This is a genomic window from Bacillus thermotolerans (assembly GCF_000812025.2).
Classification (GTDB): Bacteria; Bacillota; Bacilli; order Bacillales; family Domibacillaceae; genus Quasibacillus; species Quasibacillus thermotolerans.
The window spans coordinates 1-57,671 of the sequence record NZ_JWJE02000017.1; the positions used below are offsets into that span (position 1 = coordinate 1).

At 44.1% G+C, this 57,671-nt stretch carries 57 protein-coding genes (1 of these 57 running past the window's edge); 52 read left to right on the plus strand and 5 right to left on the minus strand.

All coding sequences use genetic code 11. The annotated features are described in order from the left end of the window. Nucleotides 1-178 precede the first annotated feature (178 nt). Nucleotides 179-667: a hypothetical protein gene (locus tag QY97_RS08480; RefSeq protein WP_039237639.1), complete on the minus strand. Its 489-nt coding sequence runs from the start codon at nucleotides 665-667 to the stop codon at nucleotides 179-181. Nucleotides 668-843: 176 nt separating this feature from the next. Here QY97_RS08480 and QY97_RS08485 point away from each other — a divergent pair, with 176 nt between their 5' ends. The 4 genes from QY97_RS08485 (at nucleotide 844) to QY97_RS08500 (ending at nucleotide 3,961) form a co-directional block, all read left to right on the plus strand. After that, nucleotides 844-1,905 carry a type III polyketide synthase gene (locus tag QY97_RS08485; protein WP_039237640.1) on the plus strand — a complete coding sequence of 354 codons (1,062 nt, stop codon included), beginning with the start codon at nucleotides 844-846 and terminating at the stop codon, nucleotides 1,903-1,905. Nucleotides 1,906-1,907: 2 nt separating this feature from the next. Beyond that, a complete protein-coding gene (locus QY97_RS08490) occupies nucleotides 1,908-2,423 on the plus strand; it encodes an isoprenylcysteine carboxyl methyltransferase family protein (RefSeq protein ID WP_039237641.1) in 516 nt (171 codons plus the stop codon). 193 nt (nucleotides 2,424-2,616) lie between these two features. Then, nucleotides 2,617-3,441 carry a squalene/phytoene synthase family protein gene (locus tag QY97_RS08495; protein WP_039237642.1) on the plus strand — a complete coding sequence of 275 codons (825 nt, stop codon included), beginning with the start codon at nucleotides 2,617-2,619 and terminating at the stop codon, nucleotides 3,439-3,441. 178 nt (nucleotides 3,442-3,619) lie between these two features. Next, on the plus strand, nucleotides 3,620-3,961 hold the full coding sequence (locus QY97_RS08500; protein WP_039237643.1) for a hypothetical protein: 342 nt from the start codon (nucleotides 3,620-3,622) through the stop codon (nucleotides 3,959-3,961). 319 nt (nucleotides 3,962-4,280) lie between these two features. Here the strand turns inward: QY97_RS08500 and QY97_RS08505 are convergent, their stop codons facing one another. Next, nucleotides 4,281-4,703 (minus strand): PaaI family thioesterase, encoded by a 423-nt coding sequence (locus QY97_RS08505; protein WP_039237644.1) that lies wholly within the window; start codon nucleotides 4,701-4,703, stop codon nucleotides 4,281-4,283. 234 nt (nucleotides 4,704-4,937) lie between these two features. Between QY97_RS08505 and yyaC the strand changes: the two genes are divergently transcribed. From yyaC to QY97_RS08525, 4 genes are all read left to right on the plus strand, one after another. Continuing rightward, nucleotides 4,938-5,534 carry a spore protease YyaC gene (gene yyaC / locus QY97_RS08510; protein WP_039237645.1) on the plus strand — a complete coding sequence of 199 codons (597 nt, stop codon included), beginning with the start codon at nucleotides 4,938-4,940 and terminating at the stop codon, nucleotides 5,532-5,534. A gap of 71 nt (nucleotides 5,535-5,605) precedes the next feature. Continuing rightward, on the plus strand, nucleotides 5,606-6,277 hold the full coding sequence (locus tag QY97_RS08515) for a GntR family transcriptional regulator (protein WP_039237646.1): 672 nt from the start codon (nucleotides 5,606-5,608) through the stop codon (nucleotides 6,275-6,277). Between the two features lie 474 nt (nucleotides 6,278-6,751). Then, nucleotides 6,752-8,200 carry a hypothetical protein gene (locus QY97_RS08520; protein ID WP_039237647.1) on the plus strand — a complete coding sequence of 483 codons (1,449 nt, stop codon included), beginning with the start codon at nucleotides 6,752-6,754 and terminating at the stop codon, nucleotides 8,198-8,200. A 115-nt stretch (nucleotides 8,201-8,315) separates the two neighbouring features. Further along, entirely contained in the window at nucleotides 8,316-9,017 is a 702-nt protein-coding gene (locus QY97_RS08525) for an NAD(P)-binding domain-containing protein (RefSeq protein ID WP_039237648.1), read from the plus strand. A 71-nt stretch (nucleotides 9,018-9,088) separates the two neighbouring features. On the opposite strand, the gene QY97_RS08530 is transcribed toward QY97_RS08525, so the two are convergent. Beyond that, nucleotides 9,089-10,333: a hypothetical protein gene (locus tag QY97_RS08530; protein WP_229731575.1), complete on the minus strand. Its 1,245-nt coding sequence runs from the start codon at nucleotides 10,331-10,333 to the stop codon at nucleotides 9,089-9,091. Between the two features lie 630 nt (nucleotides 10,334-10,963). Beyond that, entirely contained in the window at nucleotides 10,964-11,302 is a 339-nt protein-coding gene (locus QY97_RS08535; protein ID WP_039237650.1) for a hypothetical protein, read from the minus strand. Nucleotides 11,303-11,564: 262 nt separating this feature from the next. Between QY97_RS08535 and QY97_RS08540 the strand changes: the two genes are divergently transcribed. The 36 genes from QY97_RS08540 (at nucleotide 11,565) to QY97_RS08715 (ending at nucleotide 42,648) form a co-directional block, all read left to right on the plus strand. Beyond that, nucleotides 11,565-11,897 carry a 2Fe-2S iron-sulfur cluster-binding protein gene (locus tag QY97_RS08540; protein ID WP_039237651.1) on the plus strand — a complete coding sequence of 111 codons (333 nt, stop codon included), beginning with the start codon at nucleotides 11,565-11,567 and terminating at the stop codon, nucleotides 11,895-11,897. A gap of 73 nt (nucleotides 11,898-11,970) precedes the next feature. Further along, a complete protein-coding gene (locus tag QY97_RS08545) occupies nucleotides 11,971-12,735 on the plus strand; it encodes a creatininase family protein (RefSeq protein WP_039237652.1) in 765 nt (254 codons plus the stop codon). Between the two features lie 183 nt (nucleotides 12,736-12,918). Next, nucleotides 12,919-13,647, plus strand: coding sequence for a TenA family transcriptional regulator (locus QY97_RS08550; protein WP_039237653.1), 729 nt, complete (start codon nucleotides 12,919-12,921; stop codon nucleotides 13,645-13,647). A gap of 240 nt (nucleotides 13,648-13,887) precedes the next feature. Next, nucleotides 13,888-15,354 carry an aldehyde dehydrogenase family protein gene (locus QY97_RS08555; protein ID WP_198402932.1) on the plus strand — a complete coding sequence of 489 codons (1,467 nt, stop codon included), beginning with the start codon at nucleotides 13,888-13,890 and terminating at the stop codon, nucleotides 15,352-15,354. A 24-nt stretch (nucleotides 15,355-15,378) separates the two neighbouring features. After that, nucleotides 15,379-15,858, plus strand: coding sequence for a GlcG/HbpS family heme-binding protein (locus tag QY97_RS08560; protein WP_039237654.1), 480 nt, complete (start codon nucleotides 15,379-15,381; stop codon nucleotides 15,856-15,858). 94 nt (nucleotides 15,859-15,952) lie between these two features. Then, entirely contained in the window at nucleotides 15,953-16,552 is a 600-nt protein-coding gene (locus QY97_RS08565) for a chromate transporter (protein WP_046128703.1), read from the plus strand. Next, nucleotides 16,549-17,079, plus strand: a complete 531-nt coding sequence (locus QY97_RS08570) for a chromate transporter (RefSeq protein WP_039237656.1) — start codon at nucleotides 16,549-16,551, stop codon at nucleotides 17,077-17,079. The genes QY97_RS08565 and QY97_RS08570 overlap by 4 nt, the downstream gene beginning before the upstream one ends. Nucleotides 17,080-17,116: 37 nt before the next feature. Continuing rightward, a complete protein-coding gene (locus QY97_RS08575; RefSeq protein ID WP_039237657.1) occupies nucleotides 17,117-17,797 on the plus strand; it encodes a GntR family transcriptional regulator in 681 nt (226 codons plus the stop codon). A gap of 116 nt (nucleotides 17,798-17,913) precedes the next feature. Further along, nucleotides 17,914-18,264: a 2Fe-2S iron-sulfur cluster-binding protein gene (locus QY97_RS08580; protein ID WP_039237658.1), complete on the plus strand. Its 351-nt coding sequence runs from the start codon at nucleotides 17,914-17,916 to the stop codon at nucleotides 18,262-18,264. 28 nt (nucleotides 18,265-18,292) lie between these two features. Then, complete coding sequence (locus tag QY97_RS08585) at nucleotides 18,293-18,499, plus strand: hypothetical protein (RefSeq protein ID WP_039237659.1); 207 nt, start codon at nucleotides 18,293-18,295, stop codon at nucleotides 18,497-18,499. A gap of 22 nt (nucleotides 18,500-18,521) precedes the next feature. Beyond that, nucleotides 18,522-18,998: a RidA family protein gene (locus tag QY97_RS08590; RefSeq protein ID WP_039237660.1), complete on the plus strand. Its 477-nt coding sequence runs from the start codon at nucleotides 18,522-18,524 to the stop codon at nucleotides 18,996-18,998. A 94-nt stretch (nucleotides 18,999-19,092) separates the two neighbouring features. Next, nucleotides 19,093-19,461, plus strand: a complete 369-nt coding sequence (locus QY97_RS08595; RefSeq protein ID WP_039237661.1) for a Na-translocating system protein MpsC family protein — start codon at nucleotides 19,093-19,095, stop codon at nucleotides 19,459-19,461. A gap of 263 nt (nucleotides 19,462-19,724) precedes the next feature. After that, nucleotides 19,725-20,750 carry a Nif3-like dinuclear metal center hexameric protein gene (locus tag QY97_RS08600; protein ID WP_039237662.1) on the plus strand — a complete coding sequence of 342 codons (1,026 nt, stop codon included), beginning with the start codon at nucleotides 19,725-19,727 and terminating at the stop codon, nucleotides 20,748-20,750. Between the two features lie 18 nt (nucleotides 20,751-20,768). Beyond that, nucleotides 20,769-21,893 carry a hypothetical protein gene (locus QY97_RS08605; RefSeq protein ID WP_039237663.1) on the plus strand — a complete coding sequence of 375 codons (1,125 nt, stop codon included), beginning with the start codon at nucleotides 20,769-20,771 and terminating at the stop codon, nucleotides 21,891-21,893. A gap of 771 nt (nucleotides 21,894-22,664) precedes the next feature. Beyond that, the gene (locus QY97_RS08615; RefSeq protein ID WP_039237665.1) at nucleotides 22,665-22,856 is read left to right on the plus strand and encodes a PaaD-like zinc ribbon domain-containing protein; all 192 of its coding nucleotides are present in this window, start codon (nucleotides 22,665-22,667) and stop codon (nucleotides 22,854-22,856) included. A 155-nt stretch (nucleotides 22,857-23,011) separates the two neighbouring features. Beyond that, a complete protein-coding gene (locus QY97_RS08620) occupies nucleotides 23,012-23,818 on the plus strand; it encodes an enoyl-CoA hydratase/isomerase family protein (protein ID WP_039237666.1) in 807 nt (268 codons plus the stop codon). 195 nt (nucleotides 23,819-24,013) lie between these two features. Continuing rightward, the gene (locus QY97_RS08625) at nucleotides 24,014-24,889 is read left to right on the plus strand and encodes a PaaX family transcriptional regulator (RefSeq protein ID WP_039237667.1); all 876 of its coding nucleotides are present in this window, start codon (nucleotides 24,014-24,016) and stop codon (nucleotides 24,887-24,889) included. A 53-nt stretch (nucleotides 24,890-24,942) separates the two neighbouring features. Further along, nucleotides 24,943-25,716, plus strand: a complete 774-nt coding sequence (locus QY97_RS08630; RefSeq protein ID WP_039237668.1) for an enoyl-CoA hydratase/isomerase family protein — start codon at nucleotides 24,943-24,945, stop codon at nucleotides 25,714-25,716. 12 nt (nucleotides 25,717-25,728) lie between these two features. Beyond that, nucleotides 25,729-26,709 carry an MBL fold metallo-hydrolase gene (locus tag QY97_RS08635; RefSeq protein ID WP_039237669.1) on the plus strand — a complete coding sequence of 327 codons (981 nt, stop codon included), beginning with the start codon at nucleotides 25,729-25,731 and terminating at the stop codon, nucleotides 26,707-26,709. A gap of 439 nt (nucleotides 26,710-27,148) precedes the next feature. After that, nucleotides 27,149-28,084, plus strand: coding sequence for a Phenylacetic acid catabolic protein (locus QY97_RS08640; protein ID WP_039237670.1), 936 nt, complete (start codon nucleotides 27,149-27,151; stop codon nucleotides 28,082-28,084). Further along, entirely contained in the window at nucleotides 28,085-28,411 is a 327-nt protein-coding gene (locus QY97_RS08645) for a metal-sulfur cluster assembly factor (protein WP_039237671.1), read from the plus strand. Further along, nucleotides 28,408-28,638, plus strand: coding sequence for a hypothetical protein (locus QY97_RS08650; RefSeq protein WP_039237672.1), 231 nt, complete (start codon nucleotides 28,408-28,410; stop codon nucleotides 28,636-28,638). Before QY97_RS08645 ends, QY97_RS08650 begins: the two co-directional genes overlap by 4 nt. Before the next feature lie 4 nt (nucleotides 28,639-28,642). Further along, nucleotides 28,643-29,281 (plus strand): Phenylacetic acid catabolic protein, encoded by a 639-nt coding sequence (locus tag QY97_RS08655; protein ID WP_039237673.1) that lies wholly within the window; start codon nucleotides 28,643-28,645, stop codon nucleotides 29,279-29,281. Nucleotides 29,282-29,389: 108 nt separating this feature from the next. Further along, entirely contained in the window at nucleotides 29,390-30,196 is an 807-nt protein-coding gene (locus tag QY97_RS08660; protein ID WP_039237666.1) for an enoyl-CoA hydratase/isomerase family protein, read from the plus strand. A 207-nt stretch (nucleotides 30,197-30,403) separates the two neighbouring features. After that, nucleotides 30,404-31,993, plus strand: a complete 1,590-nt coding sequence (locus tag QY97_RS08665; protein WP_039237674.1) for a benzoate-CoA ligase family protein — start codon at nucleotides 30,404-30,406, stop codon at nucleotides 31,991-31,993. Nucleotides 31,994-32,040: 47 nt separating this feature from the next. Next, entirely contained in the window at nucleotides 32,041-32,490 is a 450-nt protein-coding gene (locus QY97_RS08670) for an acyl-CoA thioesterase (RefSeq protein ID WP_039237675.1), read from the plus strand. Between the two features lie 119 nt (nucleotides 32,491-32,609). Then, entirely contained in the window at nucleotides 32,610-34,391 is a 1,782-nt protein-coding gene (locus QY97_RS08675) for an adenine deaminase C-terminal domain-containing protein (protein WP_039237676.1), read from the plus strand. Nucleotides 34,392-34,438: 47 nt separating this feature from the next. Beyond that, nucleotides 34,439-34,681, plus strand: coding sequence for a ferredoxin (locus tag QY97_RS08680; protein WP_039237677.1), 243 nt, complete (start codon nucleotides 34,439-34,441; stop codon nucleotides 34,679-34,681). A 173-nt stretch (nucleotides 34,682-34,854) separates the two neighbouring features. Continuing rightward, nucleotides 34,855-35,349 carry a DUF421 domain-containing protein gene (locus QY97_RS08685; protein ID WP_039237699.1) on the plus strand — a complete coding sequence of 165 codons (495 nt, stop codon included), beginning with the start codon at nucleotides 34,855-34,857 and terminating at the stop codon, nucleotides 35,347-35,349. Further along, a complete protein-coding gene (locus tag QY97_RS21075; protein WP_326497391.1) occupies nucleotides 35,350-35,481 on the plus strand; it encodes a hypothetical protein in 132 nt (43 codons plus the stop codon). Between the two features lie 65 nt (nucleotides 35,482-35,546). After that, nucleotides 35,547-35,975, plus strand: a complete 429-nt coding sequence (locus QY97_RS08690; protein WP_039237678.1) for a cell wall hydrolase — start codon at nucleotides 35,547-35,549, stop codon at nucleotides 35,973-35,975. A 209-nt stretch (nucleotides 35,976-36,184) separates the two neighbouring features. Next, nucleotides 36,185-38,158, plus strand: a complete 1,974-nt coding sequence (locus QY97_RS19535; protein WP_052728944.1) for a methyl-accepting chemotaxis protein — start codon at nucleotides 36,185-36,187, stop codon at nucleotides 38,156-38,158. A gap of 225 nt (nucleotides 38,159-38,383) precedes the next feature. Beyond that, nucleotides 38,384-39,607, plus strand: a complete 1,224-nt coding sequence (locus QY97_RS08700; RefSeq protein WP_039237679.1) for an MFS transporter — start codon at nucleotides 38,384-38,386, stop codon at nucleotides 39,605-39,607. Between the two features lie 277 nt (nucleotides 39,608-39,884). After that, on the plus strand, nucleotides 39,885-41,642 hold the full coding sequence (locus tag QY97_RS08705) for an alkaline phosphatase D family protein (protein ID WP_039237680.1): 1,758 nt from the start codon (nucleotides 39,885-39,887) through the stop codon (nucleotides 41,640-41,642). A gap of 151 nt (nucleotides 41,643-41,793) precedes the next feature. Next, nucleotides 41,794-42,201 (plus strand): hypothetical protein, encoded by a 408-nt coding sequence (locus QY97_RS08710; RefSeq protein ID WP_039237681.1) that lies wholly within the window; start codon nucleotides 41,794-41,796, stop codon nucleotides 42,199-42,201. Nucleotides 42,202-42,282: 81 nt separating this feature from the next. After that, nucleotides 42,283-42,648, plus strand: coding sequence for a YidH family protein (locus QY97_RS08715; RefSeq protein WP_039237682.1), 366 nt, complete (start codon nucleotides 42,283-42,285; stop codon nucleotides 42,646-42,648). Between the two features lie 84 nt (nucleotides 42,649-42,732). Here the strand turns inward: QY97_RS08715 and QY97_RS08720 are convergent, their stop codons facing one another. Then, entirely contained in the window at nucleotides 42,733-43,083 is a 351-nt protein-coding gene (locus tag QY97_RS08720; RefSeq protein ID WP_039237683.1) for a hypothetical protein, read from the minus strand. Between the two features lie 567 nt (nucleotides 43,084-43,650). Here QY97_RS08720 and gltB point away from each other — a divergent pair. The 8 genes from gltB to QY97_RS08760 all read left to right on the plus strand — a co-directional run. Continuing rightward, the gene (gene gltB, locus QY97_RS08725; protein ID WP_039237684.1) at nucleotides 43,651-48,159 is read left to right on the plus strand and encodes a glutamate synthase large subunit; all 4,509 of its coding nucleotides are present in this window, start codon (nucleotides 43,651-43,653) and stop codon (nucleotides 48,157-48,159) included. A gap of 41 nt (nucleotides 48,160-48,200) precedes the next feature. After that, nucleotides 48,201-49,685: a glutamate synthase subunit beta gene (locus tag QY97_RS08730; RefSeq protein ID WP_039237685.1), complete on the plus strand. Its 1,485-nt coding sequence runs from the start codon at nucleotides 48,201-48,203 to the stop codon at nucleotides 49,683-49,685. A 33-nt stretch (nucleotides 49,686-49,718) separates the two neighbouring features. Further along, nucleotides 49,719-51,053 carry a type I glutamate--ammonia ligase gene (gene glnA, locus QY97_RS08735; RefSeq protein ID WP_039237686.1) on the plus strand — a complete coding sequence of 445 codons (1,335 nt, stop codon included), beginning with the start codon at nucleotides 49,719-49,721 and terminating at the stop codon, nucleotides 51,051-51,053. A 136-nt stretch (nucleotides 51,054-51,189) separates the two neighbouring features. Further along, nucleotides 51,190-53,040: an asparagine synthase (glutamine-hydrolyzing) gene (gene asnB, locus QY97_RS08740; RefSeq protein ID WP_039237687.1), complete on the plus strand. Its 1,851-nt coding sequence runs from the start codon at nucleotides 51,190-51,192 to the stop codon at nucleotides 53,038-53,040. Between the two features lie 98 nt (nucleotides 53,041-53,138). After that, nucleotides 53,139-54,404 carry an ammonium transporter gene (locus QY97_RS08745; protein WP_039237688.1) on the plus strand — a complete coding sequence of 422 codons (1,266 nt, stop codon included), beginning with the start codon at nucleotides 53,139-53,141 and terminating at the stop codon, nucleotides 54,402-54,404. Nucleotides 54,405-54,437: 33 nt separating this feature from the next. Further along, the gene (locus tag QY97_RS08750; protein WP_039237689.1) at nucleotides 54,438-55,430 is read left to right on the plus strand and encodes a DUF294 nucleotidyltransferase-like domain-containing protein; all 993 of its coding nucleotides are present in this window, start codon (nucleotides 54,438-54,440) and stop codon (nucleotides 55,428-55,430) included. Next, nucleotides 55,420-56,151, plus strand: a complete 732-nt coding sequence (locus tag QY97_RS08755; RefSeq protein WP_039237690.1) for an exonuclease domain-containing protein — start codon at nucleotides 55,420-55,422, stop codon at nucleotides 56,149-56,151. The genes QY97_RS08750 and QY97_RS08755 overlap by 11 nt, the downstream gene beginning before the upstream one ends. 121 nt (nucleotides 56,152-56,272) lie before the next feature. After that, nucleotides 56,273-57,671, plus strand: the 5' portion of a protein-coding gene (locus tag QY97_RS08760) for an amidohydrolase (RefSeq protein WP_052728945.1). 248 nt of this gene lie beyond the right edge of the window; the window shows 1,399 of its 1,647 coding nt (coding positions 1-1,399); its start codon is at nucleotides 56,273-56,275; the stop codon falls past the right edge of the window.

The window sequence follows — 57,671 nt, forward strand, 5'->3', positions numbered from 1 at the left end:
AGTCTTTTCTATAAATGGTGTCAACGCCAATAAAACGCTGAAAAAGGGTTCGGAATAAGACTATTCCGAACCCCTTTTGTCTACAAACTGAGAGTACGCCCGCACTGGCGTACTCTTTTTTTCGCGCAATAATATTAAATATAAAAAATATGTTAGCTCCATCACTGTTCACCGGCGGCTATTTACTCAGCTCTTTGGCCAATCTTGACCGGCGGAATCCTCTCTGCTGGATGAACTCCTTTATCTCATCAGTGCTCTGGTAAGAAAGTCTAATGTGATAGTAGTTCACTTGTTCAACAAGAGCAAAAATATAAAGAAATAAAAACCACCCTAAATTATTTGAAGAGCTCACCAAAAGGAGAGGTCCGATGAGAAGCAGGAGCCAATTTAACTTTTTGAAGAAAGAGAATAAGCGCAGCTGTCTAAAGGACAGAGAAGCCTCTTTACCTTCGCGGATTTTTCGCCATTGCAGAAACCAATAAAGAGTGCCTTGCAGCAAAATAAATTCTAATAAGACAAAGGCATAGAGCGGGGAAAGGGTCAGTAAGTAAGGTTCGGTCCACTCAAACATGCGCGCATAAAGTACCCATAAAAAAATAAACAAGATGGCAGCGGTTAATTCACCGGTCCACAAATGAAGCAGCTTCTTTGTTGCTTTCTTTTTCATGAAATCGCCTCTTTATCATGTCGTTTATCATATATACGAATGAAGGAATCCATAAGTTTCAATTTGACTGAAACAAGCGGAGGGATGAGCGGCTCGCATAAGAAGAAGTTTAAGAGTAGCAAGCAAGGGAAAAGGAAAAGCTAAAGGAAAAAGACGCCAAAGGGGATGACAAGTGAATGCCGTTTATTAAAGCTGTTGTGACAGAGGATCCGCCTTACCGGTTTGAACAGCAGGATGTGGTCGAAGTCGTAAGAAACTTATTTGGGGACCATTACAAGGATATTGAAAGACTGCTGAAGGTATTTGATAATGGACAAATCGACAGCCGCTATTTCTCCGCTCCGCTTTCATGGTTTGAGCAGGAGCATGGCCTTCAGGCAAAGAATGACTTATTTATTGAGCAAGCTGTTCGGCTAGGGGCTGAGGCAGTGGAAAGGTGCTTAGAGGAAGCAGGAGTAGCGAAGGAAGAGATCGATGCCTTTATTTACGTTTCAAGTACAGGGATGGCTACGCCGACCATCGATGCCCGCATCATGAATGAGCTTCGGCTTCCTTCTCATATTAAGCGCATTCCGCTCTGGGGGCTTGGCTGCGCGGGCGGAGCAGGAGGAATCAGCAGAGCACACGATTACTGTCTTGCTTATCCGGATGCCAATGTACTAGTCCTTTGCATTGAGCTTTGCAGTTTAACCTTCCAGAAGTCCGATATGTCGAAAAGTAATTTAATTGGTACCTCTCTTTTTGCGGATGGAGTCGCTTGTGCGTTAGTAAGTGGCGAACTGCAGGCATCGGGGAGCGGGTTTTTCACAAAGAAGACACAGTCTACGCTTATGCCTGATTCTGAAGACGTGATGGGGTGGGACATTAAGGACAAGGGACTGCATGTAATCTTTTCGAGGGATATTCCAAGCATTGTAAAGAGCTGGCTAAAGCCGAACGTGGATTCATTTTTACATACTATGAGAAAACAGCCGGATGATATCGATCATTTCATTGCCCACCCTGGCGGAAAAAAAGTATTAACTGCCTATGAAGAGTCATTAGGCTTTTCAGAGGAAAAAACAGCCATTTCCCGTAATGTGCTTGCTCGTTATGGCAACATGTCCTCACCGACGGTTCTTTATGTGCTGAAGGAAGTCATTGCCGGGAGGCCCTCTCTTGGAGAAGAGGGCATGCTGACCGCTCTTGGGCCGGGCTTCAGCTCTGAAATGGTTTGGATGGAATGGGGAGAGGCATAGGGATGACGTTTTTTTTCATTCTGTTTATTATTGTTGTACTGCAAAGGCTGTTGGAGGTTGTCTATGCCCGCTTTAATGAAAGGCGGATGAAAGCGCAGGGAGCGATCGAAGCAGGACAAGAGCATTATAAATGGATTGTCCTGTTGCATGTTTTGTTCTTTCTCTCATTATTGATGGAAATAGTATACGTTACTGAAGGAGAACTGGCGCCTTTCTGGCCGGTGGCCCTGGCAGTATTTGTCATAGCTCAAGTATTGCGGGTTTGGACGCTTTACTCGCTCGGCCCATTCTGGAATACAAAGATCATTGTGCTGCCTGGTGCAAAGAAGGTAAAGCGAGGGCCATACCGATGGCTTCCTCATCCTAATTATTTAATCGTAGCACTAGAGATTGCTTCTCTGCCGCTTATTTTTGGCGGCTGGCGGACGGCAATCGTCTTTTCAATTGCCAATGCCCTGCTTTTGCTGCTTGTTCGCATTCCAGCTGAAGAAAGAGCCCTGCAGCAGTTAAAAGAATAAGAGAAAAGGCGATTCTTTTAACTGGGCCATGGGGCACAGGGAATCGCCGCCTTTAGCTGGAAAAAGCCACTTTTCATTGTATTCATCTGCAGATTGCGGTTAAATAGAAGGAGAGAGAATTTGACCAAATGAAACAATGAATAAAGAAATGATTAGCAGCCTGATGATCTCGTTATAATAGGGAGGCCATGGAATGAAAGAGGTAAATAAATTACACCAGGACGCGACAGAAATATTGAAAGCGACGAGCCGCACATTTTTCATCCCCATCAGCTATTTAGCACCAGGGGCGAAAGAGGCGGTATCGTCTGCTTATTTATGTATGCGGGCAATCGATGAGATCGAGGACCACCCTGCACTTGATTCTGAGCTGAAAAGCGAACTGTTACATGCAGTCAGCCGTATCCTGCAGACTTCTTCAATCGATCAGCCACTTGAGGAGCTGTTTGCCCCTCATAAAGACCAGCTGCCTGAAGTAACCGTGCGGCTGGCAGATTGGATAAAGGTATGTCCGGCGTCCATCCGCAAATGCGTGGTGGAGGCTACAGCAGAGATGGCCCAAGGGATGGGTGACTGGGTAGAGAAAAATTGGCATATTGAGGATGAACAGGATTTAGATGATTATACGTATTGCGTAGCAGGTGCAGTAGGTGTGATGCTTTCTGATATTTGGAAATGGCATGATGGGACAGAGACAGACAAGCAGCTGGCGATTGCTTACGGCCGCGGCCTGCAGTCTGTGAATATATTACGCAATTATAAAGAAGACCAGGCAGAGCGCGGCGTGTCCTTTTTCCCAAGCGGCTGGGGATTAGAGGAGATGTTCAGCTATGCACGCCGTAATTTAGCGATGGGTGATCAATACTTAGAAGATATTCCTGAGAATACGACTGTTCGCAGCTTCTGCAAAATTCCGCTTGCCCTTGCTCACAGTACGCTGGATGCGTTAGTAGCTGGAAAGGAAAAAATGAGCCGTGCAGAAGTGACGGAAGTGGTTAGCCGGACAGTAGAGGAATAGAGTTACACCATTTATTAAGGTCGAACCGTTTTTTTCTGCCTGCAAAGCCGAAGCATCATCTCGGCTTTGCATTTTTTTATGATGTTATTTAATAGAAATGCAGACGAAACATTCAACTGGTATACTAGAAGAGAATAAGAGCAGAATGATCTATTATGAGTGAAAAGGAGATTCAACGATGGAAGATCATGTAAAAAAGTCTTTAGAAGAATGGAAACAAGAAATCGGTGAATTATTGAAGGATATCGATAAAGAATATGACAAGGTCAAGCAAGAGCTGCAAGTCTATTCTTATAAGTTCAGCATTACGAAGCAAGTCATTCAATCGACTGTTAATGAAGAGCTTATTCGCAACGTGCGGGAGCTTTATCTTACACCTTTTGAACAGAAATTCAACGAACTCAAAGAAGAGATTAGAGATTTGGAAGAAAAAAGAAAAGTATTCCAAATGTTTGTGGACAAGATCGATAAGGTAAAGGGACCGGAAGAAGCAGCCTCACAGACAACTGCCCAAGTGTAAAAAAACAAGGACGCTGCTGTCCTTGTTTCAGTTTGTAGACAAAAGGGGTTCGGAATGGTCTCATTCCGAACCCCTTTTTCAGCGTTTTATTGGTATTGATACCATTTATAGAAAAGACTGGACCTCTCCGAGGCCATCATTTAGACCGTTTCCGGACTTTGCCAAGTCCAGTTGGCCATTTTCTTAAGATTCATGGCAGCAAAAGTAAGCATCGCCTGCATGGACAATTTTTTAAGGCCCCTTAGCGGACTTGATTATCCTTGTCGATTGGAATGGAAACAGGCAGCCTACATTTACGGGTAATAAAAAAACAAGGACGCTACTGTCCTTGTTTTTTTGTTACCATCATAGAAGAGGTGACGCTGGCAACAGTTTTGCCGTTTTGCTTGAGCTCGGCAGTTACATAAGAGACGGTACGTCCGAATTTTCCTACCTGTGCTTCTACCTCGACCTCACCGATGAACGTAGGGCGATGGAAGGTTGTCTGCAGGTTAATAGAAGCAAAGGTCTGCTCTTCTGTTAAGAGGGAAGAGATCGCATAAGCCATCATAATATCGGCCGCTGCCGTTACAAAACCGCCCATGATCACTCCGTTGCCGTTTAGCAGGTGGCTTCCAACCGTCCAAACTCCTTTTGCGAAGCCGTCCTTGGCTTCTTTTACTTCTACGCCAAGTGACGTATCACAAGCAGGAGGAGCACTCTCGCCTCGAATAACTTCATGTAGATTCACAGTTTTGACCATAATCTTATTCTTCCTTTCTACTAATTATGTAAACGGTTACGATAAGGGATTCGCTTCATGACCTGCGAAACCCTTTTTTCTTTCCATTTTGGTGAAAAAGCCTTTAGTCAAGAGGGGAAAGACCTGCTACAATAAAGTGGATATCTTAAGCCACATCTCCCTGTTGTTTGATCAGCTATGCAGTGGTGAATATATAGATAGAGCAAGGCACCGCAAGAGAGGAAAAGATAAACCATGTGGCCATTTCAGAAAAAGCCAAAAGAGGAAGCAAAGAAAAAGAGAGCATATTATTTAGCTGCAAAAGAGGATACAAAGGAAAGAGAAATTGAAATCATGGCGAGCAAGGTACGCTGGGCTATCCAGCAATCTCCTAATAAAGAGCTTGTTTTTTTATGCATTGGCTCTGACCGTTCAACCGGTGATGCACTAGGTCCATTCGTCGGATCCATGCTTAAGCAGAATAAGCTGCCCTACCCGGTATATGGGACTTTGAAATCTCCAGTTCATGCGCTGAATTTAGGAGAAGTCATGAAGGAATTGAAAGAAAACTATGAAAACCCAATGATATTTGCCATTGATGCATGCCTAGGAGATGAAGAGCGGATTGGCTATATTCTATTCAAGGAAGAACCGTTAATTCCAGGGCATGCACTGAATAAATCACTGCCGCAGGTCGGTCAATTGCACATGAGGGCGATTGTCAATTATTTAGACCCTTTATCCCCCGCCCAGTCACTAAATGATACAAGGCTTTACACCGTGATACACCTGGCAGGAGTGATAACAGACATTATTATGCGAGCAACGTCAACGGAAGAATTTGAGGAGTGAAGGTTTGCTCTTCATGACGGAAGTAAGCTATAATTTTGTATAAAGTATACGGTGAAAAGGGGGCTGGTCGATTGGCAAGCCAGTGGACAGAAGAAAGTTTATTGTCAATTCGCGAAAGAGCGTACCTCCATTTAAAGGATCTCATTTTAGATGGAGAGTTCAAGGCAGGAGATCGCCTGGTGGAGCGGGAGTTGGCAGAAAAGCTGAACATTAGCCGAACACCAATCCGCGAAGCGCTATTTCGGTTAGAGTCTCAAGGTTTCGTTAAGACGGTACCAAGGAAAGGTGTTATTGTAGCAGACAGCTCTGATCAGGAAATCCTCGAAGTCTTTACGATATTATCTTCGTTAGAAGTGCTTGCTTCTAAGCTTGCCGTTCAGAAGCTGAACGAAGAGAGCAAACAAGAGCTCCAGCGCTATATTGAGAAAGTAGAGAAGCAGCTGGAGGGCGAAGAAGAGCCCGATATCTCCTTACATAGCGAGTTGAATCATTTATTGTACAGTGCCGCTAAGAATAAGAAGCTCTATGAAATTTTAAGCGGATTATCGGATTATATTAAAGCCTTTGCAAAAACCGGCTATAAGAATTCAGGACGGGCAAGGAAGTCCATGGAAGAGCATTTAGCGATTATGAAGGCTATCGTGAATCAAGAGGAAGAAATGGCGGAGTACTTAACGAGAATACATATCGAAAACTCCAAAAAAGCCTATATCGAAGCGATCAGAAACAGCGAAAAAAGATAAGAAATCAAAAGAAAGGGTCAAGCAGCCCTTTCTTTTTTGCATGATTCGGTATAAAATACATGTAAATGATTGCAAAATTTTTATAATTGTTTGACTATTTTATTGAGACAGTGTTATAGTTAAGCATATTCATCTTTTTAAGAAGGAGGGTAGGAGCAGGAGGAAAGTCTGGGAGGGATGCATGTCCAGACGAAACAATCAAAAGGGGTAAAGTGTTTTTTTGGGATTGAATTGTATACAATGTACAGTATACAGAGTGAAAGGGATGGATGTCAGATTTAATCACATAAAAGTGATCATTCTTTGGGAAAGAAGAGTATGGTTGAAAGCGCTTTCTATGGGAGCTGACAGAAATCACTTCAAAAGAAGCTTGCTTGCAAAGTGATCTTGCACGCTTTATTTACTCAGTAGTGAAAGCAAAAAACGACGGATGCACATGGCCTAGGGGATCTTATTAAACAATGGGGGAATTTTATGGAACTCACATTCGCTCACTGGATTTACGTGCTTGTCACTGTGGTGGTCATCGGGACGATGCTTTTTAGAAAAGGGGTTGTACTGCCAGTTATTGTTGGGACTTTTCTCGTAGCGGCTGTATACAAAGGAAATGTGGTTTCAGGGTTTCAAGCAGTGTTCAATGCAAACCTGACTGCTGCTCAAGAGTTATTCAGTATCTTCCTTATTATTTCTCTTATGATCGCTTTATTGAATTCGCTTAAAGATCTGGGTGCTGATAAGAAGCTCATCGCACCTATTCAAAAAGTTATGGTAAACGGCCATATTTCTTATCTCATTTTAGCAGTAGTGACTTATGTCATTTCTCTGTTCTTCTGGCCTACTCCGGCCGTTCCACTGATTTGTGCATTGCTTGTTCCAGCAGCTGTCAAGGCCGGTCTCCCGTTGATGAGTGCCGCAGCAGTTATCATTATTGCTGGTCAAGGAATGGCGCTCTCTTCGGACTATATCATTCAAGTTGCTCCTATGCTCAGCGCAACAGCAGCAGGAATCGATACGCTCCTCATCACGGACAAGGTTCTCATACTCTCTCTCGTTACAGGAGGAAGTGCCCTCGCTATTGTTTACTGGAGAGCACGCAAAGAGATTGCTGAAAATGCTTCCCGAGTGGAAGATGGGTTCAATGAGGAAGAGAAAGCTTATTTCAATGTAGCGGATGAACTAGCTGCAGCCGCAGACGAAAGTGAAGAGATACTGGACAGAAAGCAGCGCTGGGGGAAAATCTTCGCTGTACTTGTTCCTCTTTCCATGCTGGCGGTCATGATTTACATGTTCCAGTCCAAGCTGTTCGGCGGTTCCTCACTGGAGGGAACGGATGGCGCCGCTTTTGTAGGCGGGGTAGCAGCTATCCTACTGATACTGGCTACACTTGCCTTTAACCGTATTCATGCTTTCGATAAAATCAGTGATCACTTAACGGAAGGTTTCGTATTTGCTTTTCGTGCGATGGCTCCCGTAATTCCAATTGCCGGCTTCTTCTTTATGGGAAGCGGGGACTTCACCGGCTCCATTCTTTCGCTTGATGAAAATGCAGTCAAGCCAGCCTTCCTGTTTGATATGGTACAAGCTGGTCAGACTCTTATTCCGCAAAATGCCTTCTTTACAGGGTTCGGTATTCTAATTGTTGGTTTAGTCACTGGATTAGATGGCTCCGGCTTCTCCGGACTGCCACTTACGGGTGCTTTATCTGGTGCAATGGCTGGAGGAGTGGGAATGGATCCAGCTACTCTCGCAGCCATTGGACAAATGGGAGCGATTTGGGGAGGAGGAACTCTTGTTGCTTGGTCTTCTCTTGTCGCGGTTGCTGGATTTCTGCAGCTGTCGCCAATTGAACTGGCAAGAAGAAACTTCGTACCTGTTCTCACCGGCTTGTTCCTTGCTACGTTATTAGCTATTCTTATATGGTAAGGAAAGGGCAGGGCCGATACGCACTAATATAGAAGACGAGAAGGATTAACCGGACGGCTTTATATCCGGTTAATCCTTCTTTGTCTAAGTTATTGAAAAGGGGAGAAGAGCGCAAATGAGCGAGTTAAAAGTAGGTTTAGCGGGCATTGGAAAACTAGGAGCAGCACTGGTCAAGCAGTGGGATATGAAGAAGCGGGCGATTGGCGCCTATCACTCGAACAGCGAGCGAGCGCGCCAATTCACAGAGGCTTATGCATATGCCTATCCGCTAAGCAAGCAGGAGCTTTTGAGGCTGGATGTATTGCTCCTGGCATTGCCGGCGAGCAATGTCGCTAGGTTTTTAGAAGAAATATTAGAAGAAGCAGAGGGACCGGTACATACGATTTTTATCAATATGGCTACCTCGCTTTTCACACCTCAGCTTACCCACAAGTTTCCGGATGTACGTATTGCAGGAGTGAAGTTTATGGGACATAGCCAGGATTTGTGGGAGAGAGGCGCTGGTCTTTTTATTACCGAGGCCGCTTTACCTCGGCAATTGAAGGAGATGTTCCGTGAGATAGGAGAAATTAAGGTCGATAAGGAGGAGGTCCTGCAGGAGGTGAATAAGTTAGCCTCTTATTATGCTGTAAAAGCTGCATTTGAAATTGAGTCGGCATTAGAGGAGAAAGGATTGCCTTCCGAGTACAAGGAGAGGGCACTAGCTTCCCTTGCTCCTGAGATGATCCGTTCGTACAGCCAAGGCAAGGTTGGTCACTTTGGCCAGCAGGTCATTCAAGAGCTTAAGGAAGATCTGAAAGGCAAGCAACATTCATAATTCAGCTGAAAAAGCGCGCTGCCCACATGGATATAAAGTGGCAGCGCGCTTTTTTGCATACTGTAGACAGATTAAGCAATAAATAACTCCAAGAGGAATAAGTACATCATCACAAAACCAATATACAGACATGTAAAGCCTAAATTCCAATTAGAGATTTTATAGGAGCTTTCTTTAGCAATGTTAGACATAAGGCCAATTGTTGCGTTGTATGGTCCAACTAGGAAGGCCGACACAGCTCCTGCTAACATGGCAACGGTTAAGATCACTGGTGAAATACCAATAGCGGACGGATTTAATGCCTCAGCCATTAACGCAAGCGTTACAGCAGGGTGGAACCCCAGAAAGGCAAAGGCTAATGGAATGAGCGGCAGCAGGATCAAAAATATTTCTACACTAATCGTGTCGATGACATTTGTAATAACGGCATACAGCCAATCGTTAGCATGCGATACATTAATAGTAGAAATGAAAAAACCTGCTGACAGAAAGATAAAAAATTGATCCTTCATGCTGTCAGCGACTGATTGAAAATGGGAAGACAGCTGAGTCCCGAATGCTTTTCCCTTCTTTAGCAGAAGTGCCCAAGAGAAGGCAAAGGGAATCACAAGCAAAGAAACAAGTATCAAGAAGGAATAAGGCAGCTGAACTTCAATAATGGAAATCGCTACATTAAACAGCAGAATAGCTATCAGAATATGCGCGATTCGCCCGGGTCTGCTAAGGGCATTGGATTCGGCTGCTACGGCCATCTCCTGCATTGAGATCGCATTCTGACGTGCAGGCAGCCGCTTTGCCTTGCGCGATCCTAAGAACCAATCTGTTAATAGCCCAAATATGCTGAGCGGGATCAAATAGGGAAGAACCGATGACCAGCTTACACCGGTCATAACAATCACAATACCTACAATGGGTGTGACCGGCGCCCATGTCAGCGGCATCGCAAAACCGCGTGTAATCGCCCGGCTCATAAATCTTTCCTCATGAGGGATAGCAAATACATGAAGAGCTGGGCGAATAGAGTAATACGTCATAGGCAGGGTAGCCAAATTCATAAAAATGCTGAAGAAGTAAGAAATACCAGACGTTAAGATGTAAAGATGGCCGGACGTCTTCACTTTTCTTTCGATCAAAGTCTGGATGCTTTCGCTGTATTGGCCTAGCTTAATGGGTATCCCTAAAATAGGGATGAGGGTAAACATTGTCAGTAAATCAAGCATAGGGCCAAAAGAAAGGATGTAGTGCTGCCATCCGGCTCCGCTTGTCCAAAGCAAGGCAGCGCCGGATAGAAGAAAGAGACTTCCCAGAATCCGCACAAATTTTTTCGCTCGCCAAAATGTGCTAATAACTGCTGCCAAACAGAGGACCGAGATCAGCCCCTCTACATTTAGTTGCGGAAAAATCACAGAGCTTAAGTATAAAAAAATAAGAAGCAAAAATAACAGCCTCAGCATATGATCACCTTGACCTTTAAAGAGTTAATCTTTATTATTATCCAGTTGCCTATCTTCATGCAGCCAGACATAATAAAGAGGTAAATCAATTGATGGTATACCAATTGTAAGATCTGAGCGGTTATTTGTCAAAAATTATCTGAATTTAACAAGAAAAAATGGTATTTGGTATACAAAAATGATTGTTTTTTAACTAGTTTATAGTATAATAAAAGAAACAAAATAATGGAGGGAAAAAGCATGTACAACTTTTTCTTCGGTTCAAAGAAAGCCCAGAAAAAAGCTGAAAAAAAGCTGACAGTTCTTCGTAATATATTAAAATTCTAAAATTGATAAAGAAAGAGGCTGGCTATGATGTAGCCAGCCTCTCAGATTGTTTTGGAAGATCTGCTCTTCAGCTGCTCTGATTCTCATCAGACTATTATGCAGCAAATGACAAGCAGCTGCCATCACACTGTGAAAGCGAGAATAAGCTTATCCATCTCATGATAGTTAAACAGTAATATCTTCGGACTTGACGAGTTTAGAGTGTTTGGAATCCTCGCTGTTGCCTGAAGCCTTCACGATTTCGTCTAATTCTTCACGAGCAGCTTCAATGGTTCCAAACGTTTCAAAGAATTTGATGCCAATTCGATTGACGTACTCTTTTCCTTCATATTTCTCATACAGCTCAATTTTAATGCTGTCATCCAATACTTTAGCAATTGTATACTTCGCTTTTAATTCATCAAAGAAATAGAAATGATAAGTTTCAACAATTTCTAATCCCTTGTTATCAAGCACAGTTTGAAAAGTATCTTTATTAGTTAGTACGATGTATTTTTCTGCCATTTTTAACACTCCTTAAAGTATAGATTTATTCCATATTGACTAAAGAAACTGCCAGCAAAAAACTTAGCTTTGATCCTCTCCTTTTTTTGGAATTTTGTATACCAATCCTGTGTAAAATATTTTATAGGAAGAGGGAGAGGAATTCAACCATTATTCTTAATTTTTTAATAATTCATTATATTTGTTGCTTTTATTTAGACGAGCGGTTATAATTTCTTCAAACATTAAAATGTTTTAAACTATCCAGAAAAGGAGCAGTGCTATGCCAAACGTTAAACTTCACGTTGATGGAACAATAGTCGAGCAAGAGGTAAAGGATAATGCTAACTTAGTTGTTTTAGCGGGAACTAGGCAGTTTCCAAAATTGAAATATGGCTGTGGAATGGGAAGATGCATAAAGTGTACATGCCAAGTTCTTTCTGGTGCTGAGTCCTTAGATCCGCCAAACTGGAAGGAAGAGAAGATGCTTGGCGAGAAGGTGAACGAAGGATATCGCTTAACTTGCCAGTTAACGATCCGGGATGATGTGGAGATTACGCAAGATAATATTTCAGTTTCGCTTCCAAAGAAGCGGTCAGCTACTGCAGTGAAGTAGTTTTTTATTTTAAGATTATTGGTATACAAAATACCTATTGGATAAAGAATTGTTTAGCATAGGAAGTGAGAAGATGAGCAGTTATAATTTGACAAAAATGACTTGGGAAGAAGTAAAGGAAGCACTAGAAACAGTAGAATTGGCCATCATTCCGGTAGGTGCTCATGAGCAGCACGGTCCGCACATGAACGAAAGCTGTGATGCTGTATTAGCCGAAAGAATGGCTGAGAAGCTGGGTGAGAAAATGTTTCCGTACGCTTTCATTACACCAACGGTTAATATGGGCGTATCTCCGCATCATTTAAATTTTCCAGGAACGATTTCGCTTCAGCCAGAAACATTAATCGCTATTTTACGGGATATCGTTTCTTCCTTAAAGCGTCATGGGATTAATAAGTTTCTGTGCTTGAATTCACACGGCGGCAATATTTCTACGCTGAGTACAGCTTCTACTATTCTATCTCAAGAGCTTGAAGTAGAAGTATATTATGCGAAAACAACCGCGTCAGCGAAAGAGGCAATCAGTACACATGTAACTTCTTCTTTATTTGGCCATAGCTGCGAGCGAGAAGTATCGGAAGCTCTTTACTTAGCTCCAGAGCTGGTGCGTATAGATAAACTGACCAAAGGGGATATACAGGAAGGCGGCCGCTGGAGAAGCCTACGGCCAGGACGTGCAATTCAGGGGTTCTATCGTTATGAAGAAATGACACAGAATGGATGTATTGGTAATGCAACGCAGGCCAGCAGAGAGATTGGCGAGCAGATTGTCGAAGAAGCTCTAGGGAACCTGGCAAGAGATCTGTATGATTTACTCGAATTAAAGGTGAAAAGCTGAAATTTTTAAAAAATTCTAAAATATGTGTTTACAAATCTAAAAGTATAGGCTAATATAAGTTACAAGGTATACCAAATACAAAAAAACGAAAGAAAAAGAGGAATCATTTTTATTTTTTAAGTAACTTGGTATACAAAATATCAAATACCTGATGGGTTTTTAAAACAAAGGAGGAAATGGGACATGACAGAATTATTATCTAAAGACGAATTTCGTAAAGAATTAGAGGAAGCGATCAAGGGCAATCATAGCCAAAAAGCTCCTTTTACAATTGCTTGGGCAGAAGGTAAGTTAGAAAGAAAGCACTTTGCAAGATGGGCAGAAAACCATTACCACTATGTAGGACCATTTGCTGACTACTTAGCTTATATTTACCATAACACTCCAGACAGACCAGAATATACATCAGCAAAGGACTTCACATTACAAAACATGTATGAAGAAGAAATCGCTGCTGACCGTCATACAGATTTGTTAATCCGCTTTGCAGAAGCTTGTGGCACAACTGGCGAGCGTGTAATGGATCCAAACAATATGGCTCCTACTACATTAGGCCTTCAAAGCTGGTGCTACGCTGTTGCCGCTCGTGAGCACTTCGTTGTTGCTACAGCAGCTCTAGTGGTTGGTTTAGAGTCTCAAGTACCAGACATCTACCGTAAACAAACACCAGCTCTTCGCGAACAATACGGATTCACAGATGAAGAAATCGAATTCTTCGACCTTCACATCGTATCTGATGAAATCCACGGCGAGCGCGGTTACAAAATCGTTCTTGACCATGCAGATACACCTGAATTGCAGCAACGCTGCCTAGAGATCGTCCGCACAGGAGCAAAAATGCGCCGTATGTATATGGATGGTCTGTGGAGAGAGTATCTTGAACAAGATCTTGGCACATTAGTTCAATCTTAATTCGAAATAATAATCGTCTCTTCTTTATAAATACCAATCCACCCCAACAGCGAATCGTCTTCTCTCTGACAAAGCATTATCTATCTTTGCCAGAGAGAGGGACTCGCTGCTTAATACAAGTAAGGGGATGCATGACTACTCTAACGATTCGGCCTTCAAATGGAATCTTATGAAATAAGGTTGCTAGATGATGGTCCTTTTTTATGAGAAAGACAAATAAGTACAAAGAAAAGGTGATTGATTGTGTTAACAACGAAAGTAATCACATTTAGCAATTATATCGACGGCGAATGGAAAGAGGCTGTCAGCGGGAAGACCTTTGATAGCATAAACCCTGCAAATACATCTGAAGTGGTTGGAACATTCCAGGCCTCTAATGAAGAAGATGTAAAGCTGGCTATTGAGGCAGCAAGTCAGGCTTTCCCGTCATGGGCAGCAACAGCTCCTTCCAAGCGTGCAGCAATCTTAAACAAAGCAGCAAGCCTGCTTGAGCAAGATGCCGACAAATTAGCGGAAGAGCTAACGAGAGAAGAAGGCAAGCATGTGAAGGATGCCAAAAACGAAGTATTACGCTCCGCTCAAACCCTTCGCTATTACGCAGTAGAAGGCCAAAGCTTCACAGGCGAAACATTTCCAAATGATGATCCGAATATGAACGTGTCAACAGAAAGAGAGCCGCTTGGTGTTATCAGTGTAATTACGCCTTGGAACTTTCCTGTATCTATTCCAGCGCGAAAAATTGCACCTGCTTTGATTACTGGGAACACGGTTGTATTTAAACCTTCATCAGACACTCCGCTTATTGCTTTACGCCTTGTTGAGGCCCTACATAACGCGGGCATCCCAAAAGGTGTCATTAACTTTGTGACAGGGAAGTCTTCGGATGTGGGCGATCTGTTAGTGACTCACCCGGCGATTAAAGCAGTAACCTTTACAGGATCTACTGCTGCTGGAGAGGACATTCACCAAAAATCCTCTTTTACAACTCGTACCCAAATGGAGCTTGGAGGCAAAAACCCTATTATTGTCATGGACGATGCCGATGTAGAATTAGCTGCCACTTTGACGATCAATGGCGGATTCTCTTTAACAGGGCAGGCATGCACTGGAACAAGCCGTGTCATTGTATTGAAAGAGGTAAAGGAAGCTTACGTTCAAAAGCTGGTTGAAAAAACAAGCCAGCTGAAAATTGGAAACGGCTTTGAAGAAGGAGTAAAAATTGGTCCTTTGGCTAATGAAAAGCAATTGAAGACTGTATTGAAGTATATTGAATATGGCAAGCAAGATGGAGCGGAATTAGTGTATGGCGGAGAACAGCTGACAGAAGGAGAATTCGGAAAAGGCTTCTATGTGACGCCTGCGATCTTTACGAATGTATCTCCTGATCACCGTATTGCGAAAGAAGAAATCTTTGGCCCGGTGGTAGCTGTTATTGAAGCAGAGAACTACGAGGAAGCTATTCGTATCGCCAATGATGTAGAGTACGGACTATCCGCCTCTATTGTGACGAATAATCTTAAAATCGCTCATCAATTTACGAAAGAAATTCAAGCAGGAACAGTGAAAGTAAACCGCACAACGACTGGTAACTTGATCAATGCGCCGTTTGGCGGATTGAAGAAATCAAGTACTTCCACGTTCCGTGAGTCCGGCCGCGTCGGCTTGGAATTCTTTACGCAAGTGAAGACAGTATATATTGGTTATTAATCGATAGAAACAGGGGAGATAGCAATGAAAACAGGAATCAAATTAGAATTAGAAGAAGCAAAATTGATGATTGAAGCAGCAAAACAAAAATCCGAAGAAATTAACGTCTTCGAGACGATTGCGATCGTTGATGACGGAGGGAATTTAATCGCTCTAGAAAGAATGAACGGCGCGCGGATTACAGGTCCAGAGATTGCTATTGCTAAAGCTTATACAGCTGCAGGCCATAAGCGTTCTACTCATTTATTTAACAAAGAGCCGAATGGACCGGCGCTTCCAGGAAATGAGGCATTTGGTATTCAATTAATGATTCCTGGTAAGTTTGCCATTTTTGTCGGCGGATTTCCTATTGTTGTTGATGGCGAAGTGGTTGGCGGTATCGGTATCAGCGGAGGAAATGGCGAGCAGGATACAGCGGTCGGCACGGCAGCTTTAAAAGCCCTTCAGGAGCAAATAGCGAAGGATGGGCATGAAGTCATTACTGAAGCAGATATAAAGAAATAATGAATCACGGGGACCTCATTCTGAATGGCGCTTACATCGGATGAGGTCCTTATTCACTAAACTGGGGAGACAGTCAGGTTATAAAGAAAGGGCGATTAGATTGGGAACATATAGGGATTTAGCGGTTGGATTTGCCCGCACTGGTGTGACCGGCTATGGGGGAGGTCCCTCAACCATTCCGTTAATTGAATATGAAGCTGTAGAGAAATACAAATGGGTCTCAGAAGAAGAGTTTGGCGAGATTTTGGCTTTGGCCAATACATTGCCGGGACCGATCGCTACAAAAATGGCCGCGTACATTGGTTATAAGGTAAAGGGGAGCATAGGGGCAGTAGTAGCTATTCTTACTCATATCCTGCCTTCGCTCGTAGCAATGATTGGGTTATTAGGGTTTATCTATTCATTCAGGCACTCACCGATCGTATCGGGAATGGTCCAGGGTGTGACTCCAGTTATAGGGTTCATGCTGGCGGAAATGGCTTATCGCTTTTTTGAAAAGGGACGCAAAGGACTCGGCGTTTCCAGGATGCTCTTATTTTCAATTATTTCTTTAGTTTTCACAGAAATGCTCGGTCTGCATCCGGGAATTTTAATCGGTGCTTTTCTTATTTCTGCTTTCTTTATTGCAGCACGGAAAGAAAAGGCAGCCGCTTCTAAGAAGGTGATCATGCAAAGAAAGGAAAATAGCTTATGATTTATTGGGATATCTTTTGGGCATTTTTTATTTCCAACCTGCTTGGTTACGGAGGAGGCCCTTCAACCATTCCGTTAATACAAAATGAAGTCGTTAGTAATTATGAGTGGATGTCGCTGTCTGAATTCGGTGATGTTCTGGCTATTGCTAACGCATTGCCAGGACCGATTGCTACGAAGATGGCGGGCTTTATCGGCTTTGAGCTTGGCGGTGTATTAGGCGCAGCTGTTGCACTGATTGCCACAATTTTGCCGTCAGCGCTTGCTGTCATTGTATTATTCAAATTTGTTGATTTGTTCAAGGATTCTCCGAGAGTCAAGCTGATGACAAAATCGGTTCAGCCGATTATCGCTGTGCTGCTGGCTGTCATGGCCTACCAATTCTTCATTACAGCTTTCCAAAACAGCGGGGTATTGCACTTGTTGCTTTTGACGCTGGCTAGTTATCTTACACTTTACAAATTTAAGGTGCACCCTGCATTGGTCATTGGCTGCGCCCTATTCTATGGCGGAGTCTTCTTATCATAAAAGGGAAAAATGAAATGAAAAGCGGGTGAGGGGACATATGGAGACAGAGTGGAAAGAAGAAAGCTTTCTGTCTATACGGGAGCATGCTTATTTATATTTAAAGGATAAAATTTTAAAAGGGGATTATAAGGCTGGGGACCGCCTCATCGAACGGGAGCTGGCATCTCAGTTAGCCATTAGCCGTACGCCAATCCGTGAAGCCTTATTCCGTCTAGAGTCACAGGGATTCGTGAAAACTGTACCGAGAAGAGGCGTGATTGTAGTGAAGGTCTCCGAGGAGGAAGTGATTGAGGTCTTTACTATTCTTTCCTCTTTGGAGGTGCTGGCTGCTAAACTAGCCGCCCAGCGAATGGATGACAAGATGCAGCGGGAATTAGATGAAAAGATTAATCAGCTGCTTGAGCAGCAGGAACAGGCGGAAGAGCAGTTTAGCAGTGAACATATCCAAATGAATCACTTGCTGAACAAAGCGGCAAAGAGTCCGAAGTTATTTGAAATTCTTTCAGGGCTGACAGATTATATTCACATGGCTGCTAATATGGGGTATGAAACGCCTGGAAGAAAAAGAGAATCGTTAAAAGAACACTTGGAAATTATGAAAGCTTTGCGCAATAAAGAAACAGAGATGGCCGAGTACTTAATGAGGATCCATATTGAGAATTCAAAGAAAGCTTATATCAGCTATATGGAGAGCTTGAAAGAAAAGCAGAAAGCTTAATGGAGAATGAACGAAAAAATTTTATAAAATTGTAAGAATTTTTAAAACTTATAGTTGTTTATTAAAAAACAATATGGTATATTGTATACCAAGAAGAGCTCAAGGAGGAAAATCACATGCCGAAAATTAACTTTCTAACAAGCGAGAAAACATTAGAAGTACCAGAAAACTCCAATATTCTAAGAATGTCTCTGCGTTATGATGGCGACCTGCCTAACCGTTGCGGCGGTGGTATTTGCGGAACTTGTGTTTGTAAGATAGAAGAAGGTGCAGAGTTTATTGATAATGTAAAGATTCAGGAAAGAAGAAAACTCGGAGATGATTGGCTCGAGAAAGGCTACCGTCTAGGCTGCCAAACGTTCGTTACTACAGGCGATGTGTCGATCTCTTGGGATGAAGAAGTAACCAATCAAGTGAAGAAAAGAAAGCCGGACAAAATCAAGAAAGAAGCTGCTCCAGTAAAGTGATCATTAATCAAAAATAAGAGGTGAGATTATGTGGGTTTGCAAGGGTCATTTAAAGGAAGTATTGGCACAGTTGGATACCCCTCATATTAGTAAGGCACCTTACAGGATTCAATGCTCTTTTTGCAGCAGCGAGGCGAGTGCTAAGCTGTACTACACTCACCATCCTTTCTTATACAGAAGAAAATCGAAAGCGCTTTACTATTTAGCAAACATAGAAGAGAAGCAATCCAGTTAAAAAAGAAGTGGAGAGAAGAAACATGGCAGAAGTAGTGAACACAGATGTAGAAGAAAGACTGAAAGCGTTAAATATCAATTTGCCGGATGTACCGGCCAATCCCCACCCATTTGCTCCGGGCGTTGTCTCAGGAAACACAGTGATCCTGTCAGGACAAACCCCAAAAGTTGACGGACGTCAGCAGTACGTTGGTATTGTTGGAGAATCAATCAGCATGGAAGAGGCACAGGAGGCAGCAAGAACCTGCACTCTTAACCTGCTGGCTTCATTGAAATACCTGGTCGGTGATTTAAATCGGGTGAAGCGAGTAATTAAGGTAAATGGTTACGTAGCAGCCACTCCTCAATTTAAAGAGCACCCAGTTGTAATTAACGCCGTGTCGAACATGCTGTATGATGTGTTTGGAAAAGAACATCAGCACGCACGTATTGCAGTTGGACTGGCTTCTCTACCAGGAGGAGCACCAGTAGAAGTTGAAATGACAGTAGAAATTAACTGAAAATTTTAAAAAAGGTTTACAAAAAAACAGTTATATGATAGATTTTAAATTGTTAGATAATTCAGATTAGTCTAACTAAGAGGATGAATGGTGGATGGCATGGATGGTTGGTCCTTTTAAACAGGAACTAATTAAGGATTATAATAATATCAACCTTAGGATGTTTGATATAGGTGTCAAAAGTCAAAAGGTTGATATTGTAGGTGATAAAGTGTTGATCATCGCCCATCATAAGAGAATTGCTGCTCTTAAATACCTGGACGAGATCAATCGCTCGGTCACCAAGATGACGGACCTTGCTATTATTGACGCCTTTAAGGAGCATTTAAAAGAAGTCATAGAGGAGAAGTATGGCATGAAAGTCCGCTCGATTTTGAAGGACTATGATCCTTATACAGAAATCTCAGGTACCGTTATTATATTTGACAAGCAAGTAAGTTCTTATATTGATATGGCTAATTAAAATAAAAGGACTGGTCAAGCGAACTCTCGAGAGTGCGTGAAAACCGTCAGTACAGGATATCAGATTACATCTGTATCGTTGTGCTGACGGTTTTTTTGTGCATGCTCAATAGATCAATGGTTTCTTGAGGTAAAAAGCGTCGGACTGCCTTCTCCATAGGAAGATAACCATTCACCTATCCTTCATGTGAAATTAATAGGTTTGCTTTTTAACACATTGCGGGCGAATAATCGGCAGCTATCAACACAAATGGGGGGAAATAAATGAATAATGTACAAGATGTCTTGAATGCACTGGACAAGCTGACTGGAGGAAGAGTAGTTAAGTCTCTAGGGGACCTTACAAGGGGAGATCATCCTTTTGTCATTATGAAATCTTCTAACCTTCCTGGGAAAGAAGTGATCGAAACGCCTGGCCTGGTTTACGGGGATTTGAATAAAAGTGTGAAGAAAATTGCCGTCACTATGACCATGACAGAGGGCAGCATTGAGCTGGCCGGGGCAACCGGCGTCGATGCAATCATTGCTCACCACCCAATAGCAGAGGCAGCTAATTCTGGCGGGGTTACATTAAAAAACTATTTAGATCTTTATAATGTAGCTGCATTTGAGCTGCATGAAGCGTTTCATGGATTGCACCCGGGTATTTCTTTTCTGCATGGCCATGAGGCTTATAAAGCAGATATCTCTTATGGAGGAGTGCACGGTAATGTACTATTTGTTGGCAAAACGCTTCCAGGGGTGCAAACACTCGGTGATATGTTAAGTCGATTAAATGACTTTATGGGATTACAGCAAGAAGAAGAACTTCTCTTTACAGAAAGAGAAGTAAGAGGGTCATCTTCCTTAACTGAAACAAGCGTGGTTACACGCGGACGGATTGTGATTGGCAATGAGGATACACGAGTGAATCACATCTTGCACATTTTTCCTCATACAGGATTCTCGCCTGAGCATTTGCGGCAGGCAGCAAAAGAGCATCCCGAGGCAGACACTGTGCTTGCTTCCATCAGCCGTGTGTATGATGGACACGCTCTTATTGAAATGGCTCGGGAGCTGGGGCTGAATATGGTCATTGGCAACTGCCATGTATTAGAAATACTAGAGAATGGCCTGCCGTTAGCTTATGCATTGGATAAGCTGCTGCCGGATGTGGAAGTAGTAGTTTTTAGGGAGCGCATAACAAGTACCGCTTTACATGAAACAGGAACCTCCCAAATGAAAGAATACGCGGAACGGATGGCGGATGAGTATTTAGTTAACAGAAGTGCTGCCAAATTATCGAACTAGGAAAGAGGAGGGAAGAGTATGAGTGAAGCAAAAAAGCTGGCCGAGGAAGCGGTTAAGTCAGAAGAGCAGGCAGTCGTTGCTCATCCTGACAAGAGAAAGTGGGCCAAGATTGAGTTAGTTGGTTTAAGTTTAGTGATCATTTCTTTGTTAGTTATGATGCTATCGCCAAGTACGCTGGCAGGGCTGTTTAATTCGATTGTTGATCAAGTCTTCTCTGTCGTGGTAGAGGTATTTCTGACGGGGACAGTCGGTGTCACGATTATTGTCAGCGTGATTATCGGCCGGACATTAGAACGGCTGGGCTTCACCGATGCTCTTATCCGGGTATTTGTCCCTGTCACTAAGCTGCTGAAAATTAATTCCGCTGTTGTCATTCCCAGCATTTACAACATTCTCGGCGATATTAATGCGGCAGGAAAAATAGCAGGACCGATTTTGGTGAAGTCCGGTGCTACAAAAGATGAGCAGAAGATAGCCGTAGCCACAATGGTACAATCTCAACAATCCTTCTCTACCTTTATGTTAGGAATGCTTGCATTGACTGCTGTAGGAGCTAATGCTTTCGTAGTGGTAGTACTAGCTGTATTTCTGCCCGTGCTCGTTGTTCCATTTCTTCTTTCCAAAACGATTTACCGGGATACAAAGGCTGTTCAGCTTGAGAATTTGCCTAGGTTTACTCCTAAGACAGGCGCTCTGCCGACTGTATTTAACGCCGCGCGTGAAGGAGCCGAATTGGTTTTTCTTCTCATTATTCCGGCAGTAGCAGTTGTTTTTGCCATGATTGGCGTGCTGGATTATATTGGTATATGGACGACGATTGAATCAGGGTTATCGTCTGTTCTGCTCGCTTTAAATATTGAACCGGAAACAGGTATTCTATCTATATTGGCTACTCCAACACTTGCTATGGCTCAATTAGCGGAGACCGCTGCTTCTATTGACCCCCGCCTGGTAATAGGTTCATTTGTTTTAGCTTCATCAGGCTTGCCGCTTTCAACCGTTTTAGGACAAGTTCCTGTTATATGGGGAGCGAACTCTGACCTCAGCGAAAAGGAGGCAATGGGGGCGGCCGTTTTAGGAATTACGATGAGAATTATCACCGCTTTCTTAATCGTTTACTTTTTAACACCTATACTAGTTTAGAAGGCATTTTACCAATGTTTTGCAAGTTGAGAAGAGAGGTGAAGGTAAACTGTCGAGGAATTCAGCCTCTCTATTGAACGGGGATCTAGGTAAAAAGGGATTCGCTTTAAGTATGAGTGTTCTCGTTTCAAAAAATGAAGGCAGACGGTTCTTTCTATAGGCTCTATAAGTTCTCCGTTCACTAGCATCAGTTCTATTTGAAGTTCTTCTAGCTGGGCGCAAGAAGGAGCGGTGAAGGAACAGGGGGATGCTTGGAAAGGAGCAAATGAACGAGCAGTATCCTCGGAGATATGGTGGATCCTTCCTGTGGCTGCCAGCCGTTTATCTGGAAGAATAAATGCCGGCTCATGATACAAGTCTTTCCCTATAGAGGAAACAAGCTTTTTACCATTTTCAAAAATGGACATACAAATAGAAAAGTTAGGCAAAATGGATAGCGACCGAACAGTGAATAGTTCGAAACCGATTAAGTTCAAGAGAGTCCCACCCTTCATGATGTTTAAATATTCTATGAGAGAAAAGTAAGATTATGAAATCAAACCCAGCTGCTTCGTACGTCAGGCGGCTGGGTTTATTTATTTGAAAAAAAGCAGAGCGCCTTATTAAAAAGTGACCGGGGCACAGCAATCCAGGTCAGAACTTGAATAAAAATTCTGAAAATATTAATTATTCTTTATTGACACTTCTTAGCTTCTTGTATTAATATTACGTTAGAAATGCGATGAAAAATAAAACGTATTAAAGTAAAATGAAAGAAAGAAGGGGAAGAGCATGACGAATCAAACTATAACCGTTCATTGTTCGTTCTGTGACTCGGACAATGTGGATAAGATCGCCCCATTTGGGACTGCACAGCTTGTTTCTCAATATTATTGCAACAGCTGCCACAGTGTATTTGAATTTATTAGATGGCAAAATCCAGGAAAGAAAGAAGCGGAAATCCAAAAAGTAATTAAAAAATAACCACAATTATTGTGAAAGAATCCTTCTAATATTACGTTTTTAAAAAGTTCGCAAAAAAAAGATAAAAAAAACTATTGCAAGTAGTTAGAATATTATGTATATTATGTATTGAGAACGATAGTTAAAAAAACATTAAAGGTTTGGGAGGAATAAAAATGACACAATCAACTGCAGTAGAAATCAAAAAGGACAATCTGACAATCGTTAAGGAAAACGGAATTGCTGAAATCCATATTCATGTAAATAAAGCGAATTCTTACGCGCTTGAATTCTACCAGGACTTAAACGCCGCGATCGATGAGATCCGCTTTGACAAGGATATTAAAGTAGCAATCCTGATGAGTGATGTGCCGAAGTTCTTCTCTACAGGAGCCGACATCAACTTCCTGAAAAATGCGGATCCGAAATTCAAAACGCAATTCTGCTTGTTCTGTAACGAAACACTAGACAAAATGGCCCGCTCTCCGCAAATCTATATCGCTTGCTTGGAAGGCCACACAGTAGGCGGCGGCCTGGAAATGGCATTAGGCTGCGACCTTCGCTTCATGGGTGACGAAGCCGGCCAAATCGGGCTTCCGGAAGTGTCTTTAGGCGTACTGGCTGGAACAGGAGGCACTCAGCGTCTGGCTCGCCTTGTTGGCTTCTCCCGCGCATTAGATATGAACATCACAGGCGAAACATTGACTCCGCAGGAGGCGCTGGATATCGGCCTTGTGAACAAGGTGTATCCTCAGGAACAAACAAGAGAGAAAACAAGAGAATACGCGAAGAAAATCGTAGAAAGCGCGACGTATGCTGTATCGAACATCAAGCTTTCTATCATGAACGGAAAAGAAATGCCGTTAAACGTAGCGATCCGTTACGAAGGCGAGCTGCAAAACTTATTGTTCCGTTCAGAGGATGCGAAGGAAGGCTTGAACGCATTCTTAGAGAAGCGCGATCCAAACTGGAAAGGTCAGTAATAAAAAAGTGTTATAAAGAAAAAACAATATCGGCGCCTGCTGCCGATATTGTTTTTTCATATAAAGGCAGGTCGTGAGGCAAACAGCCGAGCGAAGAAGGCAGGTTTTAAGAGAAGAAGCGTGAAAACACTTGTAAATCCCTGCTCCCCTAGTAATAATGGAGACAAAAGAATATGTGAAAGAGATGAGTAGAAAATGAAACCTAGATCATTAATGTTTACTTTGTACGGAGAGTACATCCAGCACTACGGGGGAGAAGTGTGGATTGGAAGTTTAATCAAAATGATGTCCCAATTTGGCATATCTGAATCATCCAGCCGGGGCGCCACTCTTCGCATGGTACAGCAAGGATATTTCCAGGCGCGAAAGATTGGAAATAAAAGCTATTACTCCTTAACGGATAAAGGAAAAAGAAGTATGCAAGAGGGAGTGTCCAGGGTTTATTCCATACGAAACCTTAAATGGGATGGTTATTGGCGGGTCGTTACTTACTCTATTCCTGAGAATAAGAGAGAGCTCCGAAATCAAGTTCGCAAAGATTTAACCTGGATTGGCTTCGGAATGATCTCTAACAGTGTATGGGTAACCCCTAATCCGCTGGAGCAGCAGGTCTTGAAGATGATTAAGGAGCATGGCCTTGAAGATCACATTATTTTATTTAGTTCCAGTGAAATCGTTTCCCATGATAAGGGCGAGATTGTTCAAAAAGGCTGGGATTTTGATGGGATTGACCAGGCGTATCAATCATTTATTGAGCGGTATAGCGAAAAATATGAAGCACTAAAGGAACGTGCGTGGAATGAGCAGTTGACGGATAAGGAATGCTTTATTGAACGGACGACTCTTGTTCATGAATATCGCAAGTTCCTATTTTTAGATCCTGGCTTTCCTGCCGATCTGCTGCCGGCAGACTGGAGTGGAAACAAAGCAAGGGAGCTGTTCTTTAACGTGCACCAGCTGTTGTCTATTCCAGCTATCCGTTATTTTGAAGACGTTTTTGACCCGGCACCTGATTGCGAACATGTATCTAATAGGGAAAAAGCAATTCATCCTTTCATTAATATTATGTGAGCCATCAGGCTAAAAGCCAGTATTTTTATTAGAGCAAGGGGAGGAGCATACATATGGCTGAACAATTTGAAACGATTCAATTCCGGACTGAGCAAGGGGTTGCTTACCTGACGTTAGATCGTCCGCCTGTGAATGTATTAAACATTGAAATGATGAATGAAATTTCAAGTGCGCTGACAAGTATACGCGACAACAAGGATCTGCATGCTTTAGTCATTCGTGCAGAGGGGAAGGTATTTTCCGCAGGAGCAGCTGTAGAAGACCATATGGGGGACAAAGCGGAGCCGATGCTCCATGCCTTTCACAAAATGTTTCATCTTTTGATTGAGATTCCTTGTCCAACGATTGCTGTAGTAGAGGGCGCGGCTCTAGGCGGCGGCTGTGAACTGGCGACTTTCTGTGATATTGTCTATGCGACAGAGAAGGCGAAATTTGGTCAGCCGGAAATTAATCTAGGGTTATTCCCTCCGGTATCAACAGTGGCGTTTCCTTGGGTAACCGGGCTGAACCGGACGATGGAACTGCTTTTAACGGGAGAAACCATCGATGCTCAAAAGGCATATGAATGGGGATTTGTTAATCGCCTTGTGGCGCGGGAGGAAGTGGATGAGGCTTTGGAACAGCTGTTAGGTAATTTAAGAAGCAAGAGTGCATTGGCTTTATCCTTAACAAGAAAAGCTGTCCGAAAGGCAATGGCTTCAAGCTTTGCTGCCTCCATTGGGGAAGTCGAGCAGATTTATTTTCGTGATCTTCTCCCTTCCAACGATGCACAGGAGGGGCTGCATTCGTTCGTGGAAAAAAGAGAACCCGTTTGGAAAAACTCCTAGGGGGCGAGGCAATTGGATATCCAACAGATAGATGAAACGACTTACAGGCTTCCCATTCCCGTTCCTTTCCCTATGAAATATGTGTATTGTTATTTGTTTAAAGAGCCGTCGGGCTGGACCATTGTAGACACAGGTGTGAATTATCCCCCTGCAAAGGAAGCGTGGGAAGAAGCTTTTGCCGAGCTGGGTGTAGCAGCTGGCTCGGTTCAGCGTATTTATTTAACTCACTTTCACCCTGATCATTTTGGCTTGGCGGGCTGGCTGCAGGAGAAGACAGATGCTGCTGTCTATATTAGTGAAGAAGATTTCCATATGTCTAGGCGCGTATGGGGGAAAGACAGTCGGCAGGCTGAGCACATCGCTGTAATGTGCAAGCAAAATGGCGTACCTGATGAGCTTACAGAGCAAATTAAGCAGCAAATGGAGAAGCTGCAAAAAAATGTAGCTCCTTTGCCGAACTTAACTGTTTTAAAAGAGGCGCATGTAATATTAGGCGGCGTTTCCTGGGAGGTTATTAAGACACCGGGGCACAGCGATGGATTGATCTGCTTCTTTCAGCCGGAGAAGCAGCTGCTGCTCGCAGCTGATCACGTACTGGACAAAATTACGCCAAATGTGAGTCTTTGGCCTGGTGCGAGCAGAAATCCGCTGCAGGATTATTTACGTTCGCTGGACAAAGTATGCGCATTAAACGTAAACAAAGCGCTTCCTGCACATGGCGGCTTAATTGCTGACCTTTCAGGAAGAGTGGAGGAGATTATGGCTCATCATGAAGAGCGCTTGAAGAATATGTTTCAACTGTCACACGACGGAAAGACGGCCTATGAAGTAGCTTCAGAAGTATTTCGTCATAAAGAGCTGAATGCGCACCAATGGCGGTTTGCTATGGCTGAAACATTAGCTCATTTGGAATTTCTCGTTTCCCGAGGAGAGCTGACTAGGCAAGAAGGGACAGTTATACAATATACTGCTGCTTCTCCCGTTAGCAGCTAAAAGCCGTGATCAGCTGGATATAACAAAAGGTACATTTTATAGTAAAGCCCACAGCTTCATGCTGTGGGCTTTAATTGTTACGTATTAATATCAATCGTTAATAAAACATATACATAAATTGAGGTTTTATATTACTGAATTACCTCTTATAGGGAGAAAAATGTTAGATTGTTTTCTGGCAGGAATGATAATGAACAAGCTGATCTTTAGCGAATAAGGCGTTTAACGGCGTTTTTTCGCTGTTTTTTTTACTAATTACCCTGTCCTTTTATTTATTAAATTTCTATTTGAATTTTTCTGAATTTTTTATTGACAGTCGTCAAAAAAACGTATAATGTTATAAATAACAAACGATAGTTAAAAAAACATAACAATAAATAACCAGCTAATTAATCCATTAACTAATTAAAAATGAAAAAGAAATAAATGAGGTGGGAAAATGGAAAACGCAGCTCTTTTAAAAGAAAAAGTCCAGGAAGGCTTTATGGTTGAAGGTATGGAGGATATGAATGAAGAATATCTGAAAGCGCTTAAGCAAACGCTCACAATTGTGGGAGATACAGAGCTTCTAAGCGTACCTCCTCTATTAACTGTTTATGATCAGGCGCCTACGCTAAATAACAAAATTACTGCTTTAGCGATCATGCAGGATGAGATCGGCCACGCCCATATCGCTTACCGTCTGCTGAAGGACCTGGGAGAGGATACGGAGGAGCTTCTTTACAACCGCGAGCCAAACCGCTGGAAAAACCCTTATGCATTCGATTTCGAATTATCCAACTGGATTGAGCTCGGCGTATTTAACGCATTGTTCGACCGTGCAGGCTATACCCTTTTAGGAGATGCAGGAGAGCATACATCCTACGGGCCTTGGAGACGGGCGCTGGTAAAGGTGGATAAAGAAGAATTATTCCACTTAAGAAACGGCGAAATTATCATGAAATCCGCAGTAAAAGATCCTGAATTAAAGAAAAAGGTTCAGGAAGCTGTTGATTGGATGTTTATCATGGGATTGGAATTCTTTGGTGTAGCGGATAACCTAAAGAGCCGCTCGCAGCAAATCGAATACAAGCTAAAAGGAAGAACAAATGATGAGCTTCGCCAAAAGTGGCTGTCTACAGCTGTTCCATTCTGCGAGTCGATTGGCATAAAAGTACCTGCTCACTATGATGAAGCAACAGAAAAGTTTGTCATTGATGTACCATTCCCTTGTAAGTTTGACGCAGAAAACAAGAAATGGCTGACAGATCAACCTGATACATGGGAAAACGTTATCAAACGCTTTAAGTCACGTGGACCTCAAAATCAGCAATTTGTTGAGAGAATTCAACAAGGGGCAAAAGAACTTGAAAAATTAAGAAATGAGGCGGTATAAATGACAGCAGTTTCTACTGACACACAAAAATATTGGAACGCACTTAAAGAAGTCATGGATCCGGAATTTCCAATCAGTGTAGTAGACATGGGACTTATCTATGATATCCAGGAGACAAATGGTGCAGTTAACGTAACGATGACTTTCACTGCTGTTGGATGCGCTTGCACGGAATGGATCAAAGGGGACATCGAAAATCGTCTGTTAGAGGAGCAGGAGGTAAGAGAGGTCAATATCGAGGTCGTTTGGGATCCACCATGGACGGTAGATAGGCTGAGTGAAGAAGCACGGGAAAGAATGAAGAACTGGGGGGTTAGCTCGAGATGAGTGTGAAGACAAAGCAAAGAACAACGTTCGATGTATTTACCCGCATCGAACGGGGCGATGATTTAATTCACATCGGAACAGTGGAAGCTGAAACAGCAGAATTAGCTAAAGTATATGCTGCTTACACGTACGATGAGGAAGATTGGGTGGAAATGTGTGTAGTGGATCGGGCTCAGCTGGACTGGGTGCGAAAGCCTAAAGGATTATTCGCCGGGAAAGGAGCTTAATAGTATGGCAGAGCAAACAGCAGGTTTAACGTCATTTATTCATTTAGTTGAAACGATTGCAGATAACAAATATGTACTAGGAGATCGCCTGGTAGAAGTGGGGGTCAGCGGGCCCAACTTAGAAGCAACGCTTGCTGCTATCGCTATGGCGCAGGGAGAACTAGGGCACGCTAGATTGCTTTATAACTGGAGCGCTGATTTGAAAGGCGTCAAGAAAGCTGATGTAAAAGACCAAAGCGGAAAGGCTCTTCCGAATGCCGTAAAGGTTAATAATTGGATCACGCTGATCGCTTCTTTGTATGCAACAAATGCAGCTATTGATCTTGTTTTGAAAGCGGTATCGGAATCAGAACACGCCAAGGTGGCTTCTCGTGTACAAAAGCTGATTAACGAACAGAAGGAACATATCATTTATGCAAGAGGCTGGGCTAAACAGCTTTTAAATGATAAAGGAGCTGTCCCAGCGAAATTCAAGGAAGCTTTAAATGAGGCGATCCCTGAAGCGGGAGAATGGTTGAAATCTGTGGAAGCTCAAACAGAAATAGTGGAAGAAGGCTATATGTCTAAAACAGTCTCACTATATGAAGCTTTTAAAGCGGAAGTGGAGCAATTAACCACTCCGGCTCTTGTCAGCACAAATTAAAAAAATTATTTTGTTAGTCATGCAATAAGTACTTTGTGCTTATCGCTGCTTATATAATGGGCTATCCAGCTGCTTATTACAATACACATGAAATTGGGAGGAATAAAAATGACACAATCAACTGCAGTAGAAATCAAAAAGGACAATCTGACAATCGTTAAGGAAAACGGAATTGCTGAAATCCATATTCATGTAAATAAAGCGAATTCTTACGCGCTTGAATTCTACCAGGACTTAAACGCCGCGATCGATGAGATCCGCTTTGACAAGGATATTAAAGTAGCAATCCTGATGAGTGATGTGCCGAAGTTCTTCTCTACAGGAGCCGACATCAACTTCCTGAAAAATGCGGATCCGAAATTCAAAACGCAATTCTGCTTGTTCTGTAACGAAACACTAGACAAAATGGCCCGCTCTCCGCAAATCTATATCGCTTGCTTGGAAGGCCACACAGTAGGCGGCGGCCTGGAAATGGCATTAGGCTGCGACCTTCGCTTCATGGGTGACGAAGCCGGCCAAATCGGGCTTCCGGAAGTGTCTTTAGGCGTACTGGCTGGAACAGGAGGCACTCAGCGTCTGGCTCGCCTTGTTGGCTTCTCCCGCGCATTAGATATGAACATCACAGGCGAAACATTGACTCCGCAGGAGGCGCTGGATATCGGCCTTGTGAACAAGGTGTATCCTCAGGAACAAACAAGAGAGAAAACAAGAGAATACGCGAAGAAAATCGTAGAAAGCGCGACGTATGCTGTATCGAACATCAAGCTTTCTATCATGAACGGAAAAGAAATGCCGTTAAACGTAGCGATCCGTTACGAAGGCGAGCTGCAAAACTTATTATTCCGTTCAGAGGATGCGAAGGAAGGCTTGAACGCATTCTTAGAGAAGCGCGATCCAAACTGGAAAGGTCAGTAATTATTAAATAACCGAAAGAATTATCTTAAATTTCTGACTTAAATCTAGTATAATCAATAATTGGTCAATAGATTCATGTATTGCTTGGCCGCCCAAAATGAATGGAATAAGAGAAGCTTCTCTTCCTAACTTCATTTTGGGTGGCTTATTTTAAAAGCAACTGCACACACAATTTGAAAAATTTAGATAACAGAGGGTGATGATTAGATGGATTTCCGCGGCATAGGTATGCCTTACAATCTTACTCATCAATTAATTGATGAAAGTATTTTTCGCGGTTTTGGGGAGAAAGCAGCCATCTACTATGAAGATCAGCAGATTACTTACCAGGAATTGCAGGGGAAGGTAGGCCAAACGGCTAATATGCTCAAGGAGATTGGAGTAAATATGGAAGATCGTGTGTTAATTACATGCCACGATACACCAGAATTTATTTACTCATTCCTCGGTACAGTCAAGATGGGAGGGGTTGCTGTCCCGGTTAATACGCGGATGCAGCCATCTGACTACGAGTATTTTCTAAATAATAGCCGTGCAAAAGTATTTATCGTGCATCATGATATTTGGGAGAATATTGCTCATTTAAGAAACCGTTTTATTTTTCTAGATAAGGTTGTTGTTGTTTATGAAGGAGCCAGCACACAGGAAACAGAGGGAACGTTGAATTACCACCGCTTGCTTGAAAAGCAGAGCAAGGAGTTCACTTCACCTTACACATGCTACGATGATGCAGCTTTCTGGCTTTATAGCTCAGGAAGCACAGGGAATCCAAAAGGAGTCATTCATCTGCAGCATGATGTTGAGTTTTCTGTTAATACGTATTCTAAACATATTTTGCAAACAACCTCAGAGGACCGCTTCTTATCTGCTTCTAAGCTGTATTTTGCTTACGGACTGGGTGCGATGTATTTCCCAATGGCTGAAGGCGGGTCGACAATACTTGTGAAAGAACCTTCTTCGCCGGAAGTGATGTTTGAAGCGATCGAGAAGTACAAGCCAACTGTATTTTTAGGAGTGCCCACTCTTTATGGTGCTATGATCGAACATGTACAGCGGAGCGGCAAAAAATATGACCTCTCCTCTCTTAGAATTTGTACATCGGCTGGGGAGGCTCTTCCAGCATCGTTTTCGAAAAAGTGGAAAGAGCTCTTTGGTGTGGACATTTTAGATGGGATCGGTTCAACAGAAGCGCTGCATATCTTCATTTCTAACCGTTCCGGAGATATTAAAGAAGGCAGCACCGGAAAGGCTGTACAAGGGTATGAAGCGAAAGTAGTGAATGAACAGGGCATTCCGCTGCCGCCAAATGAAATTGGGGATCTTATTATTCGTGGTGACAGCATAGCCCATGGCTATTGGAATCTTCATGAACAAAACAAACAAAAGTTTATCGGCGGCTGGCTAAACACGGGAGACAAATATTATATAGATGAAGACGGTTATTTCTGGTATTGCGGACGAGCGGACGATATGTTGAAGGTAGGAGGCATTTGGGTCTCTCCTATTGAAATTGAGAACTGTCTGCTGGAGCATAAGGATGTGTTGGAGACGGCAGTGGTTGGAGAAACAAATGAGAACAATCTTGTGATTCCGAAAGCATATGTCGTATTGAAACAGGAGGTAGAGGCTTCATCTGCCTTGGAGAAAGAATTGCAGGAGTTCGTGAAGCAGCACCTGGCGCGTTATAAATATCCGCGCATTATTCAATTTATTGATGAGCTTCCTAAAACAACAACCGGTAAAATCCAGCGCTATAAGCTAAGAGAGCTTATTCAAAGCGGTACGGTTCAGCTGTAAGCCTGACTGGACTATTCTGAATATTTTGATTTGAAGGAAGAGAGTATATGAAGAGAAATGAATTCCAGGCGCGCGTCAATTTTGGTGATACCGATGCGGCAGGCATTGTGTACTATCCGAATTATTTTAAATGGTTTGATATTGCAGGACACCAGTTTTTCAGAAGTATCGGCTTAGCCCCTGCTTCATTAATGAAGGAACAGAACATTATTCTTCCTCTTCTTGATGTTCGCTGCACATTTGAGCGTCCGCTATATTACGATGATGTGATTACAATCAGAACGACAGCCGCCGAAGTAAACAATAAAACGATTAAATTAATTCATGAAGTATATAGGGGAGACGTGAGAACCGGTCATGGCTATGAGCTCCGCGGCTGGGTAAAAGAGGAGGAGGGCAGCATTTCTGCTGTTCCTATCCCCGATGAGGTAAGAGCTATACTTGAAGAAGAGGGCTTGGGAGAGAACCATCAGCTGAATCCTTGGCTGAATGCGTAATAACAAAGAATCTAATAAATAAGGCAGGCTGGCAAAAATGGTGTATAGAGAAACTTTATACACCATTTTTGTATCAAAGGACATATAACTAGCCAGCAGAAATACAGGGAGGAGAGAATATGAAAACGAAAGCCTCGCGTGTTGAATTAATTGAAGTGGCACAAGGTCGGCGGCCGGCCGACTTGTTCATCAAGGGCGGAACGGTGATTAATGTGTATTCTGGTGAATTCCTACAGCAAAACGTCGCTGTTTATAAGGATTGTATTGCCTATATTGGAGAAAGTGAAGCAGCGATCGGTGAGGAAACAAAAGTCATTCATGCAGAAGGAAAGTACGTATCTCCAGGGTTTATTGAAGCCCATTCCCACCCTTGGGTATTATACAACCCGGTCAGCATGACAGAAAAGGTGCTTCCGCTCGGCACAACAACGACAGTGAACGATGACTTGTTTTTCTATTTACATATGGGCGCCGCTGGTTTTAAGCAAATGGTCCAGGACCTGAAGCTGTCCGGCAACTTCTTTTGGCTCGTGCGGCTCGTCTCCCAAGCAGATTTTCCGGGAGAGAGAGAGTGGTTTAACCAGGAGGCCATTCAAGATTTGCTCAATTTAGATGAAGTGCTTGGAAGTGCAGAAGTAACGCGCTGGCCGCTCTTGTACAAGGGAGATCCTTTCCTGCTTGATACAATGGAAGTGTTAAGAGAGAAGGGAAAAGTAGCCGATGGGCATACGGCAGGATGCTCCTATGAAAAATTGAACTCCGTCGTAGCTGCCGGAGTAGATGCCTGCCACGAGGCTATCACAGCGAAAGAGGCATTTGATCGGCTGCGGCTTGGCATGTGGACAACACTTCGCAATAGTTCACTGCGCCCTGACCTTCCTGAAATTATTAAGCTCATCACCGAAGGAAAGGTCAATACGAGCCGCATTTTAATGACCACAGACGGTCCTCATCCAGGCTTCATTGAGAAGGAAGGATTCGTTGACGGTCTGGTACGCCAAGCTGTAGAGCTGGGGATTTCTCCTATGCAGGCGATCCAGATGGTCACGATCAACGCCGCGACTTATTTGCGGCTTGATAATTACATTGGAGGACTTGCGCCAGGCAGAAAGGCAGATATTTTGCTGTTGCCGGATCTTGTTAACTTCCGTCCGGATATGGTCGTAGCCGGCGGTGAAATTGCAGCCGAAAAGGGAGTATTGCAAGTAGAGCTTCCGACAGTCGATTGGAATAAGTACCTTGTGAGAAAGCCATTTGTATTTTCTAAAGAGGTATTAGATAATGCGAACTTATACCGCTATCCTCACCCATCATCGGATGAGCCTATACCAGTTGCTTATTTCCGAAGCAATGTCATTACACAAAGAAAGGACATGAATTTGCCTTCCGTCGATGGATATGCAGACTTAACGAATGAAGAAGGTCTTGTGCAGGCAGCCCTCATTGACAGGAACGGCCAGTGGGTATCAAAGGCTATTCTAGAAAGATTTGCCGTTAACTTAGACGGAATGGCTTCTACGTATAATACAACCACTGAGCTGCTAACCGTGGGGACAGATCCGAAAGCGATGGCTAAGGCCGCTAAGAGAGTATATGAAATGGGAGGCGGGGTTGCGATTGTTGATGGAGATGACATCGTGCTAGAGGTTCCGCTCCCGTTCACAGGAATGATGACAACGAACCCATCGTTTGATCAAGCAGCGGAGTATCATGACAAGCTGCTGGCAGCTATGCAGGAGCGCGGATTCCCATTCCATGATATTTTATACACGCTTTTATTCTTAACATGTGACTTCCTTCCGGGATTACGCCTCGTACCTTACGGATTGTATGAAGTGAAGACAGATGAGATTCTGCTCCCTGCTGAGCAGCTGGATAAGTTAACTTCCATTCAAGTTTAATGCTTTAAGAAAGAGAGTAGACGAGTCTTATAGAGGAGGGAGCAGAATTGGCGAAATACACTATAGTCGATAAAGATACGTGTATTGCTTGCGGCGCCTGTGGCGCCACCGCCCCTGATATCTTTGATTACGATGAAGAGGGGCTTTCCTACGTAATTCTTGACGATAACGAAGGAACAGCAGAAGTGCCAGAGGATTTGTATGACGATTTGGAGGATGCTTGTGAAGGGTGTCCGACAGAGTCAATTAAAGTAGAAGAAGAACCATTTCATAGCAAAGTAAATGCATAAAGAAAAAGGTACGGGAGGCGATGGGTCCTTTCGTACCTTTTCTTGTTTAAATATTGATTCGACCACAGGACCAAACAAACGATAATCTATACCCCAGGCAGCTTATATGAACAGGAATAGAAGCAGGGAACCCATCACAAGCTATGGGAAAAGCTGACTTAAAGGGGGATGACATGGATTACGGTTTATTGTGGAAAGCGGTTATTGTGGTATTAGGAGGGACATTGCTGCTTCGGCTGGCGGGGAGAAAATCCATTTCTCAGATGACGCTGGCCCAAACAGTAATTATGGTGGGTATCGGTTCTCTTCTTATTCAGCCGGTTGTCGGTAAAAATATATGGAGCACATTAGTTGTTGGCGGTGTTCTTGTACTCACTTTAATTGTAATGGAGTATTTTCAAGTGAAGTCTGACAGAGTTGAAGCATTTATAACTGGTAAAGCTAAGGTATTGATCAAAAATGGAGAGCTGCAGGAGGATCAGCTAAAGAAATTAAGGCTTACAATCGATCAGTTAGAAATGAAGCTGCGCCAGCAAAATGTTACTAGAATGGGTGATGTGAAGTGGGCGACACTGGAGCCGAACGGCCAAATTGGCTATGAGCTAATGGAGGAAGCCAAACCAGTGACGAAAAAAGAGTTTCAAGCACTGTATGAGGATATTCAGTAAATGAAACAGGCGTTGCTTTTATCTGTACCGCCTCCTATTTCTTCTCAGCGGACGGCAGAGGAGAAGGGAGACCTTTTTGCAGAAGTAGAAAGGAAGTCTCATCAGCAGCCGCCGCCCAAGCACTTACAATGATTAGTGTCTGTCAACATTTTGGCCATTTAGAATATACTGAATAGACATTGGGCGGAGGTGAAAGAATGGCAGTTGTTAAGCATCGAGAGTCCGATATTAATTTACTCGCCCGGCTGCTGCGGGCTGAGGCAGAAGGAGAAGGGCAGCAAGGGATGCTGCTCGTTGGCAACGTAGGGATCAACCGAATCAGAGCCAACTGCTCAGATTTCGTCGGCCTGCGGACGATTCCGCAGATGGTTTATCAGCCGCACGCATTCGAAGCTGTGCAGAAAGGATACTTCTACCAGAGGGCACGTGAAAGCGAAAAGAGGCTGGCTCGTCGCGCTGTCAGAGGTGAACGGTTTTGGCCGGCCAAATATTCTTTATGGTATTTTAGGCCAGAGGGAGATTGTCCGCCGACTTGGTACGATCAGCCGCTCGTCGCCCGCTTTAAATTGCACTGCTTCTATGAGCCGACGGGAGAAGAATGCCAAAATATTTACAACACTTTTTAACTAGATATTATTACGAGAAGAGGGGTCTGAGAGGACCTCTTTTTTTCTTGGGCGACCTTAGGTAATAAAAGGACTAGTACCTATAATTATGACATATTTGTAAATTTAACCTCATTCATATATCATGCTAAATACTTATCAAGTATAATAGACTGATGATTAATATAGGAATAAAGAACCATTCGTGTAGGAGATAAGGAGGAAGAGGTTTGTTTGCGTTTAAATCATTAAGTACCAGGCTATTCGTTGTTCTACTGGCGACATCCATTATTCCGCTTTTGCTTTTAGGAGCTGTGCTGCTGTACAACGCTAACCATGCGTTTACAGTAATGAGCGATCAGAATCAGGAATCGACAAAGCGGTCGGTCGTAAGCAGTCTTGATCTTATATCGGAGGAGCTGCTGAGGCTTGCCCAATTGTATGCACAGGATGAATCGTTGTCTAAAGCGGTTCAAAGCGGTAATAGAGAACAGCTGGCCTCACACGTACAGCCCATATTCGCCCGGCTTGTCAAGGAGCATGAGCTAAGCGTGCTGGAATTTGGCAACGGGGAGGGAGAGGTGTTTTTTAGAGGGCATAACTCTGAGAAATATGGTGACGACAAAAGCGGTGTGCCTGCCATTGAAGCTGCGCTAAATGGAGAAGCAGTATCAGGATTTGAATTCGGCAGCAGCGGTCTGGCTGTCCGGGCATTTGTACCGCTTATTTATAACAACCAACAAGTAGGTACGCTGCAAATGGGAATAGACAGCGGCTTCTTTGAAAGAGTAACAAAAGCGGCACAAGGTGTGGAAGTGAATTTATATAACTTAGACGGAGAAGTTGTCCAGTCTTCAAACGAAGATCAAATTGGACAGGCGCTTGACGATAACACGTTGAAAGAAACCGTTTTGGCCGGTGAGGAAGCTGTCGTGGAGGAGAATGGCCTGCTTCAGACCTATGTACCTATGCTTGATCCGACGAATACAGAAGTAATTGGCATGATTGGCATCAACCAAGATCTATCTATTATTCAGCAGGCAGGGCAAAAAATGACTTCTTTAACCTTTATTGTTGGAATCATTACTTTACTTGTCTTAGTAGCCGCAGCTTTCCTATTTAGCCGATCCATTGCACGTCCCATTAAGCAGGCTGCCTCTTTTATGGATGAATTTGCTCAAGGAAAGCTCAATGCGGTATATGAGGGAGAAGAGCGGAAAGACGAGATCGGCTTATTGACGGTTTCTATTAAGAAGATGCAGGAAAACCTAAAAGAAATGGTCACACGAATAGCTAAAACTTCGAAGGTGATGACAGAGCAGAGCGGCATATTGAAGCAGTCGGCTGGTGAAATCAATGAAGGGAGCCGGCAGATTGCTGTAACAATGAATGAAATGGCTGTAGGAGCAGAAACAGAAGCTCAATCATCTGTAGAACTTTCTGAAAGGGTGCATACATTTTCAGAAGATATCCAAGAGATGCATAAAGAAAGTCAAAACATGTCTGATGCTACTAAGCGTGTGTTCAGCTTAACAAACAGCGGCAAGCTCTTGATGGAGCAATCCGTTCACGGTGTGCAGGATTTGCACCGGGTTGTAGAGCATTCTGTACATGAAGTGAAGAGGCTCGATGAAGAGGCGGAACAAATTTCAGAGATGATTCAGGTCGTTCAGGACATAGCTGAGCAGACGAACCTGTTGGCACTTAATGCAGCGATTGAGGCGGCAAGGGCTGGTGAGCATGGCAAGGGCTTTGCTGTCGTAGCGAGTGAGGTTCGCAAGCTGTCTGAGCAGGTGAAACAATCGGTCAGCGGTATCACTAGGACGGCTGCTGGTATTCAGCAAGGTTCAAAGGAAGTCACAGATACTTTGCGGACAAGCTTTGAAAAAGCAGAAGCGATTACAGAGCAAATCGAGACAACCGGAAGCACATTCGAGGAAATGACGAAAGCCATCTCCGGACTTGTACAAAAGATTGAGGGGTCGGCCGGGCAGTTAACGGCTATTCATAAGGAGACAGCCGTTATTCAAGAAGTAGTCGAGAACCTGGCTTCCATTTCTCAAGAGTCAGCGGCCGGAATTGAAGAAACATCGGCTGCTGTTCAACAAACAAATTCTTCTATGGAGCAAATCACCAGTCAGGCAGAAACTTTGTCATATCAAGCGGAAGAGCTAAACGACTTATTAAAACGATTTACTTTATAGTGTAAAAGAAACAGCCGCTTCGGTCAGGGATGTCCGGGGCGGTTTTCTTTTTATCTGTAAGCGGCTCAAGGCAGCTCACATATGAATATCGCAGGCAGAATAGAATGCTGTATGAAAAGGCAAAGGCAGCTGCGGGAATAAGAGAAAGGTTTTTTTCTTTTTGTGGAGAAGTTATTTACAACATCAAAGAATCAGTCAGGCATAGTTGGTTTGAGGAGGGATGAAGTGGAGAAAGGACAGCATATATGGAAATATGCTTTTGCTTGTGTAATGGTGACCATTAGTACTCTTGGGTTTGGAAGAATGTCTTATGGAATTTTCATGCCTTTTATGAAGGAGAATTTGAACCTCACCTATGAACAGGCGGGGGCGCTGGGTACTGCTACGGCGATTGGATACTTAGGGCTCGTGTTATTTGCGGGGATCATGGCGGCGAAGTGGGGGTCTAAACGGCTGGTCATTATGGGCACCTCGCTTGTTGCTTTAGGATTATTCTTTTTATCGGTGGTGGACAGCTTCTGGGCTTGCTTGCTGGCAATGGTTATGCTTGGCATCGGAACGGCCTTTGCTTATACCCCTCTTGTTAATATTATCGTCGGCTGGTTCCCTGAGAAGAAAGGAATGATGATTGGTTTTCTTGGAAGCGGGCTCGGGTTAGGTACGCTTATCTCAAGCTCACTGATCCCATTTTTCATGGGCTGGTACCCGGAAAATGGGTGGAGGTACTTATGGGTTGTATACGGTATCTTTTCTATATTAGCAGCTCTCATTGCTGTGTGGATCCTAAAAGATCCGCCCGTTCCAGTGCGAGAAACGAATGGAGAGAAGGAGTCGCTTTTTCGAGAAGTGTATTTTCACAAAAAAGTATTGCTTGTAGCCTTCATTTATGGCTTGATCGGCTTTGCTTACCTCATCCCGCAAAGCTTCTTATTCAGCTTTATGCTGGAATCGCAAATCAGCAGTCATACTGCCGGCCGAATTATGGCGATTGGCGGCTTGATGTCGATCTTTAGCGGTCCGCTTTGGGGGATGATTTCGGATAAGGTCGGCCGGAAGAAGTCCCTGCTGTTTACACTGTTCATCGGTTCAGCCTCTGTACTGATCCCAGTCGTTTTTCCTATGCTCGCTGGGTTCATTATAAGCCAGCTTCTCTGGGGAGTAACGGTAGTAGGGATGCTGATGCTTATTCAAGCTCTATCCACGGAGCAAATTCATCCCATTTATGCACCGGTAGCCTTGGGATATACGACGGTATACTTTGCATCTGGTCAGCTCCTTGGTCCGGGACTTGGCGGCTGGATGATTGATCATATGGGTGGTATTCCGTCGTCGCTTCTGCTTTGCGGAGGGTTGCTGCTTTCGGCTTTCTTGCTATCTACACAGCTGGGAGGGAAAGCGCTCGCTGAGTCTGTCCCGTGGCAGAAAAAGCGCCATACGCTTGGCGGGTAGATTAGGAAGCCTGATGAATCAGGCTTCTATTTTATTTTCAGCTTTTGTTAATATTTTTTTAATTAAGTATGAACAAATATAGGAAGATAGGTCCGGAGCTTTTGCTTGTTTTGCTGATTCATGAATAGAAGAACTGACGAAGAATTAAAGAAGTCCTGCTAGAAAAGTTTTAAGGAATAGATGGGAAAGGTGGGGGTTATTTACAAATATTTATATGAACTTAAAAAACATCCCCTATACTCAACCTTGCACAAATCTTTTAAAGAGGTGAAGGGGTATGAGTAACGAGAAAGAGAACATGCTGGATGAATTAATTAAGAGGTTTAATGAGGAAAGCCTACAGAAAGACATCGACCGTCGGAGCTTCTTATCGGGAGCAAGCAAGGTAGCAGGAGCCTCGCTCGCTGTTGCAATTGCTCAATCAATGGGCGGATTCACCGTAGAAGCTGCACCTCAATTTAAGGATTATCCGTTTACACTTGGAGTTGCTTCGGGTGATCCGCTTTCTGACAGCGTCGTATTGTGGACGAGATTAGCGCCAGATCCATTAAATGGAGGCGGCATGCCTTCGCATGGTGTTGTGCCTGTGAAGTGGGAAATGGCATTAGATGAGCATTTTCGTAAAATCGTCAAGCGAGGGGTCGAGCATGCTCACCCAAGCCTAGCGCACTCGGTGCATGCGGAGGTATTTGGACTGAAGCCAAACACAGTATATTACTACCGTTTCAAGGTAGGGAATGAATTAAGTCCGATTGGAAAGACGAAGACACTGCCAGCGAAAGGAGCTAGCGTAGAAAGCTTAACGTTTGCTTTTGCTTCCTGTCAGCAATATGAGCATGGTTACTATACAGCATACCAGCACATGGCTAAAGAAGAACTGGATTTAGTTTTCCACTTAGGAGACTACATATATGAGTATGGGGCAGATGAATATGTAGCATCCACGGGGAATGTGCGTCAGCATAAAGGTGAGGAAATTATTACACTGACAGACTACAGAAACCGTCATGCACAGTATCGTTCGGATGAACACTTAAAGGAAGCACATGCAGCTTTCCCATGGATCGTTACATGGGACGACCATGAGGTAGAGAATAATTATGCGAACGTCATCCCGGAGAAGGGTCAATCGGTGGAAGCATTCATTAAGCGCCGTGCCGCTGCTTATCAAGCTTATTATGAGCATATGCCGCTGCGGAAATCTTCCTTGCCGCATGATTCGAGCATGCAGCTGTACCGTGACTTCAAATACGGAGATCTTGCTTCTTTCTTTGTGCTGGATTCTCGACAATATCGTGATGATCAAGCCAATGATGACGGCAGCAAACCGCATTCGCCGGAATCTCTTGACCCGTCACGCACATTGCTTGGAGAAGAGCAGGAGAAATGGCTGCTGGATCATATGGAGAAGTCAACATCTAAATGGAATGTGCTGGCCCAGCAGGTCTTCTTTACAGAGCGTAACTTTGGAACAGCGGCGTCTCCAGTGTACAGTATGGACTCTTGGGATGGCTATCCGGCCGCTCGTCAGCGCATTACAGATTTCGCAACCGATAAAGATATGGATAACATGATTGTATTGACAGGAGATGTTCATGCCAGCTGGGCTGCTAACATAAAAGAGGACTACAGCAATCCGGAATCTAAAACACTTGGAGCTGAATTTGTCGGCACATCTATCACGTCTGGGGGCGATGGCTCCGATGTTCGTGCCGATACAGAGAAGGTATTGGCGGAGAATCCGCACATTGAATTCTTTAATAACTACCGAGGCTATGTTCGCTGCCGGGTAACCCCTGATCAGTGGAGAGCAGATTATCGGGTTGTTCCATTTGTTTCTAGCAAAGGAGCGGATATAACCACTCGTGCTTCTTTCGTATATGAAAGAGACGGGAAAGGTTTGAGAGAGATTTCTGTTAACACCGTGCCAGAAGGCATCCAAAAGTCAACTGAGATCGAAGAGGATCGTCATAAGGCCCACAAACGTGCGCATGAAAGACAAATGAGAAAAAAGAGAGGGAAGGTAAAGAATTAAAAAAGGCGGTTACGCTTTTAGATAGCTCACAGCAGCAAGTGAGATGGAGCAAGAACCGGTAAAGAAGGCACCTAAAGGGTGCTTTCTTTAGTTTCAGGAAGGCAAAAATAGTGAATAAGAAAGGAGAGAGGGCTAAAAAGGAGGAGTTTGTATGGAAGAAATGAACCTTAGAGAACAAATTGTATTGACATATTATATTCATTATTATGTGGACAACGACCCCAATACAATGGCTGAACTGCATCATGCCTTATCAGAAGAGCTGGGAGAAACATATACAGAGACTTTGGAAGAGTTGAAAGAAGAAGGCTTAGTCAATGGCTTAGAGGCGCTTCCGGATTCCTATGTAGAGCAAGGGGCAGAAAAAATCACCAAACCTATGCTTACGAATAAAGGGGTCATGCTGATTGAAAATATACTGGACATACACTCCTATGCAGTAGAAAGGGATAAGCTGTCCTATATTCAAAATAACTTGGAGCGGAACAGCATTCGACTCACTGTCCAAACGCTAAAGAATTATTTGGAGAAAGCGAAGAAGGGGAGTGCAGAGGAATAAAGAAGAACGAATATCGCGCATATTAGGAAAGATAGCGGCTATATCATGTCGAGAGGAAAAGGCAGGGGTGGAGTAAAGAAAATGGATCAACCAAAGTATGATGAATCGAAGTACATCCAGCAGCATTTAGCGAATGAACGAACCTTCCTTGCCTGGCTCCGAACGGGGATTGCCATTATAGGTATTGGTTTTTTGGCCGTAACCTTGCATTTAAATTATGGCCCTTTAGTAAGTGAAGTGACGGACCGGCTTTCCGTTTGGATGATGGTAACATCGCTGATCGTAGGGTTAGGAGTACTGCTGACAGGTATGCTTAGCTATTTTCAAAAAAGAAAAGCCATTAATGAGTCTTCCTTCCGTTCATCTGGCGGGATGATCCTTCTCGTTACTTCTGCTGTCAGTTTGCTTGTTATACTGCTGGCTTTTTATTTTTTGCTCATCTTGTAAGGCTGCCGTTTTTACCAGCGAAAGTACAGGCCCGATAAGCGTATCGCGCCTGTATTTTTTTAGATCATTTATACGTGAACGTTGTCAAGAAAAGCTAGTAATTGGAGTGGAAGGCTGATCTCTGTAAGAACGGTAGGAGAGAATCTGTGCCGCTCCTTTCGTAACATCAAGCTGTAAAATATGGTTGTCCTTCTTTTCTAGATAATAAAAGGCACCATCATATTTCAGGTTATAAAACGTATACTCAGCCCCTAGCCAATTTCTTCTTTCTATGTTCGCTTCCGGGTGATTAGTAATGAACTCAGCCAAGTCAGAGACCGAAACAGCAGATGGTTTCTTCGGTCGCGAATTTACGTCCTCTTTCTTGTCCTTCATCATCTGAGATGCCTGATTGAGTGTTTGTTTAGCCTTTTGAACAATTCTATTAATATTCATCCTCCATATCGCCTCCTTTCTCTATATATTCCCGTTATTCAGTCAGTTATCCATAAAAATAAACGGTATTTAACCGTTAAATTTGTACCTTCATCTCTCATAAATAAATGATGGAAGATAACCTGACGCATGCCTGGCGGAACCCCTTCTTCTTTATTTATAATCAAATCATCCTTTACCGAAAGAAAAGCAAGTCTGAAGAATTTATACAAGTATAGAATTTCCCCATGTATTTACTTACATGAAGTACATAACAAAATGAAATTTTAAAAATTATAAAAAAATAAAGCGGTGTTAACTGGAATATTATTGATTTTTAGTTAAATAAGTACAAAACGCAAGAAGTGGATTAAATCAACAATGAAAGCGTTTTTTAATGCTGAAAGAAGATTCAAAAGAATCGTTATATATTTTTATATATCAAAAATAGATCGTTTTTATAAAAATTATATATTGTTCAGATTGGTTGTCCCGCCATACAATTAAGTCAAGAAAAGCGAATCAACCATCACATCAACGAATCACCAAATGAAAACGGTTGGTCACGAAACAGAAAGGGTGAGGGAAATGAAACCAATAACAACTCCAACAAAACAAGGACTATACGATCCGGCTTATGAACATGATGCATGTGGAATTGGGTTCATTGCCAATATAAAAGGAAATATTTCCCGAGAGATTGTTAAACAGGGTATCTCCATGCTCTGCCGGCTTGAGCACCGCGGCGGCCAGGGAAGTGATCCTCAGACAGGCGATGGAGCAGGCATTATGGTGCAAGTTCCACATTATTTTTTTCAGCAAACATGCAATGACTTAAATATACCAGAGACAGGAAACTACGGAGTTGGCATGCTGTTCCTGCCGCAAGACAAAGAAGAACGTAAATGGTTCGAACGAACATTCGAAGCCATTGTGCAGGAGGAAGAACAAACGCTTCTTGGTTGGCGTGATGTACCAGTGGATGCCTCACAGATCGGCCAAGCAGCAAAGGAGAGCCAGCCATTTATCCGTCAAGTATTTATTGAAAAATCAGATAAAAGTATGTCTGAACAAGCATTTGAACGGATTTTGTATGTTATTCGCAAGCGGGCAGAAAGTGAAGCGCTTAAAAGACAACTCATTACCTGTTATTTTGCCAGCTTATCCACACGGACCATCGTGTATAAAGGCATGCTGACTACTCAGCAACTTGATCAATTCTATTTGGACCTGCAGGATCCGGCTTTTCAATCAGCCTTTGCACTTGTTCATTCCCGATTTAGTACGAATACATTCCCTAGTTGGGAACGAGCCCATCCAAACCGTTATTTGATTCACAACGGGGAAATTAATACGGTACAGGGAAATATCAATTGGATGAAAGCAAGAGAGCAGGTCATGACATCTTCTGTGTTCGGTCCCCGTATGGAAAAAGTATTGCCAATTATAGATGAAAGCGGAAGTGATTCATCTTCGTTTGATAATTGCCTGGAGTTTTTCACTTTAGCCGGACGTTCTTTAGCTGAGACCGCCATGATGATGGTGCCGCAGCCGTGGGAAAAAGATGAAGAAATGAACGGCTTGTTAAAAGCCTTTTACTCTTATCACAGCCATTTAATGGAGCCATGGGACGGACCAGCTGCCTTTGCTTTCACGGATGGTCGTCAAATAGGAGCCACGCTTGATCGTAATGGACTTCGTCCGGCGCGTTACTGTATAACGGCAGACGATACAATTATCTTTTCCTCGGAAGCAGGGGCACTGGATATTCCGTCAGAACAAATCATTAAAAAAGGAAGGCTAAGCCCAGGCAGTCTGCTCCTAGTTGATTTGATAGAGGGGAGAATCATTCCGGACAAAGAAGTGAAGGAACAGGTTTCCAAGCAGCGTCCATATCGTCAATGGTTAAACGAACACAGCACTCATATTAATGAATTGCCCGTAGCGGAAGCGAAGGGTGGGAACAAAGAGTTCTCATTATTAAAGGTGCAAAAAGCCTTCGGCTACACAAATGAAGAACGCGCCAAGTATTTAGCACCAATGGCAAGAGAAGGAAAAGAGCCAGCGGGTTCAATGGGGAACGATACACCGCTAGCTGTATTATCAGAAAAGCCCCAGCTTCTCTACAATTATTTCAGGCAATTATTTGCTCAGGTTACTAACCCGCCGATTGATGCGATTCGGGAGGAGTTCGTTACTTCAACGACTACAATGCTTGGAGCTGAAGGGAACTTGCTTGAACTATCCGGGAAGAACTGTGAACGTATTCGGCTAGATACACCGGTTTGCTCGGATAAGGTTTTAACAAAGCTTCGTTACAACAATCATCCATCTTTCCAAACAAGAACATTTGACATGCTATTTGAAGCGGAATACGGTGAAGCGGCTCTAGAGTCAGCTTTGCAAGCGTTATTTCAATCCGTTGATCACGCGATTGAAGAAGGTATTTCTTTGGTTATTCTGTCTGATAAACAGCTCAATAGTCACCTAGCGGCCATGCCAGCTTTACTAGCTGTAAGCGGCTTACACCATCACCTTGTGCGACAAGGAACGAGAACAAAGGTAAGTATGATAGTAGAAACTGGTGAAGCAAGAGATGTCCATCAGTTATGTATGCTTGTTGGATACGGAGCAGACGTGGTCAATCCATATATTGCCTTCGCAGCTATTAAGGAGATGGCTGAGAAGGGTGAATTGGAACAAATAGATACAGATCAAGCGGTTAGCAACTATATTAAGGCAGCAACAAACGGCATGGTGAAGGTATTATCGAAAATGGGGATTTCTACTATACAAAGTTATAGAGGAGCACAAATTTTCGAGGCTGTGGGAATCGATGAATCAGTAATCTCTAGGTATTTTACAGGAACCGCTGCCCGTTTAGGCGGAATTAAGCTAGAGACAATCGCTAAGGAAACACTATTGCGGCACGAAGCAGCTTTCTCTGAAACAACTGTTGGGGCGTTAGAGGCAGGAAGTGACTTCCAATGGCGCCATGATGGTGAAGCCCATGCTTTTCGGCCTGGTACTATTCACTTGCTCCAGCGGGCTTGCCGGGAAAATAATTATGAACTCTATAAAAAGTATGCTTCCATGGCAAATGAGGAGCAGCTGATTTTCCTTCGTGGACTATTTAAGTTCAAAGACCGCACGTCCATTCCAATTGAGGAAGTGGAATCAATTGAGTCCATTTGCCGCCGATTCAAAACAGGAGCCATGTCGTACGGCTCGTTAAGCCAGGAAGCGCATGAAATTCTGGCTATCGCTATGAACCGCATTGGCGGAAAAAGCAATAGCGGAGAAGGCGGTGAGCACCCTAGCCGCTATACACCAGATGAAAATGGAGACTTGCGCCGCAGTGCGATTAAGCAAGTTGCGTCAGGACGATTTGGAGTATCCAGCCACTATCTAGTCAATGCTGATGAAATTCAAATTAAAATGGCGCAAGGAGCAAAGCCTGGAGAAGGCGGACAGCTGCCCGGCAATAAAGTATATCCGTGGATTGCTGAGGTGCGGGGTTCTACACCGGGAGTCGAATTAATCTCGCCTCCTCCGCACCATGACATTTATTCGATAGAAGATCTTGCCCAGCTCATTCATGACTTAAAAAACGCAAACCCGCAAGCGCGTATTAGTGTGAAGCTTGTCTCGAAGGCTGGTGTTGGCACGATTGCTGCCGGGGTTGCTAAAGGATTAGCGGATGTCATCTTAATCAGTGGATCAGAAGGCGGTACCGGAGCTGCACCAAGAACAAGTATTAAACACGCTGGCATGCCATGGGAAATTGGCTTAGCAGAAACACACCAAACATTAATGCTTAATGGTCTCCGCGACCGGATTGTTCTCGAGACAGACGGAAAAATGATGACCGGACGCGACGTAGCTATCGCCGCATTATTAGGTGCAGAAGAATATGGCTTTGCTACTGCTCCGCTTGTTGTGCTGGGATGTGTGCTTGTTCGGGCCTGTCACTTGAACACATGTCCAGTGGGAATTGCCACCCAGGATCCGGAATTGCGCAAGAAATTTATTGGCCAGCCCGAACATGTCGAAAACTTCATGAGGTTTATCGCACAAGATGTCCGTGAAATCATGGCGCAACTAGGATTTCGCACGGTCAATGAAATGATTGGACGTACAGATGCTTTAACGGTAGATGAAAAGGTGCAGGGACATTGGAAGGCAAAAGAAATGGATTTATCTTCCTTCCTGTATGTGCCTAATTCACCGGCGCAAGGAGGAATGTATAATCAGCGTCAGCAGGATCATGGTTTAGAAAGGTCGCTTGACTATAAGGAGATTTTAGAAGCATGCAAGCCGGCTTTGGAGAAAAGGAAGCCAGTGACGGCCGATTTCTCTATTCAAAATATTCAGCGAACTGCCGTTACGATGCTGGGCAGCAAAATTTCACAGTGCTTTGGCCAGGAGGGGCTGCCTAATGACACGATCCAATTAAACTTTACTGGATCTGCCGGACAAAGCTTCGGTGCTTTTGTTCCGAAGGGAGTAACGATGACACTCGAAGGGGAAGCGAATGACTATGTCGGAAAGGGACTGTCAGGCGGAAAAATCATTGTAAAGCCATCAATTAACTCAGCTATTGTCCCTGCAGAAAGTGTCATTATTGGAAATGTAGCTCTCTATGGAGCGACAGCAGGAGAGGCATACATCCATGGACTGGCTGGTGAGCGGTTTGCTGTTAGAAATAGTGGGGTGAATGCAGTAGTTGAAGGAATTGGAGGTCATGGCTGTGAATACATGACAGGCGGAAAAGTTGTTGTCCTTGGGGAAGTCGGCAAAAACTTTGCTGCTGGGATGACAGGTGGGATCGCCTATGTATACGCGGAGGAGCCAGGATCCTTTTATCAAACGTACAATCAAGAGCACGTGAATCTCGATCCTCTTACATCCGAAGCAGAGATAGAAGAGCTAAAACGGCTTCTCTCTAATCATTATCGTTATACGGAAAGTGAGCGTGCTTTATTCCTTCTTAACAACTGGGAAGATCATTTAACAAACTGGGTGAAAGTGATTCCGAAAGAGTACAAGAGAATGATGGAAGCAGAAGGCGAGAAAGATATTCATGCTGTTTCCTAGAATAGAAGCGAGCGAGGAACAAAAATGAAAGGAGCTGCGTTATGGGAAAGGTAACAGGTTTTATTGAATATGAACGGGAAACATCAGCTGAAAGAAGCCCCATTGAACGTTTGAATGACTGGAGTGAATATCAGCAGCCAATGCCGGAGCACAAGCTTCAAACACAAGGAGCGCGCTGCATGGACTGCGGCACTCCTTTCTGCCACACGGGGATACAGCTCGGACATGAAACGATTGGCTGCCCTTTATACAACCTGATTCCGGAGTGGAATGATTTAGCCTACAAGGGCCGATGGAGAGAGGCGCTCGACCGGCTCTTGCAAACCAATAACTTCCCTGAATTTACAGGGCGGGTTTGCCCGGCTCCATGCGAAGGGTCCTGTACAGTCGCTATTAACGACCCTGCAGTAGCGATCAAAAGTATTGAGCGTGCGATTATTGATAAGGGGTTCGATGAGGGATGGATCGTTCCAAGTCCTCCATCCGTCCGGACAGGGAAGAAAGTAGCCGTAGTTGGCTCTGGTCCTGCAGGTCTTGCCAGTGCCGATGAATTAAATAAAGCGGGCCACTCCGTCACTGTCTATGAACGGTCGGACCGTATTGGCGGCCTTCTCATGTACGGCATACCTAACATGAAGCTTGATAAGGAAATTGTTGAGCGCCGGGTAAAGCTCTTAGAACAAGAGGGGGTCCAATTTGTCACAAACACTGAAATTGGAAAAGATATCAGCGCTAAGGAGCTGCGTGAGAAATACGACGCTGTCATTCTTTGTACCGGCGCTCAGAAGCACCGCGACTTGACGATTGAGGGAAGAAGATCAGCTGGTATTCATTTCGCGATGGATTACTTAACGAAGAATACGAAAAGCTTATTGGATTCAAACCTTGAGGACGGTCAGTACATCTCTGCAGAAGGCAAGGATGTCATTGTAATCGGCGGAGGGGATACGGGGGCTGATTGTGTAGCTACAGCCCTGAGGCAAAAGTGTAAAAGCGTCGTTCAATTCGGCAAGCATCCACAGCTTCCGGCGGAGCGGGCAGCGGGGAATCCATGGCCTGAATATCCGCATACCTTTACGCTTGATTATGCCTATTCGGAAGCGGCTGCTCGCTTCGGGAGAGACCCGCGTGAGTATTCTATCTTAACGAAGAAATTCGTCAAGGACGATGCTGGCAATGTGAAAGAGCTTCATACCGTGCAGGTAGAAAAAGTGAAAAATGAAAATGGCCAGCTTGTTACCCGCGAAATCCCGGGAACCGAGAAAATTTGGCCAGCTCAGCTCGTACTAGTCGCCATTGGATTTAGTGGCCCAGAGGAAGAGGTGATTCAAGCGTTTGATGTTGAACAAGATGGGCGCAGTTGTATACATACGCCTGAAAACCGTTATACAACGACGATAGACGGCGTATTCGCTGCTGGCGATGTGCGCAGAGGACAAAGTTTAATCGTCTGGGCTATTCAAGAAGGCCGGGGAGCCGCTCAAGAATGCAATCATTATTTAACAAAGCAGACTGTGTCTGCATAAATAATTTATAGAAAGATGAAGGGGAGAATGAAAATGGCAAAGTTTACAAAAGAACAGATCTTCCAGATGGTAGAAAAGGAAAACGTGAAATTTATCCGCTTGCAATTTACAGATATTCTAGGAACGATTAAAAACGTAGAAATCCCAGTATCTCAGCTAGAGAAAGCACTAGATAATAAAATGATGTTTGACGGCTCCTCTATTGAAGGCTTCGTCCGCATTGAAGAATCTGATATGTATCTATATCCGGACTTAGATACATTTGTTATTTTTCCTTGGACAGCAGAGAAAGGAAAGGTGGCTCGCTTCATCTGCGATATTCATCATCCTGATGGCTCACCGTTTGAGGGAGATCCCCGCAACAACCTGAAACGCATCTTAGAGGAGATGAAAGCGCTCGGCTTTACAGATTTTAACCTCGGACCAGAGCCGGAATTCTTCCTTTTCAAGCTGGATGAAAAGGGCGCTCCGACATTGGAATTGAACGACAACGGCGGCTACTTTGACCTAGCGCCAACAGATCTTGGCGAGAACTGCCGCCGGGATATCGTGCTTGAACTGGAGGAGATGGGCTTTGAAATTGAAGCTTCCCACCATGAGGTTGCTCCGGGCCAGCATGAAATTGATTTTAAGTATGCGGATGCCATTCGTTCGTGTGACGATATTCAAACGTTCAAGCTGGTTGTCAAAACCATTGCTAGAAAGCACGGATTGCACGCGACATTCATGCCAAAGCCATTGTTTGGTGTCAATGGATCGGGGATGCACTGTAACTTGTCATTATTTAAGGATGGGCAAAATGCTTTCTATGATCCGAACGGTGAGCTTGAAATGAGTGAAACGGCACGCCAATTTATTGCAGGGATCCTCAAGCATGCTCACAGCTTCACAGCAGTGACGAACCCGACAGTCAATTCCTACAAGCGTCTCGTGCCGGGATATGAAGCACCTTGCTATGTTGCCTGGTCTGCAAGCAACCGGAGCCCGCTGATCCGAATTCCGGCTTCCCGCGGATTAAGCACCCGTGTTGAAGTTCGAAGCGTTGATCCTTCTGCAAATCCATATTTAGCACTTTCTGTTCTGCTGGCAGCCGGCTTAGACGGTATTAAAAACAAATTAACTCCGCCTGAAGCCATCGATCAAAACATTTATGACATGTCTAAGAAAGAGCGTGTAGAGAACAATATCGTTGATCTTCCGGCTACTTTGGCAGAGGCAATTGAAAGCTTCCAGGAAAATGAAGTCATGACAGCTGCGCTGGGCGAGCACTTGTGCGAACACTTTGTAGAAGCCAAAACCATCGAATGGGATCTGTTCCGTACGCAAGTTCATCCGTGGGAACGTGAACAGTATCTTTCACAATATTAATTTGATAAAGACTCATTCCAGCCATGCCATATAATTATGTGAATGAGTGGGACAGTTGCCCATTCATTCACATACAAATGAACAAAGGGGAGTTCTTAGGCAATTCCAAAATCACCATGGGAGAGTGGGATAACGAATGTGTGGAATCACCGGATGGATTGATTGGCACCAGGACTTGAGAGAACATGCATTCACTGTGAGGAAGATGGCTGGCACGCTGGAAAGACGAGGGCCTGATGCGACAAATGTGTGGAACAGCAGCCGAGCTGTATTAGGCCATACCCGGCTGGTTGTCGTCGATCCTGCTGGCGGAAGCCAACCGATGGAAAAAACAGTTAACCAGCATACGTACACGATGGTTTACAATGGGGAGCTTTATAATACAGAAGATATTCGAAAAGAGCTTTTGAAAAGAGGGTACTCTTTTCAATCACACTCCGACACGGAAGTATTGCTGACTGCTTATATGGAATGGAAGGAACAGTGTGTGGACTATTTAAACGGCATCTTTGCTTTCGCTGTTTGGGATCATAAAGAGGAAAAACTTTTCATGGCAAGAGACCGCTTGGGGGTAAAGCCTTTATTTTACACCGAGAAAAATGGAAGTCTTCTATTTGGATCAGAAATGAAAGCTTTGCTGGCTCATCCTCATATAAAGGCAGAGGTGACAGCAGAAGGGCTGCGGGAGATATTCGGGCTAGGACCATCCCGTACTCCGGGATGCGGGGTATTCCGGGGGATTAAAGAGCTCCGGCCCGCCCACGCCCTTACCTATCAGCGAGGCGGCTTGAAGCTATGGAGGTATTGGAATGTTGAAAGCGAGAAACATGACCAGTCATTAGACGAGACAGTAGAGCAGGTCAGGTTTCTTGTGAAGGATGCTATTGAGCGTCAATTGGTAGCTGATATGCCGGTATGCACATTTTTATCAGGAGGAGTCGATTCAAGCGCCATTAGTGCGATAGCCTCCAGCTATTTTAAGCAGGAAGGACGCGGCTCCCTTCACACATACTCTATTGATTATGCTCATAATAGCCGATACTTTCAAAAAAGCACATTTCAGCCTGATCAGGATGGACCGTGGATTCAAAAGGTAGGAAGTCATATAGGCTCTGTTCACCATTCAGCAATCATTCAAAATGATGTGCTGGCTGATTATTTAAAAGACGCCGTGCTCATGAGAGATTTGCCGGGAATGGCAGATGTCGATTCCTCTCTGCTTTGGTTTTGTGAAACGATTAAGGAGGATTTTACGGTTGCTTTGTCCGGTGAGTGTGCAGATGAAATTTTTGGCGGCTATCCATGGTTCTACAAAGAAGAGCTGCTTAAAGGCAATGGATTTCCATGGATGAGATCACAAAAGGCGAGGGAGGACTTACTGCTTCCGCATTGGAAGAAAAAGCTTGATCTCGAGGGCTATGCCCGGGAGAAATATGAAGAAACGGTAAAAGAAACGCCCCAGCTGGAGGGAGAGGCTCCACTAGAAGCGCGCCGGCGGGAAATGTTCTATTTAAACATGACCTGGTTTATGGCGACGCTCCTTGAGCGGAAAGACCGTATGAGCATGGGGGCAAGCTTGGAGGTACGCGTTCCCTTTGCTGATCATAGAATTGTAGAATATGCCTGGAATATACCATGGGAAATGAAAATGCTGAATGGACGGGAAAAGGGGATCCTGCGGCGTGCCTTAGAGGGAGTGCTGCCACATGAAGTCCTTTATCGAAAGAAAAGCCCTTATCCAAAAACGTACCACCCGCAATATACCGCGCTTGTCAGAGACATGTTAAGCCAAATCGCAGACAGCAAAACATCCCCGTTACTTGACTTACTCTCAAAAGAAAAAGTACAACACATCATTGACTCTAACGGCGCATCCTTTAAAGAGCCATGGTTCGGCCAGCTCATGACCGGCCCGCAGCTCATCGCCCACCTTGTCCAAATCAACACTTGGCTTGAACACTACAACATCAACATCATTGACCATTAATATTGCTTTAGTACTTTAATGTGCTGGGGGTCAGTCCCCCGTTACACTAACGCTTCACTGTAACGAAGGGCTGGCCCGCTAATAAAGGAGGAGTGGAAATGGATAATTTGTATTTTTTAAATAGTACATGGATTATGCTGGGGGCCATTTTGGTCATCTTTATGCAAGCCGGCTTTGTTTTACTGGAAGCGGGGTCGACCCGGATGAAGAATGCGGGCCATATCGCAGGAAAGACCGTGTTTACCTTTGGACTAGCTTCTATCGTCTTTTGGATCGTCGGCTATGGGTTTATTTTTGGGGAAAATGCGAACTTCTTCGTTGGCTTGTCTGACTTCTTTTACTCGGGAACAGAATTGGAAGGAAGCTCTTATTCAACAGCTGCATTTTTCGTGTTCCAATTGGCTTTCGCCGGCATCGCTTTGACAATTGCGACTGGCGGGTTTGCTGAACGGGCTAAGCTTTCTGTTTATCTTATTTTCTCTGTTATTTTTACTGCTCTTATTTATCCGGTGGTTGCCCATTGGATTTGGGGAGGCGGCTGGTTAGCTGAACACGGAAAGCAAGATTTCGCCGGCTCAACAGTTGTTCACTTAACAGGTGCCATGGCCGCTCTAGCAGCAACGATTTTATTAAAACCGCGAATTGGCAAGTTCAACAAAGACGGCACGGCTAATCAGCTTCACGGTCATAATCAAGTGTACACGGCTCTAGGTGTGTTTATTTTATGGATTGGCTGGTTCGGGTTTAATGCAGGAAGCACGCTGGGAGTAGAAGAAGCCTTCTTCGGATATGTGGCATTAAACACAAACTTAGCAGCCGCTGCAGGCGCTATTAGTGCCTTGCTGGTTTCCTGGGTTGTATTCGGAAAGTCAGACGTTCCCACCATGTTAAATGGTGCGCTTGCAGGGCTGGTTGCTATCACTGCTTCTTGTGCATTCGTAGATACATGGGCGGCGGTAATTATCGGTCTAATTGCAGGTGTTCTCGTCTTCTATAGCATGAGATTCTTTGAAAGAATGAACATTGATGACCCGATCTTTGCGCTTTCTGTTCACGGTCTTGCAGGGGTATGGGGGACCTTATCGACAGGGCTTTTCGCTACTCCGGAATTAGCGACTGTCGGTTTACCTGGTTTATTTTACGGAGGCGGCTGGACACAGCTTGGTGTACAAGCTATGGGTGTAGCAGTATCAGGAGCTTATGCTTTCATTGTTTCCTTCGCTGCACTGTACGTACTGAAGAAGGTATTAGGCGGATTAAGGGTGACACCTGAAGAAGAGCTGATCGGTTTAGATATGAGTGAGCACGGCAGCTACGGTTACCCGGAAGCATTTGAGCTAAAAGAACATAAAGTTGCTAAATAATCAGCAAGCTTAAGCGACAAGAGGAGTGAAAAAGTGGAGCAATCTTTTACTTCATTTAAGGAAATTAAGCATTGGCATGACCAGCATCTGTTAACTCATCAGTTTCATACTGATGAGTTAAATCATTTTCATGAGTCGATTCGGAAAAATATATTTTTTCTTACACTGAAAGAAGTAAAGCAGGAATACGGTTCTCCGCCATGTTCGTTTACCTGGTTTGTAGTCGGCAGCGCTGGCCGTTGGGAACAAGCGGTGCATAGTGACCAGGATCACGGCATTATGTTTGAAAAGTCTGGTGAGACAGAGGAGCGCTACTTTTTGCTGCTTGGAAAAAGGCTTTCTGAAAACTTATATTCCGCAGGGTATCCATATTGCGATGGGAAGGTTATGAGCCATAACCCTGTATGGTGCCGGTCGCGAGCAGAGTGGGCTGTCCAGGTGAAAAGATGGCTGGAGGCGGGAACGTGGGAGGCGTTCCGCTATCTGCATATTTTGTTTGATGCAAGAGAGGTCATTGGACCATCTGAACCCGTCCGCTGGCTCAAGAGGATTGTGGGCGAGTACCTTCATGAACATCCTTCCTTGCTTAAAGCGTTGATGGAGAATATGCTTCATGTAGAAAGTGGAGTGGGGCTTTTTAATCACTTTATCAAAGTGCGGTCCGGCCCTTACACAGGCAGCCTGGATATTAAGCATACGGCCTTCTTTCCATATGTGAATGCAGCTCGCATTCTTGCCATGAAGGAGAATATTGAGCGAACGGCCACATTGGAACGTCTCGAGGAACTAGGACGGTATGAGTGCTACAGTCAGCAGGCAGAAAGAGCTAAGAAAAATTTTCAGAAACTCCTGCATTACCGGCTCATGTACAGTGAAACGGCCCGTTATGAGGACGCCCATTATCTCTATGTCAATAAAATGAATGCAAAGGAAAAGAGTGAGCTTAAGCAGATCATCAAGGGTGGAAAAGAGCTTCACCGCTTTACCCAAGAGGTCATTGAAAGGGCGGTCCATTATGAATGTTAACTCCTTTATTCACTGGATGAAGCAGACGCATGGAAAGGTCAGCTCGGCAGTTTATGCTCCGATTGCCGGGCAAAACCGTTCCCAACAGCAGGCCTTTTTAAGAAGCTTAGAAAAAGAAAAGAAAAATAGCTTATATGTACCGCTGGATAAATTAAAGGTGGTCGTTTTTGACTTTGAGACGACAGGATTTTCGCCGGAGCAGGGCGATCAAATTTTATCAGTCGGAGCAGTGAAGCTTGAGGGCTGGCTAGTAAAAGAGGAACAAACTTTTTATTCGCTCGTCCAATTTAGCGGTGACCTTTCTCCAAAGATCAAGCAGTTAACAGGTCTTGAAGAGGCTGATTTGCGAGAGGCGCCGCCTCTTAGAGAGGTGCTTCTGAAATTTTATCAATATGCGGGCGGCGACGTTTTAGTGGCACACCATGCCAGTCACGAGAAGCGATTTCTCGAGCAGGCTACCTGGAAGCTGTTCAGGACCTCATTAAAGCACCGACTGATTGATACTTCCTTTGTTTTTAAGCTCGTGGATACCAACGAACAGCTCATCCGGCTGGAGGATTACTGTCAGCATTGCGGAATAGAAGTGAATAATCGCCATCATGCGCTGGGAGATGCGCGCTTGGCAGCTAAGCTGTGGAGTATATATATAAACAAGCTTTATCAGGATGGCTGCTATACATTGAAAGATATATATGAGCGCTTAGCTGTGTTAAGCCGTTAATATGGGTGATGCCCCCGCTATATTTTTGTGGAGACACTTCTGTATTCAAAAGTTTAGAAAAGAAAACGTTTTCTTTATCTGGTATACTAAATAAATACAGCATAAAAGGGGGATATTCACAATGGGAGAAGCAAGTATGTATGCTGATAAAATTCTGAAGAATGCAACGATTTATACAATGGATGAGTCACGGCCCCAGGCATATCAGCTGGCGATTGCGGGCGGAAAGGTTGTAGCTTTTGATGAGGAAGCAGAGCCGTACATCGGACCGGCTACTGAAGTCATAGATGGAAAAGGGAAAGCAGTGCTGCCAGGCTTAATTGAAAGTCATGCGCATCCTCTTCACTATGCAGCCAACCTGCAGCAGCTCGATTTGCGGACGGAAGTTACCCCGTCGATTGAAGATATTCTAGAAGCAGTGAGGCGAAAAGCGTCAGAGCTTCCAGCTGGGGAATGGATTATTGGAACGGGCTGGGATGACAGCAAACTAAAAGAGCGGAGGTTTCCAACGATTGATGAGTTAAGCGAGGCAGCTCCTGATCATCCTGTATTTTTAAAGCGAACTTGTATTCATAATGCGGTCGTTAATTGGAAGGCATTCGAGAAAAGCGGACTTACCGCTAATCCAGCGGACCCAGAGGGCGGGCATTTTCATCGGGATCCGGCAACTGGCAAATTAAGCGGGCTTATTCAGGAAAATGCGATGAAGGAATTTGATGTGCCGGCATTTACTGTTGAGCAATTCAAAGAAGCAATGAAGCAGGCGGAGCAGCAATTCTTCGAGTGGGGGATCACAACCATTCACGATATGGCTGTAACGAAAGAAGAGCTAACCGTCTATCAGCAGCTGCGAAAAGAAGGAGAGTTCCGGATGAAGGTCCGGCTCTGGCTCTGGGCAGTCACTCAAATGGGCTGGACAGGCGTAGAAGAAGAGGTGCTGGCTCTTGGCTTGGAAAGCGGGTTCGGTAATGACCATTTAAATATACAGGGGCTGAAATATATGCTTGATGGCAGTGTCGGAGGAAAAACGGCAGCCGTCTCAGAGCCTTTTGAAAACGATGGAGAGAACCGGGGGATTCTTTATATGTCGGAGGAAAAAGTGAAGGGCCATATCGCGCGGGCGGTTGAGAATAACCTGCGTGTATCTATTCACGGTATCGGTGAGCGGGCGATTGAGCAGGCGCTGAGGGCGATTGAACAAGCTGCTTCTCCTGAGAAAAACCGCCAGATGCGCCACCGAATTGAGCACTGTGCTCTGCCGACGGAGGAACAGCTGGAGCGAATTGCGGCTCTGGATGTGGTGGCTGCTTCTTCCATTGGCTTTGTTTATGCAATTGGAGACAGCTACTTGAAGAACTTGGGGGAAGAACGAGCGGAGCGGGTATTTCCGCACGCGTCCTTTAAGGCACACGGCATTAAAGCTCCAGGCAATTCGGACATGCCTGTTTGCCCGGGGAATCCGTTCTTTGGCATATACGCAGCAGTTACCCGCCGAACAGTAGGGGGGCAGCAGCTAGGGA

Coding starts and splice junctions, on each gene's coding strand:
- QY97_RS08670 (WP_039237675.1), top strand. CDS start 32,041: ATGAAGAGAAATGAATTCCAGGCGCGCGTCAATTTTGGTGATACCGAT.
- glnA (WP_039237686.1), top strand. CDS start 49,719: ATGGCAAAGTTTACAAAAGAACAGATCTTCCAGATGGTAGAAAAGGAA.
- QY97_RS08755 (WP_039237690.1), top strand. CDS start 55,420: ATGAATGTTAACTCCTTTATTCACTGGATGAAGCAGACGCATGGAAAG.
- QY97_RS08660 (WP_039237666.1), top strand. CDS start 29,390: ATGACACAATCAACTGCAGTAGAAATCAAAAAGGACAATCTGACAATC.
- QY97_RS08525 (WP_039237648.1), top strand. CDS start 8,316: ATGAGCGAGTTAAAAGTAGGTTTAGCGGGCATTGGAAAACTAGGAGCA.
- QY97_RS08500 (WP_039237643.1), top strand. CDS start 3,620: ATGGAAGATCATGTAAAAAAGTCTTTAGAAGAATGGAAACAAGAAATC.
- QY97_RS08485 (WP_039237640.1), top strand. CDS start 844: ATGCCGTTTATTAAAGCTGTTGTGACAGAGGATCCGCCTTACCGGTTT.
- yyaC (WP_039237645.1), top strand. CDS start 4,938: ATGTGGCCATTTCAGAAAAAGCCAAAAGAGGAAGCAAAGAAAAAGAGA.
- QY97_RS08535 (WP_039237650.1), bottom strand. CDS start 11,302: ATGGCAGAAAAATACATCGTACTAACTAATAAAGATACTTTTCAAACT.
- QY97_RS08570 (WP_039237656.1), top strand. CDS start 16,549: ATGATTTATTGGGATATCTTTTGGGCATTTTTTATTTCCAACCTGCTT.
- QY97_RS08505 (WP_039237644.1), bottom strand. CDS start 4,703: ATGGTCAAAACTGTGAATCTACATGAAGTTATTCGAGGCGAGAGTGCT.
- QY97_RS08665 (WP_039237674.1), top strand. CDS start 30,404: ATGGATTTCCGCGGCATAGGTATGCCTTACAATCTTACTCATCAATTA.
- QY97_RS08625 (WP_039237667.1), top strand. CDS start 24,014: ATGAAACCTAGATCATTAATGTTTACTTTGTACGGAGAGTACATCCAG.
- QY97_RS08580 (WP_039237658.1), top strand. CDS start 17,914: ATGCCGAAAATTAACTTTCTAACAAGCGAGAAAACATTAGAAGTACCA.
- QY97_RS08705 (WP_039237680.1), top strand. CDS start 39,885: ATGAGTAACGAGAAAGAGAACATGCTGGATGAATTAATTAAGAGGTTT.
- QY97_RS08490 (WP_039237641.1), top strand. CDS start 1,908: ATGACGTTTTTTTTCATTCTGTTTATTATTGTTGTACTGCAAAGGCTG.
- QY97_RS08545 (WP_039237652.1), top strand. CDS start 11,971: ATGAGCAGTTATAATTTGACAAAAATGACTTGGGAAGAAGTAAAGGAA.
- QY97_RS08645 (WP_039237671.1), top strand. CDS start 28,085: ATGACAGCAGTTTCTACTGACACACAAAAATATTGGAACGCACTTAAA.
- QY97_RS08605 (WP_039237663.1), top strand. CDS start 20,769: ATGAGTGAAGCAAAAAAGCTGGCCGAGGAAGCGGTTAAGTCAGAAGAG.
- QY97_RS08710 (WP_039237681.1), top strand. CDS start 41,794: ATGGAAGAAATGAACCTTAGAGAACAAATTGTATTGACATATTATATT.
- QY97_RS08480 (WP_039237639.1), bottom strand. CDS start 667: ATGAAAAAGAAAGCAACAAAGAAGCTGCTTCATTTGTGGACCGGTGAA.
- QY97_RS08520 (WP_039237647.1), top strand. CDS start 6,752: ATGGAACTCACATTCGCTCACTGGATTTACGTGCTTGTCACTGTGGTG.
- QY97_RS08640 (WP_039237670.1), top strand. CDS start 27,149: ATGGAAAACGCAGCTCTTTTAAAAGAAAAAGTCCAGGAAGGCTTTATG.
- QY97_RS08550 (WP_039237653.1), top strand. CDS start 12,919: ATGACAGAATTATTATCTAAAGACGAATTTCGTAAAGAATTAGAGGAA.
- QY97_RS08715 (WP_039237682.1), top strand. CDS start 42,283: ATGGATCAACCAAAGTATGATGAATCGAAGTACATCCAGCAGCATTTA.
- QY97_RS08590 (WP_039237660.1), top strand. CDS start 18,522: ATGGCAGAAGTAGTGAACACAGATGTAGAAGAAAGACTGAAAGCGTTA.
- QY97_RS08675 (WP_039237676.1), top strand. CDS start 32,610: ATGAAAACGAAAGCCTCGCGTGTTGAATTAATTGAAGTGGCACAAGGT.
- QY97_RS08595 (WP_039237661.1), top strand. CDS start 19,093: ATGGCATGGATGGTTGGTCCTTTTAAACAGGAACTAATTAAGGATTAT.
- gltB (WP_039237684.1), top strand. CDS start 43,651: ATGAAACCAATAACAACTCCAACAAAACAAGGACTATACGATCCGGCT.
- QY97_RS08620 (WP_039237666.1), top strand. CDS start 23,012: ATGACACAATCAACTGCAGTAGAAATCAAAAAGGACAATCTGACAATC.
- QY97_RS08690 (WP_039237678.1), top strand. CDS start 35,547: ATGGCAGTTGTTAAGCATCGAGAGTCCGATATTAATTTACTCGCCCGG.
- QY97_RS08600 (WP_039237662.1), top strand. CDS start 19,725: ATGAATAATGTACAAGATGTCTTGAATGCACTGGACAAGCTGACTGGA.
- QY97_RS08630 (WP_039237668.1), top strand. CDS start 24,943: ATGGCTGAACAATTTGAAACGATTCAATTCCGGACTGAGCAAGGGGTT.
- QY97_RS08685 (WP_039237699.1), top strand. CDS start 34,855: ATGGATTACGGTTTATTGTGGAAAGCGGTTATTGTGGTATTAGGAGGG.
- QY97_RS08730 (WP_039237685.1), top strand. CDS start 48,201: ATGGGAAAGGTAACAGGTTTTATTGAATATGAACGGGAAACATCAGCT.
- QY97_RS08540 (WP_039237651.1), top strand. CDS start 11,565: ATGCCAAACGTTAAACTTCACGTTGATGGAACAATAGTCGAGCAAGAG.
- QY97_RS08495 (WP_039237642.1), top strand. CDS start 2,617: ATGAAAGAGGTAAATAAATTACACCAGGACGCGACAGAAATATTGAAA.
- asnB (WP_039237687.1), top strand. CDS start 51,190: ATGTGTGGAATCACCGGATGGATTGATTGGCACCAGGACTTGAGAGAA.
- QY97_RS21075 (WP_326497391.1), top strand. CDS start 35,350: ATGAAACAGGCGTTGCTTTTATCTGTACCGCCTCCTATTTCTTCTCAG.
- QY97_RS08575 (WP_039237657.1), top strand. CDS start 17,117: ATGGAGACAGAGTGGAAAGAAGAAAGCTTTCTGTCTATACGGGAGCAT.
- QY97_RS08650 (WP_039237672.1), top strand. CDS start 28,408: ATGAGTGTGAAGACAAAGCAAAGAACAACGTTCGATGTATTTACCCGC.
- QY97_RS08615 (WP_039237665.1), top strand. CDS start 22,665: ATGACGAATCAAACTATAACCGTTCATTGTTCGTTCTGTGACTCGGAC.
- QY97_RS08585 (WP_039237659.1), top strand. CDS start 18,293: ATGTGGGTTTGCAAGGGTCATTTAAAGGAAGTATTGGCACAGTTGGAT.
- QY97_RS08655 (WP_039237673.1), top strand. CDS start 28,643: ATGGCAGAGCAAACAGCAGGTTTAACGTCATTTATTCATTTAGTTGAA.
- QY97_RS08560 (WP_039237654.1), top strand. CDS start 15,379: ATGAAAACAGGAATCAAATTAGAATTAGAAGAAGCAAAATTGATGATT.
- QY97_RS08720 (WP_039237683.1), bottom strand. CDS start 43,083: ATGAATATTAATAGAATTGTTCAAAAGGCTAAACAAACACTCAATCAG.
- QY97_RS08745 (WP_039237688.1), top strand. CDS start 53,139: ATGGATAATTTGTATTTTTTAAATAGTACATGGATTATGCTGGGGGCC.